Origin of the sequence: Rubrivivax sp. JA1055 (assembly GCF_020966565.1) — a bacterium.
GTDB lineage: Bacteria > Pseudomonadota > Gammaproteobacteria > Burkholderiales > Burkholderiaceae_C > Rubrivivax > Rubrivivax benzoatilyticus.
In genome coordinates this window covers 56203-112102 of record NZ_JAJKFP010000001.1, presented here as the reverse complement: position 1 = coordinate 112102, position 55900 = coordinate 56203, and the positions used below count along the sequence as shown (strand labels likewise).

The 55900-nt window shown below is 73.1% G+C and carries 47 protein-coding genes and 1 tRNA gene (2 of these 48 running past the window's edge); 23 read left to right on the top strand and 25 right to left on the bottom strand.

Features of this window, described 5'->3' with window-relative positions:
- The 4 genes in view from LOC65_RS00485 to recC are tightly spaced (each overlapping or abutting the next) and all read right to left on the bottom strand, a layout consistent with a single transcriptional unit that may run on beyond the window.
- Positions 1 to 380, bottom strand: the 5' end (the start) of a protein-coding gene (locus tag LOC65_RS00485; protein ID WP_230246133.1) for a DNA repair exonuclease. The gene continues 727 nt to the left of window position 1, outside the view; the window shows 380 of its 1107 coding nt (coding positions 1-380); the start codon lies at positions 378 to 380; its stop codon lies off the left edge, out of view.
- A complete protein-coding gene (gene recD / locus LOC65_RS00480; protein WP_230246131.1) occupies positions 377 to 2380 on the bottom strand; it encodes an exodeoxyribonuclease V subunit alpha in 2004 nt (667 codons plus the stop codon). The genes LOC65_RS00485 and recD overlap by 4 nt, the downstream gene beginning before the upstream one ends.
- A complete protein-coding gene (gene recB / locus LOC65_RS00475; RefSeq protein ID WP_230246130.1) occupies positions 2380 to 6015 on the bottom strand; it encodes an exodeoxyribonuclease V subunit beta in 3636 nt (1211 codons plus the stop codon). The genes recD and recB overlap by 1 nt, the downstream gene beginning before the upstream one ends.
- Positions 6012 to 9347 carry an exodeoxyribonuclease V subunit gamma gene (recC, locus tag LOC65_RS00470; RefSeq protein WP_230246128.1) on the bottom strand — a complete coding sequence of 1112 codons (3336 nt, stop codon included), beginning with the start codon at positions 9345 to 9347 and terminating at the stop codon, positions 6012 to 6014. Before recC ends, recB begins: the two co-directional genes overlap by 4 nt.
- Before the next feature lie 215 nt (positions 9348 to 9562).
- Here recC and LOC65_RS00465 point away from each other — a divergent pair, with 215 nt between their 5' ends.
- Positions 9563 to 11113 (top strand): PAS domain-containing methyl-accepting chemotaxis protein, encoded by a 1551-nt coding sequence (locus LOC65_RS00465; RefSeq protein ID WP_029718693.1) that lies wholly within the window; start codon positions 9563 to 9565, stop codon positions 11111 to 11113.
- Between the two features lie 101 nt (positions 11114 to 11214).
- On the opposite strand, the gene LOC65_RS00460 is transcribed toward LOC65_RS00465, so the two are convergent.
- A complete protein-coding gene (locus LOC65_RS00460) occupies positions 11215 to 11529 on the bottom strand; it encodes a hypothetical protein (protein WP_029718694.1) in 315 nt (104 codons plus the stop codon).
- 321 nt (positions 11530 to 11850) lie between these two features.
- Here LOC65_RS00460 and LOC65_RS00455 point away from each other — a divergent pair, with 321 nt between their 5' ends.
- The 6 genes from LOC65_RS00455 (at position 11851) to minE (ending at position 17161) form a co-directional block, all read left to right on the top strand.
- Positions 11851 to 13113: a hypothetical protein gene (locus tag LOC65_RS00455; protein ID WP_230246126.1), complete on the top strand. Its 1263-nt coding sequence runs from the start codon at positions 11851 to 11853 to the stop codon at positions 13111 to 13113.
- A gap of 14 nt (positions 13114 to 13127) precedes the next feature.
- Positions 13128 to 13526: a hypothetical protein gene (locus LOC65_RS00450; RefSeq protein WP_009858017.1), complete on the top strand. Its 399-nt coding sequence runs from the start codon at positions 13128 to 13130 to the stop codon at positions 13524 to 13526.
- A 20-nt stretch (positions 13527 to 13546) separates the two neighbouring features.
- On the top strand, positions 13547 to 15076 hold the full coding sequence (locus LOC65_RS00445) for a methyl-accepting chemotaxis protein (protein ID WP_164964049.1): 1530 nt from the start codon (positions 13547 to 13549) through the stop codon (positions 15074 to 15076).
- 182 nt (positions 15077 to 15258) lie between these two features.
- Entirely contained in the window at positions 15259 to 16035 is a 777-nt protein-coding gene (gene minC, locus LOC65_RS00440; protein WP_230246124.1) for a septum site-determining protein MinC, read from the top strand.
- A gap of 44 nt (positions 16036 to 16079) precedes the next feature.
- Entirely contained in the window at positions 16080 to 16895 is an 816-nt protein-coding gene (minD, locus tag LOC65_RS00435) for a septum site-determining protein MinD (protein WP_009858014.1), read from the top strand.
- Positions 16896 to 16900: 5 nt separating this feature from the next.
- A complete protein-coding gene (gene minE, locus LOC65_RS00430; protein WP_009858013.1) occupies positions 16901 to 17161 on the top strand; it encodes a cell division topological specificity factor MinE in 261 nt (86 codons plus the stop codon).
- A 193-nt stretch (positions 17162 to 17354) separates the two neighbouring features.
- On the opposite strand, the gene LOC65_RS00425 is transcribed toward minE, so the two are convergent.
- The 6 genes from LOC65_RS00425 to LOC65_RS00400 are packed head-to-tail and all read right to left on the bottom strand — an operon-like array spanning position 17355 to position 23364.
- Positions 17355 to 17729, bottom strand: a complete 375-nt coding sequence (locus LOC65_RS00425; RefSeq protein ID WP_230246123.1) for a monovalent cation/H(+) antiporter subunit G — start codon at positions 17727 to 17729, stop codon at positions 17355 to 17357.
- On the bottom strand, positions 17726 to 18004 hold the full coding sequence (locus LOC65_RS00420) for a K+/H+ antiporter subunit F (RefSeq protein ID WP_009858011.1): 279 nt from the start codon (positions 18002 to 18004) through the stop codon (positions 17726 to 17728). Before LOC65_RS00420 ends, LOC65_RS00425 begins: the two co-directional genes overlap by 4 nt.
- A complete protein-coding gene (locus LOC65_RS00415) occupies positions 18001 to 18489 on the bottom strand; it encodes a Na+/H+ antiporter subunit E (protein ID WP_230246121.1) in 489 nt (162 codons plus the stop codon). Before LOC65_RS00415 ends, LOC65_RS00420 begins: the two co-directional genes overlap by 4 nt.
- On the bottom strand, positions 18486 to 20126 hold the full coding sequence (locus tag LOC65_RS00410) for a monovalent cation/H+ antiporter subunit D (protein WP_009858009.1): 1641 nt from the start codon (positions 20124 to 20126) through the stop codon (positions 18486 to 18488). The genes LOC65_RS00415 and LOC65_RS00410 overlap by 4 nt, the downstream gene beginning before the upstream one ends.
- Complete coding sequence (locus LOC65_RS00405; RefSeq protein ID WP_009858008.1) at positions 20126 to 20467, bottom strand: Na+/H+ antiporter subunit C; 342 nt, start codon at positions 20465 to 20467, stop codon at positions 20126 to 20128. The genes LOC65_RS00410 and LOC65_RS00405 overlap by 1 nt, the downstream gene beginning before the upstream one ends.
- Positions 20467 to 23364, bottom strand: coding sequence for a monovalent cation/H+ antiporter subunit A (locus tag LOC65_RS00400; RefSeq protein ID WP_230246119.1), 2898 nt, complete (start codon positions 23362 to 23364; stop codon positions 20467 to 20469). Before LOC65_RS00400 ends, LOC65_RS00405 begins: the two co-directional genes overlap by 1 nt.
- Before the next feature lie 221 nt (positions 23365 to 23585).
- Here LOC65_RS00400 and LOC65_RS00395 point away from each other — a divergent pair, with 221 nt between their 5' ends.
- The 5 genes from LOC65_RS00395 to LOC65_RS00375 all read left to right on the top strand — a co-directional run bounded on the left by LOC65_RS00395 (position 23586) and on the right by LOC65_RS00375 (position 28942).
- Positions 23586 to 24476, top strand: coding sequence for a universal stress protein (locus LOC65_RS00395; RefSeq protein ID WP_230246118.1), 891 nt, complete (start codon positions 23586 to 23588; stop codon positions 24474 to 24476).
- A gap of 108 nt (positions 24477 to 24584) precedes the next feature.
- Positions 24585 to 25817 carry a Fic family protein gene (locus tag LOC65_RS00390; RefSeq protein ID WP_230246116.1) on the top strand — a complete coding sequence of 411 codons (1233 nt, stop codon included), beginning with the start codon at positions 24585 to 24587 and terminating at the stop codon, positions 25815 to 25817.
- A gap of 87 nt (positions 25818 to 25904) precedes the next feature.
- The gene (menB, locus tag LOC65_RS00385; RefSeq protein WP_230246115.1) at positions 25905 to 26747 is read left to right on the top strand and encodes a 1,4-dihydroxy-2-naphthoyl-CoA synthase; all 843 of its coding nucleotides are present in this window, start codon (positions 25905 to 25907) and stop codon (positions 26745 to 26747) included.
- On the top strand, positions 26744 to 28144 hold the full coding sequence (locus LOC65_RS00380; protein WP_230246112.1) for a class I adenylate-forming enzyme family protein: 1401 nt from the start codon (positions 26744 to 26746) through the stop codon (positions 28142 to 28144). Before menB ends, LOC65_RS00380 begins: the two co-directional genes overlap by 4 nt.
- 474 nt (positions 28145 to 28618) lie before the next feature.
- The gene (locus LOC65_RS00375; RefSeq protein ID WP_230246111.1) at positions 28619 to 28942 is read left to right on the top strand and encodes a type II toxin-antitoxin system HicB family antitoxin; all 324 of its coding nucleotides are present in this window, start codon (positions 28619 to 28621) and stop codon (positions 28940 to 28942) included.
- Between the two features lie 217 nt (positions 28943 to 29159).
- On the opposite strand, the gene LOC65_RS00370 is transcribed toward LOC65_RS00375, so the two are convergent.
- From LOC65_RS00370 to LOC65_RS00355, 4 genes are all read right to left on the bottom strand, one after another.
- Entirely contained in the window at positions 29160 to 29975 is an 816-nt protein-coding gene (locus tag LOC65_RS00370; protein WP_230246109.1) for a GIY-YIG nuclease family protein, read from the bottom strand.
- A gap of 215 nt (positions 29976 to 30190) precedes the next feature.
- Positions 30191 to 31054, bottom strand: a complete 864-nt coding sequence (locus LOC65_RS00365; protein WP_230246108.1) for a hypothetical protein — start codon at positions 31052 to 31054, stop codon at positions 30191 to 30193.
- A gap of 510 nt (positions 31055 to 31564) precedes the next feature.
- On the bottom strand, positions 31565 to 32878 hold the full coding sequence (locus LOC65_RS00360) for an alanine racemase (protein WP_230246107.1): 1314 nt from the start codon (positions 32876 to 32878) through the stop codon (positions 31565 to 31567).
- An 11-nt stretch (positions 32879 to 32889) separates the two neighbouring features.
- Positions 32890 to 33111 (bottom strand): RNA-binding S4 domain-containing protein, encoded by a 222-nt coding sequence (locus LOC65_RS00355; protein WP_230246105.1) that lies wholly within the window; start codon positions 33109 to 33111, stop codon positions 32890 to 32892.
- Between the two features lie 124 nt (positions 33112 to 33235).
- On the opposite strand from LOC65_RS00355, the gene LOC65_RS00350 reads away from it, so the two are divergent.
- The 4 genes from LOC65_RS00350 (at position 33236) to hepT (ending at position 37903) form a co-directional block, all read left to right on the top strand.
- Positions 33236 to 33994, top strand: coding sequence for a TSUP family transporter (locus LOC65_RS00350; protein WP_230246103.1), 759 nt, complete (start codon positions 33236 to 33238; stop codon positions 33992 to 33994).
- Between the two features lie 66 nt (positions 33995 to 34060).
- Complete coding sequence (locus LOC65_RS00345; RefSeq protein ID WP_230246102.1) at positions 34061 to 35338, top strand: tetratricopeptide repeat protein; 1278 nt, start codon at positions 34061 to 34063, stop codon at positions 35336 to 35338.
- Positions 35331 to 37052, top strand: coding sequence for a tetratricopeptide repeat protein (locus LOC65_RS00340; protein WP_230246099.1), 1722 nt, complete (start codon positions 35331 to 35333; stop codon positions 37050 to 37052). The genes LOC65_RS00345 and LOC65_RS00340 overlap by 8 nt, the downstream gene beginning before the upstream one ends.
- Positions 37049 to 37903, top strand: coding sequence for a type VII toxin-antitoxin system HepT family RNase toxin (gene hepT, locus LOC65_RS19545; RefSeq protein ID WP_405048237.1), 855 nt, complete (start codon positions 37049 to 37051; stop codon positions 37901 to 37903). The genes LOC65_RS00340 and hepT overlap by 4 nt, the downstream gene beginning before the upstream one ends.
- A gap of 21 nt (positions 37904 to 37924) precedes the next feature.
- Here the strand turns inward: hepT and LOC65_RS00325 are convergent, their stop codons facing one another.
- Positions 37925 to 40219 (bottom strand): helicase C-terminal domain-containing protein, encoded by a 2295-nt coding sequence (locus tag LOC65_RS00325; protein WP_230246093.1) that lies wholly within the window; start codon positions 40217 to 40219, stop codon positions 37925 to 37927.
- Between the two features lie 110 nt (positions 40220 to 40329).
- Between LOC65_RS00325 and LOC65_RS00320 the strand changes: the two genes are divergently transcribed.
- From LOC65_RS00320 to LOC65_RS00310, 3 genes are all read left to right on the top strand, one after another.
- A complete protein-coding gene (locus tag LOC65_RS00320; RefSeq protein WP_230246091.1) occupies positions 40330 to 41106 on the top strand; it encodes a YkgJ family cysteine cluster protein in 777 nt (258 codons plus the stop codon).
- 72 nt (positions 41107 to 41178) lie between these two features.
- Positions 41179 to 41355 carry a type II toxin-antitoxin system HicA family toxin gene (locus LOC65_RS00315; RefSeq protein WP_230246089.1) on the top strand — a complete coding sequence of 59 codons (177 nt, stop codon included), beginning with the start codon at positions 41179 to 41181 and terminating at the stop codon, positions 41353 to 41355.
- Between the two features lie 27 nt (positions 41356 to 41382).
- Positions 41383 to 41802, top strand: coding sequence for a type II toxin-antitoxin system HicB family antitoxin (locus LOC65_RS00310; protein ID WP_230246088.1), 420 nt, complete (start codon positions 41383 to 41385; stop codon positions 41800 to 41802).
- Between the two features lie 3 nt (positions 41803 to 41805).
- Here the strand turns inward: LOC65_RS00310 and LOC65_RS00305 are convergent, their stop codons facing one another.
- A complete protein-coding gene (locus LOC65_RS00305; protein ID WP_230246087.1) occupies positions 41806 to 42816 on the bottom strand; it encodes a hypothetical protein in 1011 nt (336 codons plus the stop codon).
- Positions 42817 to 42818: 2 nt separating this feature from the next.
- A complete protein-coding gene (locus tag LOC65_RS00300) occupies positions 42819 to 43652 on the bottom strand; it encodes a Sir2 family NAD-dependent protein deacetylase (protein WP_230246086.1) in 834 nt (277 codons plus the stop codon).
- Positions 43653 to 43688: 36 nt separating this feature from the next.
- On the opposite strand from LOC65_RS00300, the gene LOC65_RS00295 reads away from it, so the two are divergent.
- Both LOC65_RS00295 and LOC65_RS00290 read left to right on the top strand, forming a co-directional pair.
- The gene (locus LOC65_RS00295) at positions 43689 to 44858 is read left to right on the top strand and encodes an aminotransferase class III-fold pyridoxal phosphate-dependent enzyme (protein ID WP_230246085.1); all 1170 of its coding nucleotides are present in this window, start codon (positions 43689 to 43691) and stop codon (positions 44856 to 44858) included.
- Positions 44855 to 45418, top strand: coding sequence for a GNAT family N-acetyltransferase (locus tag LOC65_RS00290; RefSeq protein WP_230246080.1), 564 nt, complete (start codon positions 44855 to 44857; stop codon positions 45416 to 45418). Before LOC65_RS00295 ends, LOC65_RS00290 begins: the two co-directional genes overlap by 4 nt.
- Here LOC65_RS00290 and LOC65_RS00285 read toward each other — a convergent pair.
- Positions 45402 to 46196 carry a 5'-methylthioadenosine/adenosylhomocysteine nucleosidase gene (locus tag LOC65_RS00285; RefSeq protein ID WP_405048236.1) on the bottom strand — a complete coding sequence of 265 codons (795 nt, stop codon included), beginning with the start codon at positions 46194 to 46196 and terminating at the stop codon, positions 45402 to 45404. The genes LOC65_RS00290 and LOC65_RS00285 overlap by 17 nt on opposite strands.
- 42 nt (positions 46197 to 46238) lie before the next feature.
- Between LOC65_RS00285 and LOC65_RS00280 the strand changes: the two genes are divergently transcribed.
- A complete protein-coding gene (locus LOC65_RS00280; protein WP_405048235.1) occupies positions 46239 to 46988 on the top strand; it encodes a Crp/Fnr family transcriptional regulator in 750 nt (249 codons plus the stop codon).
- Here LOC65_RS00280 and LOC65_RS00275 read toward each other — a convergent pair whose 3' ends face one another.
- Positions 46989 to 48743 (bottom strand): thiamine pyrophosphate-binding protein, encoded by a 1755-nt coding sequence (locus LOC65_RS00275; protein ID WP_230246078.1) that lies wholly within the window; start codon positions 48741 to 48743, stop codon positions 46989 to 46991. It abuts the gene before it with no gap.
- A gap of 12 nt (positions 48744 to 48755) precedes the next feature.
- Positions 48756 to 50342, bottom strand: coding sequence for an FAD-dependent oxidoreductase (locus LOC65_RS00270; protein ID WP_230246077.1), 1587 nt, complete (start codon positions 50340 to 50342; stop codon positions 48756 to 48758).
- Positions 50343 to 50525: 183 nt separating this feature from the next.
- On the opposite strand from LOC65_RS00270, the gene LOC65_RS00265 reads away from it, so the two are divergent.
- A complete protein-coding gene (locus LOC65_RS00265; protein ID WP_230246076.1) occupies positions 50526 to 50975 on the top strand; it encodes a copper chaperone PCu(A)C in 450 nt (149 codons plus the stop codon).
- Here the strand turns inward: LOC65_RS00265 and LOC65_RS00260 are convergent.
- The 4 genes from LOC65_RS00260 to LOC65_RS00250 form a co-directional block, all read right to left on the bottom strand.
- Complete coding sequence (locus LOC65_RS00260; protein ID WP_230246075.1) at positions 50947 to 51486, bottom strand: DUF4124 domain-containing protein; 540 nt, start codon at positions 51484 to 51486, stop codon at positions 50947 to 50949. The two genes, LOC65_RS00265 and LOC65_RS00260, sit on opposite strands and share 29 nt — an antisense overlap.
- A gap of 467 nt (positions 51487 to 51953) precedes the next feature.
- Complete coding sequence (locus tag LOC65_RS19320; RefSeq protein ID WP_255718649.1) at positions 51954 to 52088, bottom strand: hypothetical protein; 135 nt, start codon at positions 52086 to 52088, stop codon at positions 51954 to 51956.
- A gap of 122 nt (positions 52089 to 52210) precedes the next feature.
- A tRNA-Arg gene (locus LOC65_RS00255) sits at positions 52211 to 52285 on the bottom strand.
- A gap of 37 nt (positions 52286 to 52322) precedes the next feature.
- Positions 52323 to 55900, bottom strand: the 3' portion of a protein-coding gene (locus LOC65_RS00250; protein WP_230246074.1) for a translocation/assembly module TamB domain-containing protein. It continues 715 nt past the right edge of the window; 3578 of the gene's 4293 nt are visible here — the last part of the coding sequence; its start codon lies off the right edge, out of view; it ends in the stop codon at positions 52323 to 52325.

Sequence of the window (55900 nt, the reverse complement as noted above, 5' to 3'; positions counted from 1 at the left end):
GCGGCGCGCGCCTCGGGCAGCTCGACGACGCCCGGCTCCAACGCCAGCTTCACGTTCGCCGGCACGACATTCAGACGCTGCGCGTGGCGCCACACGCCTTCGGCCAGCGCCGCGTCGTGGTTGCCGGGGATCAGCACCCAGGGGCCGGCGAAGGGCGCCATCGCGTTGAACATCCGGCGGATCGTGCGTGCCGAGACGCCTTGCGCGTCGAAGACGTCGCCGGCGACGAGCACCGCGTCGGCCTGCTCGTCGGCGGCGAGGTGGGCGATGCGCTCGACGGCGGCAAAACGTGCGTCGGCCAGCGCCGCGGCGTCCTCGGGTTCGAAGCCGCCGTACTGGCGGCCGATCTGCCAGTCGGCGGTGTGGATCAGTGTCGTCATCGGGTCTCGAGTTCGTGCAGGCGGGCGGCGAGGCCCGAGCGGCGCCGCGTCGGCGACCGCACCGCGGCCGCCAGCGCCGCGGCCGGGCCGGCCAGCGTGACACGCTGGCGGGCGCGTGTGATGCCGGTGTAGAGCAGCTCGCGTGTCATCGCGCGCAGCGGGCGGTCGGGTGTCAGCAGCAGCAGGTCGGTGAATTCCGAGCCCTGAGACTGGTGCACCGTCATGCCGAAAGCGGTGTCGTGCGGCGGCAGGCGTGCTGGCGCGACGCGGCGCCAGCCACCACCCGGCGCCGGGAAGACGACGTCCAGTCGGCCCTCGGCGTCGGGCAGCGCCAGGCCGATGTCGCCGTTGAACAGGCGCAGCACGTAGTCGTTGCGGCGCACCATCACCGGCCGGCCGGCGTACCAGAGGCCGGGCGCGGCGCCGAGCGCACGGCGCAGCTGGGCCGCGGCCAGCGCATTGACGCCGGCGACGCCGCGCGCGCCGTCGCGTGTCGCGCAGAGCACGCGGAACGACTCGAAGGCGTGCATCGCCGCGGCGGCGTCCTGCGGGTCGCGGCGCAGCGCCTCGACGTAGGGCGCGAAGCCGGCGGCGATCGCGTCGCGCACCGCGGCGCCGGGTTCGGCACCGCGGTCGTCCAGCCACTGCACCGAGTCGTCGCCGCCAGCGCCCAGCCAGGCCAGCGCCTCGTCGGCGCGGCCGCCGTTGACCAGCGCGGCCAGCCGGCCGATGCCCGAATCGGCGGCGAAACGGAAGGTGCGGCGGAACCAGACCACGCTGTCGGCCAGCGCCGGCGCGGCGGCTGGCGGCGGCTGCAGCGCCTCGGGGCTGACGCCGCAGGCGGCGGCGAGTTCGGCGCGGCAAGCGGGCGTCAGCGTCGTGTCGGCGCTCAGTTCGGCGAAGACCGCGCCGCTCTCGACCGCGGCGAGCTGATCCTTGTCGCCGAGCAGCACGATGCGCGCGTGCGCCGGCACGGCGTCGAGCAGCCGCCGCGCCAGCGCCAGGTCCAGCATCGAGGCTTCGTCGACGACCAGCGCGTCGATCGCCAGCGGCCGCTCGGCGCCGTGGAAAAAGCCGTCGGGCCCGGCGCGCAGCAGCCGGTGCACGGTGCTGGCATCCTGCGGCAGCCGTGTGCGGATCGCTTCCGGCAACTGCGCGGCACGGCCGCGGATCGCCTCGGTCATGCGGGCCGCGGCCTTGCCGGTGGGCGCGGCCAGCGCGATGCGCGCCTCGGGGTCGTCGGCCAGCAGGCAGGCCAGCAGCGCGACGACGGTCGTCGTCTTGCCGGTGCCCGGGCCGCCGCTGATGACGGCCAGCCGCTGGCGCAGCGCCAGCGAGGCGGCGGCCCGCTGCCAGTCGGGGGCGTCCTCCGTGCTGGTGTTGGCGGCGAAGAGTTCGGCCAGCCGCGCGCGCGCGTCGGCGTCCAGCGCGCCGGGCACCGGCCGCGCCGCGGCCTTGAGCCGCGCGGCCAGGCGGCGTTCGTGGTCGAAGTCGCGCTGCAGGTACAGCCGGCCGTCGGCGTCGAGCACCAGCGGCGCGGCGCCGGGCGCGTGCGCCGGGCCGACGACCCGCGAGGCTTCGAGCCGGGCACGCCAGTCGGCGGGCTCGCCGTCGAGTTCGTCGAGCATCAGGCAGACGTGGCCGGCGGCGGTGGCGCGCGACAGCGCCTCGGCGGCGCGGCCGGCGGCGCGGGCGTCGTCGGCGTCGGCGCCGAGGCGGCGCGACCAGGCTTCGACGTGTGCCGCCAGACCGGCGGCCAGCGCTTCGGCGGGTGTCTCGGGACGGGTTGGTGTCTCTTCGACCGCCTCGGTGGTTTCAGGCTCGGTTTCGGCGTCAAGCACGCCGCCGTCTTCCTCGAAGAAGACGTCGAGGTCAGGCAGATCGTCGGTCCAGCCGGCGTCGGCCGCCGGCTCGGGCGTCGGCGCCACGACCGGCGGCGGCGCCGGTTCGTCGTCGAACAGCGGCAGCGTGGCCTCGTCGGGCGTGCGGCGGCGGCTCATCAGGGGTTCTCCACGGCGTCGAACAGCGCCGACAGGCGCTCGATCAGCGCGACGCTGGGCTTGTAGGCCCAGACGCCGGCGGGGCTGCCGTCGGCGTTGCGCCAGCCCGGGCGCACGCCGCGCACGAACAGCACCATCGCGCCGCCGAGGTGGCGTTCGGGGTCGTAGCCGGCGCGGCGCGCGCGCTGCCAGCGGTGCAGCGCGACGAGGTACAGCAGCGCCTGCAGCTGGTAACCGTGTGCGGCGACCTCGCGTGCCACCGGCTCGGGGCCGTAGTCGGCGGCCGTCCAGCCCAGGTGGTTGGACTTCCAGTCGAGCACGTGGCAGCGGCCGCGGTGCTCGAAGACCAGGTCGATGAAACCGCGCAGGTAGCCACGCAGCGTGCCGAAAGCCAGCGCCGGCACCGGCAGGCCGGCTTCGCGCAGCACGGCGGCCAGCGTATCGGCGGCCAGCGCCGGCGACGGCAGCGTGAACTCCAGCTCGGCCAGGCGTTTGCCCGGCGCCACGTCGCCGAGCACGACGCCGCCCGGCAGCCGCGTCGCCAGCACGTCGGCCAGCAGCGTTTCCAGCATCGGCGCCAGCCGGCCGCTGTCGGCCTCGGCTTCGGGCGGGTGCAAGGCCAGCGCACGCGCCGCGGCCTCGGGCCAGCGTGCGGCGTCGGCGAAGTCGGCGTGTTCGAACAGCGCGTGCAGGCATTCGCCGGCCACCGCACCCCGCGGGAAACGCAGCACGTCGTCGGCGGCCAGCGTCGCCGGGGCGGCGCGGCGCGCCGGCCGCTGGGCCTCGTCGCGGTCTTGCGCGGCGCCTTCGTGGCGCAGGCCCTGGGTCAGGCTGCTGTAGCTGCCGATCCACCAGGCCGGCGGCACGGCCGGCGCCGGCAGCGCGACGATGGCCTCGGGGTCGGCGGCCTGCACGGCCACCGGCGTGCCGGGCGTGTCGGGCAGCGTGCGCAGCGTGACCGTCTGCGGGTGCGCGGCGGCGAAGGTCAACCAGGCGGCGTCGACTTCTTCCGGTTCGCGTTTGCCTGCCAGCCAGGCGGCGGGCTCTTGCTGGCCGTCGGCGACGAACCAGTTCAGCAGCGCACGTGTGCTCTCGGCCGCCGACTTGCGCACCGCGTACGGCCCGACGACCAGCACCAGCCGGTGCACCGCGCGTGTCAGCGCGACGTAGAGCAGGCGCAGCGTCTCGGCGGCCTGCTCGACCTTGGCGCGGTCGTCGCTGCCGGGCTCGACCTCGGCGTCGCCGAAGACCCACAACTGCTGCCCGGCGGTGTCGTGCAGCTCGCGGCCTTCGCCGTCCGAGCCGCCGCCGCCGGCGTGGCCGTCGAAGACGAAGGGGCAGAAGACGACCGGGTACTCCAGGCCCTTGCTCTTGTGGATGGTGACGATCTGCACCAGGTTGCGGTCGGACTCCAGGCGCAGCTGCGCCTCTTCGTCGCCGCCGGGCGCGCGGCGTTCGTCGTGCAGCCAGCGCTGCAGCGCCTCGGGCGAGCTCAGCGTCTCGGCGGCACGTTGCAGGCATTCGGCCAGGTGCAGCCAGTTCGTCATGCGGCGTTCGCCGTCGGGGCGCGACAGCAGGCGTGCGGCGACACCTTCGTCCTGCATCCAGCGCCGCAGCATCACCGCCACGCCGCGGGTGAACCAGGCCTCGCGGTAGGCGGCGAAACGCTGCACGAGTTCGGCCAGCGCCGCCTCGTCGTCGGCCAGCGCGGCGATGCGTGCGGCGTCGAAGCCCATCGCCTCGGTGGCCAGCGCGGCGCGCAGGCGCGCGGCGTTGGCCGGCTCCAGCACCGCGCCGAGCAGGCGTTCCAGGTCTTCGGCGTCGCGGCTGGCGAAGACGCTGGCCTGCGACAGCTCGACGCTGGCCACGCCCAGCGCCGCCAGCGCCTGGCGCATGCGCGCGCCCTGGCGGTGGCTGCGCACCAGCACCGCGACGTCGCCGGCGGCGAGACCGCGGCCGGCCAGCGTCGCGTCGCCGCGCCGGCCGGCGTCGACCAGGCGCGCGATCTCGGCGGCGCAGGCCGCGGCGGCGGCGGCCATCGCGGCGCTCTTGGCCAGCGGCTGGCCTTGGTCGTCGCGCGGCAGCGACCACAGTTCCAGCGCTGCGCGTTCGGCGCCGCGGTCGGCGAACGGCGCACGCGGCTTGGCGCCGTAGCCCACCGGCTGGTAGTCCAGCCCGTCCTGCATGAAGGCACGCGGCTGGTGGCCGAACAAGCCGTTCAGCGCCGCCAGCAGCGGCTCCGACGAACGCTGGTTCTGCGCCAGCGTCCAGCTCGCCGCCGCGCGCTGCCGCGCCGCGAGATAGGTGTTCAGGTCGGCGTTGCGGAAGCTGTAGATCGCCTGCTTGGGGTCGCCGATCAGGAACAGCGGCGCGTCGCCGGCGCCGTAGACGGCTTCGAAGATCGCCCACTGCAGCGGGTCGGTGTCCTGGAACTCGTCGATCAGTGCCGCCGGGAACCGCGCCTTCAGCGCCGCGGCCAGCTGCGGGCAGGCGCCGCCGGTCAGGCGCTCGTGCAGGTTCTGCAGCATGTCGTCGAAGGCGAGCACGCGGCGTTCGCGCTTCAGCGCGCGCAGCCGTTCGGGCGCGTCTTCGAGCAGCCGGCGCACCAGGCGCAGGCGTTCGACTTCCAGCGCGGCGCGTGCCGCGGCCAGCGCTTCGAGCAGCGCGTCGGCGGCTTCGAAGAAGGCGTGGGGCGCCGGCGGCGCCAGGCCTTTTTTCGGTTGCAGCTTCGCGGCGCCGAGCAGCGCGGCCTTGCCTTTGTCCAGCAGCTTGTCGGACGGCGCCAGCAGCGCCGACGGCGCGGCGGCGATCTCGTCCCAGCAGCGTGCCGCGGTGGCGACGCTGTCGGGCTTGTAGCGGTTGGCGGGCAGGCGTGGCAGCGCCTCGTGCACGGCAGCGAGCACGGCCTCGCGCTCGCTGCGCCAGAGCCGGCGGGCGTCTTCGAACACACGCTCCAGCGCCGTCGTGTCGGCGGCGACGGGTTCGTCCAGCAGCGCTGGCCAGACCAGGCGCGCCAGCGGCTTGGCACTGCGCCGGCGCACCAGCTCGACCCAGGCGTCGGGCGTGTCGCCGCGCGACAGCAGCAGTTCGGCGACACCCGCCGGCAGCGTGCCGCCGGCGACGTGGCGGCGCCAGAAGTCGAACACCACCTCGCGCACCAGCGCCGCGTCGTCGCCCAGCTCCTGGCGCAGCGGCATCGCCGAGGCGAACGGCGCGTCGGCCAGCGCGCGCTGGCAGAAGCCGTGGATCGTGAAGATCGCCGCTTCGTCGAAGGTCTGCAGCGCGCGGGCTACGCGGGCGCGCATCTCGGTGTCGGTCAGGCCGACTTCGGGGCGGCGAAGCGCGTCCAGCAGCCCGGAAACGAAGGGGTCGGCCAGTGCCGCCGGGCGGCCGTCGAGCGCGGCCAGCACGTCGACCAGGCGGGCGCGGATGCGCTCGCGCAGCTCGCCGGTGGCGGCGTTGGTGAAGGTGACGACCAGCACCTGCTGCACCTCGAGCCGGCGTTCCAGCAGCAGGCGCAGGAACAGGCCGCAGAGGTTCCAGGTCTTGCCGGTGCCGGCCGAAGCCTCGACCAGCGCGATGCCGTCCAGCGGGCAGGTGAAGACGTCCAGCGGACGTGCGACGGGGGCGTTCATTGCAGCGCGCTCCCTTCGGCGTGGGCCAGCAGCGGGCCGAAGACGGCTTGCGCGACCGGCTCGAAGTCGCCCGCCAGCGCCTCGGCTTCGCGGCCGCGCCAGGCCAGGCGGATCGATTCGTCGCCACCTTCGGCGAACGGCGTGCGTTCGCCCGGTGTCCAGCACTTCAGCGCTGCGGCGGCGCCGTCGCGCACCAGCGCCAGCGAGGTCTTCGGGTACAGCCGCAGCGGCTCGGCCAGACCGCGGCGGTACAGGCGCAGCAGCGTGGCGAGATGCTCACGCGGGGCCTCGGGCGCGCGCAGCACGAGTTCGCCATTCGTCAGCAGCCAGCGGGTGCGCGCCGCGACGCCGGCCGGCGCCGCGGCGGCCAGCACCAGGTGCTGCAGCCAGGCTTCGAGCAGGTCGGCGCCACGCAGCACGCCCCAGCGCCAGCGCACCAGGCCACTGGCGCGCAGGTCGGCGAAGCCGGCGGCGACGGTCCAGTGTTCGCCATCGAGCTCGAAGTCCAGTTCGGCGCCCTGGGCGTCGAGCACCGGCTCGGCCAGCGCGTCGCGCACCCGGTCGGCGAAAGCGGCGACACGCGCGAACTCGGCCTGCATCTGCTGCTGGCCGATGGCGCCCGACGGCAGCTCGGTGCCGGCTTCGGCGCGCCGCCACGCGGTCTCGGCGTCGACGCCGGCCAGCAGCGGCGGCAGCAGGCGATCGGCGAACGCGCGGCGCGCCAGCGCGTCGGCGACCAGCGGTTCGTCGTCGTCGAGCGCGGCTTCGTCGAACTGCAGCGCGAGCTGCAGCCGGCGGCGCAGCCAGTAGCGCGTCGGCTGGCGGAAGAACTCGACGAGCTGCTGCAGCGTCGGCGTGCGCCACTCGGGGCCGGGCGGCGGCAGCGGCGTGGTGAAGAAGGGCAGGGCGGGGTCGGACGCGGCTTGCAGCTCTTCTTCCTCGTCGTCGTCCTCGGCGCTTGCGGCCACCGGTGGCAAGGCCGCGGCCACGGCACCGGCGCGCAGCGCGGCGGCGAGTTCGGCGTCGTGGCTGCGGCGGCGGGCGTCGGCCCCGGCGTCGAAGAGTTCGGGCGCGAAAGACTGCAGCGGGTGTTCGACGACCAGGCGCTTGCGTGCCGCCGCCACCGAGGCCGGCTCGTCGGGGTCTTCGGCGGTGGCCGCGGCCAGCAGCTCCAGCAGCTCGGCGACCAGCACCGACGGCGGCAGCGGCGCGTTGTCGCGCACGCTGCGGCCGCGCCAGCTGAGGTGCAGGTGCTCGCGCGCAGCCAGCAGCAGGTCGAGGAGGACGTTGCGCTCGTCGTGGCGGCGCTGGCGGTCGCCGCGCCTCGGCGCCAGCGCGATCAGGTCGAACTCGGGCGGGCGGGCGGTCGTCGGGAAGGCGCCGTCGTCCAGGCCGATGGCGCAGACGACGCGGTAGGGCAGGCCGCGCAGGCTGCTCATCGCCGAGAACGTGACGGCGCCCGAGGGCACGCCGCCACGCGCCGGGTCGTCCAGCCGGGCTTCGAGCGCTCGGCGCAGCACCGCCAGCGGCAGCACCGTCGCGGCGCCGGCGCCGGAGGCGACGTCGTCGGCCAGGCGGGCGATCGTCGCGCGCAGTTCGCGCAGCGCCGGCTGTTCGTCGCCGGCCGGGGCGACGAAACGGTCCAGCGCCGCGTGCAGCAGCCGCGCCCAGGCGGCGGCCGGGCGCGGGCGCACGCTTTCGGCCTGCAGCCAGCGCAGCGCCTCGGCATAACGCCAGAAGGCGCCCAGCGTCGCCGCGGCCGAACCTTCGGCGTCGCCGGCCGGCAGCAGCCCGGGCAGCGGCGACTCGGCGCCGGCCGGCAAGGCGTGGCCGAGGAACAGCCGGTCCAGCGCATCGGCCAGCGTGTGGCGTGTTTCGGCCGGCAGGTCGAAGCCGGCGCGGTGCGCGGCGTCCAGGCCCCAATGCAGGCCGCTGGCGAGCAGCCAGCCGTGCAGGCGCTCCAGCGCCGCTTCGTCGAGGCCGAAACGCCGCGCCACCGCCGGTTGCTGCAGCAGCGCGAACAGTTCGCTGGCGGCGACGCGCGAACTGGTGAGCGACAGCAGCGCCAGCAGCGCGCGTGCCGCCGGGTCCTGGCCGCTGCGCGCGCGGCCGGTGACGGCGTAGGGGATGCGGCGTTCGGCCGGCACGGTGCCGAAGACGGCGTCGACCAGCGGCGCGGTGGCTTCCAGGTCGGGCGTGACGACCAGCACGTCGGCGGGCGTCAGCGTGGGGTCGGCGGCGAACAAGGCCAGCAGCCGGTCGTGCAGCGCTTCCAGCTCGCGGGTGCGCGAATGCGCGACGTGGAACTCGATGCTGCGTTCGCCAGCCAGGTCGGCCGCCGAGCCCGCTTCGAGCTCGACCGAGTCGAGGATCGCCGTCTGCAGCCGGCCGAGCAGCGTGTGTTCGGGCGGCTGGATGAACAGGTGCTCGTCGACGACGGCGTCGCCGGCGGCGTCGAGCAGGCCGTCGATCTGGGCCTGGGTCTGCTTGCCCCAGCCGGCCAGCAGCCGGTTGCCGACCTCGTGGCCGGCGTCGCGCCCGGCGGCCTGCAGCCAGGCCAGGCGGCGCGGGTCGACGAGCTCGAACCAGTACTCGCGGCAGGGGTTGAGCAGATAGACCTCGACCTCGATCGCCCGCCCCAGCGCCGCCAGCAGGCGCGCGTGCAGCGGCGGCATCGTCGGCAGCGCGACGACGTGCACCCGCGCGGGCAGCCCGGCTTCGCGGGCGCGCTCGGCGCCGCCGGGCCGCGACAGCGTGTCGATGAAACCTTCTATCGGGTGCCGGCCCGAGACCCCGGTCTCGGCGACGATGCGCCGCCACAGTTCGGCCTGCCAGCCGGCGTCGGCCGGCGCCGCGCCGCCGGGGAAGGCCACCGGCCGCCCGGCCAGCCACTCGGCCAGCCATTCGGGGCGGTAGGTGACGTACTGCTCGACGGTGGCGGCGATGCGTTCGGCCAGCTCCCAGCGCATCACCTCGTCGGCCTGCGCCAGGTAGCCCGCCAGCCGCGGGTGGGCGGCCACCCCCTCGCGGTCGCCGAGCGCGCGCCAGACACGCCAGGCCAGCACCTCGGGCGCGAACGGCGAACGTTCGGCGTCGATGCCGGGCACGACACCGGCGATCTGGCGCCACAGCCATTGCGCCAGGTAGTCGAAACGCAGGTGCGCGCAGACGCCTTCGACCTGGGCGAACTCCAGCGTCAGCCGGCGGCGCACGGCGGCGCTGGGCACGACGATCTCGTCGGCGACGAACAAGTCCTCGCGCGGCGCGGCCAGGTGTGCGCCCAGCAGCGTGGCCAGGGCTTCGAAACGGTTGGAGAAGTGCAGCGACAGCATCGGCGCGGGGAGTCTAGAGCGTGGCGCGGCCCCGGAGACCGGCGCATCCGCCGACAGTGTGAGCCCGATCAGGCTCAGGGCCTGAGCCAGTGAGCCGGCCGTCGAACGAGAACTTTTCTGCGTCCGCAGGCCTGGATTGATTCAAGTTCAGACTGAATCCAGCCGAAGTTCCGTCGATGCGGCCCAAAGAAGCCGCCACACGAAAGGTTCCCGGCATGCGATTGAACGAACCCGTGACCCAGCGCGAGGTAGAAATGGACAACGGCAGCGTGCTGGTGTCCACGACCGATGCCCAGGGCCGCATCACGCACTGCAACAACGCATTCGTGCGCATCAGCGGTTTCGACTACGCCGAGCTGATCGGCCAGCCGCACAACATGGTTCGCCACCCGGACATGCCGCCGGAAGCGTTCAAGGACATGTGGCAGACGATCGGCCACGGCCGGCCGTGGACCGGTGTCGTCAAGAACCGCTGCAAGAACGGCGACCACTACTGGGTCGTCGCCAACGTCACGCCGGTGCTGGAGAACGGCAAGCCCGTCGGCTACATGTCGGTGCGCCAGAAGCCCACGCGCGAGCAGATCCGTGGCGCCGAGGCGCTGTACGCACAGCTGAAGGCCGAGCGCGAGTCGGGCCGCCACACGATCCGGCTGCATGCCGGCGGCGTGCGCTACCGCGGGCTGCGCGACCTGCCGTACCGCGTCTTCCGGATGTCGCTGACGGTGCGGGTGGTCGGGGCGCTGGTCGCGCTGTTCGCCGGCGCGTCGCTGGCCGGCTGGTATTTCGACGCACTGTGGGCCGAGATGCTGGCGATGGCCGTGGGCTGCACGGTCATCGGCACCTGGTTCCACCTCTCGGTCGGCAAGCGCCTGGACGAGTGCACGGCGACGGCCGCCCAGATCGCCGGCTGCAACCTCACCGGCCACATCGATTACGACCCGCGCCACCCGCTGGGCAAGCTGACGCGCAACATCTGGCTGGCCAACCTGAACATGCAGGCCATCGTCGCCGACGTGCGCGCCGAAGTCACCGGCGTGACCTCCGCGTCCAAGGAGATCGCGCAGGGCAGCAACGACCTGTCGCAGCGCACCGAGACCCAGTCCTCCGAGGTGCAGCGCACGGCCTCGGTGATGGAGCAGCTCACCGGCACCGTCAAGGCCACGGCCGGCACGGCGCAGCAGGTGGCGCGGGTCAGCGAGGACGCACGCGGCGTCGCCAGCCGCGGCGGCGAGGCCGTCGTCGAGCTGGTGAAGACGATGGACGCGATCGAGGCCTCGTCCAAGCGGGTCGCCGAGGTCATCCAGGTCATCGAAGGCATCGCCTTCCAGACCAACATCCTGTCGCTGAACGCCGCCGTCGAGGCCGCGCGTGCCGGCGAGCAGGGTCGCGGCTTCGCCGTCGTCGCCAGCGAGGTGCGTGCGCTGGCGCAGCGCAGCAGCCAGGCGGCCAAGGAGATCCGCGAGCTGATCGGCAGCTCGGTCCAGCAGGTCACCGACGGCGCACGCCGCGTGCAGACCGCCGAGGGCGTGATCGCGGAGGTCGTCGAGTCGGTGCACCGCGTCGGCACGCTGGTCGCCGAGATCACCCACGCGACCGGCGAGCAGTCGCAGGGCATCGCCGAGGTCAACGGCGCGATCTCGACGATCGACCAGTCGACGCAGCAGAACGCGGCGCTGGCCGAGCAGGCCGCCGCGGCCTGCGTGTCGCTGGAAGCCCGCGCCGCGACGCTGGTGCGCGCGGTGCAGATCTTCCGCGTCGGCGCCTGATCAGGGCGGCCCTGCGGGCCGCACGATGACGCTGCCTTCGCGGCGCGCGTCGGCGGCGCCGTCCTGGCGCCCGGTGGCTGCGCCCGGGGTGCGCCCCGATGTCAGAACGTGACCTTGCCGGTCTCGGCGTCGACCTTGACCCTGTCGCGCGCCAGCGCCGCCGAGGCCGCACGCGCGAAGTCCAGGCGGAAGGCCTCGTCGTCGTGAAAGCCCTGCAGGCCGATCGCCCGCGCGATGGCGGCCAGCTTGTCGGCCACCAGCACCTTGCCCAGCGCACGCAGCGGCTCGCAGTCGTTGGCGACGAACTGGTCGTCGAGCCAGCGGCGCGCCTCGTCGGCGGCCCAGGGCTTGTCGTGGTCGGGCAGGTTCACCGTCAGTTCGTCGGGGCCGAACACCAGGCGCACGGTTGATCTCATCGCAGCGGTCTCCTCCAGCGGCTGTCGCTCAGTCTAGAGGTGCGGCCCGCTCACGGCATCGGGCCTTTCCTCGTGCTGGCGGCGCGAAACGCCACAAATGAAACAAGCGCGTTTTTTGTTGCATGAACCGGACCAGCGCGTGGGGTCGAACGGTGACGAAATGCACGGCACATTGGGCTGGATCATGTCTGACCACTGGACCGGCTCAGGTCACGCCGCGGCCGGCCGAAACCCCCTCCAGGGACCGTTGCGCGCCGCGCCCGGTCCGGCGGCTCGCCCACGAGGGGCGGGCACGATGGCGCGCCCACGACAAAGAGACCGATGCAACCCACGATCAATCGACTCGCCGTCGCCTTGTCGGCCTGCGGCCTGCTGTCCGTCGCCCAGGCCCAGGGCGCGCCCGAGTTCAAGTTCAGCGGCTTCGGCACCGTCGCCGCGGTGCATTCCAGCGAGGACCAGGCCGACTTCGTCGCCACCGTGTTCCAGCCGCGTGGCGCCGGTGCCAGCGACAGCTGGTCGTTCAACCCGGACAGCAAGCTCGGCGCCCAGGCCTCGGCGGTGTTCGGCCCGCAGTGGTCGGCGGTGGTGCAGCTGGTCTCGCAGCAGAACCACGACAACGACTGGGTGCCGCACCTGGAGTGGGCCAACGTCAGGTGGCAGGCCACGCCGGACCTCGCGCTGCGCGTCGGCCGCACCGCGCTGCCGGTGTTCCAGCTCAGCGAGACCCGCCTCGTCGGGTACGCCAACGCCACCGTGCGCCCGGCGCCGGAGATCTACCGCATTCTGCCGGTCACCAGCAACGACGGCGTCGACCTGAGCTGGCGCCACACGCTGGCCGGCGGCCGCAACACCGTGCAGGCCTTCTTCGGCACGACCAAGGTCGACCTGCCGACCGGCACCATCGAGAGTGACCGCAGCTGGGGCCTGGCCAGCACCTTCGAGACCGGCGACCTGGCGCTGCGCCTGGGCTACAGCTCGTTCAACGTGAAGATCGACGCCGACGGCGTGAACACGCTGAACGCCGGCATCGCCGCCTTCGGCACCGCCGCGGCGCCGCTGCCGACGGTGGCCGCACGCGCGGCCGTGCTCGCCGACCGCTACCGCACCGAGGACATGGGCACGCGCGTGCTCGCGCTGGGCTTCAGCTACGACCCGGGCCAATGGTTCGTCAGCGGCGAGGCGATGCGCTTCGACACCGAGAGCGTGCTCGCCGACACCACCGGCTGGCAGCTCGTCGGCGGCTGGCGCTTCGGCACGCTGACGCCTTACGTCGGCTACGCCCGCATCAAGGCCGACATCGACGAGGAGGCGGCGTTCGCCGCCACCGGCTCGGGGCCGCTGGATGCGGCCGCGGCCAACGTCGTCGGTGGCATCAACCGCACGCTGCAGGTGCTCAACGGCTCGCAGAAGACGGCCACCGTCGGCCTGCGCTGGGACTTCATGCGCAACACGGCGCTGAAGCTGCAGTGGGACCACACCCGCATCGACGAAGGCTCCTGGGGCCGGCTGACGAACTTCGAGCCCGGCTTCGAGCCCGGCGGCAAGGTCGACCTGGTCACCGTCGCGGTGGACTTCGTGTTCTGAGGGCGCAACGAAAAATGAAGAACCGTCATCTCCCGCTCGTCGCCGGCCTGCTGCTGGCCGCCTGCGCCGCGCGAGCCGAACTCGTCGTCATCGCCAACCCCGCCGTCGGCCCGCTGAGCAAGGAGCAGATCGCCGACCTGTTCCTCGGCAAGAGCAACGCCCAGACGCCGCTGGACCTGCCCGACGCGTCGCCGCAGTACGCCGAGTTCTACAAGAAGGCCACCGGCCGCGACGTCGCCCAGGTGAAGTCGACCTGGTCGCGCATCGTGTTCTCCGGCAAGGGCCAGGCGCCCAGGCAACTGCCCGACTCGGTGGCGGTGCGCAAGGCGGTCGCCGCCGATCCGAAGGCCGTGGGCTACGTCGAGAAGTCGGCCGTCGACGGCAGCGTCAAGGCCGTGCTGACGCTCGACTGACCCGTCGCCGGAGGGCTGCGATGAAGTTCAGGACCAAGATCTGGGCGCTGCCGATGAGCGCTGCGGCGGTGTTCGCCGTCGGCCTGCTGCTGAGCTGGTGGGTCGGCACGTCGACCTCGGCGTCGCTGCTGCAGCTGCGCGACGTCGACGGCCCGGCGCTGGAGCGTGTGCTGGCCGTCGACCGTGGCGTCGAGCAGTTCCGCATGACGCTGCAGTCGGCCGCCGCCGAAGGCGACGCCGACAAGCTCGACGAGGTGAAGGCGATCGTCGCCCGGGTGCACGCCGACTTCGACGCGCTCGGCGCGCTGGCCGGCCAGGCGGCTGCGGCCGGCGAGCTGAAGGCCGCGTTCGACGCCTACCAGGCGGCGGCGCTGGGTGCTACGCGGGCCATGCTCGGCCAGGGCGAGATGGGCGACCAGGTCACGCGCATGCAGGCTGCGCAGGCGGCGCTGGACAAGGCGCTGAAGGCGCGCACCGACGCCGCCCGCGCGGCGACGACGGCGCGCCAGGACGAGGCCGCACGCGGCACGCAGAACGCGGTGTGGCTCAACCTCGTCACCGGGCTCGTCGTGCTGGGCGTGCTCGGCGGCGTCTCGGCGGTGGTCGTGCGTTCGGTCTGGCGCGACCTCGGCGAGGAGCCGACCGAGCTCAAGCGCCTGGCGCGCAGCATCGCCGACGGCGACCTGCGTGTGCGGCCGGTGGTCGCTGCCGGCGACACCAGCTCGCTCAACGCCGACCTGGCCGCGATGGCGCTGCGGCTGCGCGACACGGTGGGCACGATCCGCGTCGCCACCGACTCGATCTCCACCGCATCCGACGAGATCGCCACCGGCAACCAGGACCTCAGCCAGCGCACCGAGACCACGGCCTCGAACCTGCAGGCCACGGCCTCGTCGGTCGAGCAGCTCACCGGCAGCGTGCACCAGAGCGCCACGGCGGCGCAGCAGGCCGACCGGCTGGCGCACGAGGCGGCCGAGGCGGCACGCTCGGGCGGCGGCGTCGTCGCCCAGGTCGTGGCCAGCATGGACGAGATCAACGCCGCGTCGCGGCGCATGAGCGACATCATCGGCGTCATCGACGGCATCGCGTTCCAGACCAACATCCTGGCGCTCAACGCCGCGGTCGAGGCGGCACGCGCCGGCGAGCAGGGGCGCGGCTTCGCGGTCGTCGCCAGCGAGGTGCGCAGCCTGGCGCAGCGTTCGGCGCAGGCCGCGCGCGAGATCAAGGCGCTGATCACCACGTCCGGCGAGAAGCTCGACGGCGGCACCCGCCTCGTGCAGGAGGCCGGCGCGGCGATGCAGCAGATCGTCGACGGCGTGCAGCGCGTCAGCGCCATCATCGGCGAGATCAGCGCCGCCAGCAGCGAGCAGTCGGGCGGCATCGGCCAGGTCAACCAGGCTGTGGCCGAGCTCGACAAGATGACGCAGCAGAACGCCGCGCTGGTCGAGCAGAGCGCCGCGGCGGCGGCCAGCATGCGCCAGCAGGCGGCGACGCTGGCCCAGGCGGTGGCGGTGTTCCAGCTCGGCGCTGCCGATCGCGCCGGGGCCTGACCCTCGCTTGCCGACGCCCCGGGCCCGCGAGGGTGCCGGGGCGTCGCCGTTGTCGGCGGCGCTGCAACCGTTCCCCGCCCGCGCCGGGGCGATGTCGAGCCCCATAGTAGACTTTGGCGCGGTTTCCACCTTGCGCGTCGTCCGGCAGCGCGCCCGCCGCGTCGTCGTCCGTTCCCGTGTCCATGTCCGTTTCGCCGGCTTCCCCCCTGTTCGACCTGAAGAGCACCGCCTGGTGGCTCACCGCCCTGCGCCTGCACGTCGCCGACGCCGCCGCGCTGGGCGCCTCGCTGGACGAGCGTTTCGCCGACAGCCCGGGGCTGTTCGACGACGAACCGCTGGTGATCGACCTGAGCCCGCTGCGTGACGGCGAGGCCGTGCCCGACTTCGGCGCGCTGCTGGCCCACCTGGCGCGCCACCGCATGCACGCGGTGGCCGTGCAGGGCGGCAGCGAGGCCCAGATGGCCGCCGCCCGCGAGGCCGGCCTGCCGCCGGCGACCGAACCCGAGACCCGCCCCGAGCCGCGCCCCGAGCCCGGGCTGCGCGAGGTCGAGGTCGTGCGTGACGTCGTGCGCGAGGTCGAGGTGATCCGCGAGGTCGAGGTGCCGGTGCCGGCCGCCGCGGTGCCGACGCTGATCGTCGACAAGCCGCTGCGTTCGGGCCAGCGTGTCTACGCGCGCGGCGGCGACCTCGTCGTGCTGTCGGTCGTCAGCTTCGGCGCCGAGGTCATCGCCGACGGCAGCATCCACGTCTACGCGCCGCTGCGCGGCCGCGCCATCGCCGGCGCGCGCGGCGACGTCAACGCCCGCATCTTCAGCACCTGCATGGAGCCGCAGCTCGTCTCGGTGGCCGGCATGTACCGCACGACCGAGACGCCGCTGGCCGACGACATCGTCGGCAAGCCGGCGCAGGTGAGATTGGAAGGCGAGCGGCTCGTCGTCGAGCCGCTGGCCGTGAATTGAGAGGGCGCGCCGAAGCGCCCGCCACCCCAGAGGAACCCCCAGCGATGACCAGAATCATTGTCGTCACGTCCGGCAAGGGCGGCGTGGGCAAGACCACGACCAGCGCCAGCTTCGCCTCGGGCCTCGCGCTGCGCGGCCACAAGACCGCGGTGATCGACTTCGACGTCGGCCTGCGCAATCTCGACCTGATCATGGGCTGCGAACGCCGCGTGGTCTACGACCTGATCAACGTGATCCACGGCGAGGCCAAGCTGCAGCAGGCGCTCATCAAGGACAAGAACTGCGAGAACCTGTTCGTGCTCGCCGCCAGCCAGACGCGCGACAAGGACGCGCTGGTGCAGGACGGCGTCGAGCGCGTGCTCGCCGAGCTCGCCGAGATGGGCTTCGACTACGTCGTCTGCGACTCCCCGGCCGGCATCGAGACCGGCGCGCTGATGGCGATGCACTTCGCCGACGAGGCGCTGGTCGTCACCAATCCCGAGGTCTCGTCGGTGCGCGACAGCGACCGCATCCTGGGCATGCTGTCGTCCAAGACGCGGCGCGCGATCGAAGGCCAGGAGCCGGTCAAGGAGCATCTGCTGATCACGCGCTACGACCCCGAGCGTGTCGAAGGCGGCCAGATGCTGTCGCTGAAGGACGTGCAGGAGATCCTGCGCATCCCGCTGCTCGGCGTGGTGCCGGAGAGCCAGTCGGTGCTCGACGCCAGCAACCAGGGCCTGCCGGCGATCCACCTGAAGGACACCGACGTCGCCCAGGCCTACCAGGACGTGGTCGCGCGTTTCCTCGGCGAGGAACGCCCGATGCGCTTCGTCGACTACCAGAAGCCCGGCTTCTTCAAGCGCCTGTTCGGCGGGAGGTAAACGCGATGTCCTTCCTCTCGTTTTTCCTCGGAGAGAAGAAGCAGACGGCGTCCGTCGCCAAGGAGCGGCTGCAGATCATCCTCGCCCACGAGCGCTCGGGCCGCGGCACGCGCGCCGACTACCTGCCGCAGATGCAGCAGGAGCTGATGGCCGTGATCGCCAAGTACGTGAAGATCGCGCCCGAGGACGTGAAGGTCAGCGTCGAACGCCAGGACAACTTCGAGGTCCTGGAAGTCAAGATCGAGCTGCCCGACGACATCCGCTAGGAGTCTGTGCGGCTTTCGCCGCGCAGACTCCTAGCCTGCGGCTCTACGCACAGCTCCCCCGAGCCCCCTCCGGGAGGGTGCTCCAGCGTGTTCGACGGCACCCTCCAGCCTCCCTCCACGAGGGAGGCTCCAGTCAGTCCGACGAGCGGTTCTGCCCTTTGGGGCCGCGCAGAGCCCCGCCATGTGCCGCCGCCTAGTCGTCTGCCGCGTCGAGGTCGCGCGCTTGGCGTGGCGGTACGCCGGCCAGCGGCGGCGGCAGGTCGTCGCCGGCGTGGCGGCGGCGGAACAGCGCCGCGCGCGCCAGCACCACGGTCGTCGCCGGCGCGGTGATCGACAGCAGCACGACGGTCAGCCAGACGTGCAGCGACAGCTCGCCCTCGCGCGCCGTGAAGTGCACGATCGACGCCGCGGCCACCAGCCAGGCGGCCAGCGTCGAGGCCAGCGCCGGCGCATGCATGCGGGCGAAGAAGTCGGGCAGCCGCCACAGCCCCAGCGCCGAGGTCAGCACGATGCCGCCGCTGGCCAGCAGCAGCAGCGCGACGACGAGCTCGGTCCAGACGATCGTCATTCGATGGCCTCCCCGCGCAGCAGGAACTTGGCCATCGCCACCGAGCCGACGAAGCCGAACAGCACCATCAGCAGCGCACCCTCGAAGTACATGCGGCTGTCGTAGCGGATCGCCAGCACCAGCATCATCAGCATGCCGACGACGTAGAGGAAGTCGAGCGCGAGCACGCGGTCCTGCGCGCTCGGGCCGCGCATCAGGCGGGCCAGCCCCAGCGCCATCGCCAGCGCGTACAGCGCCAGCGTCGCGGCGACCGCCCAGACGAGCAGGGGCGTCATCCGAAGATCTCCTTCAACGGTTGTTCGTAGCGCTGCTTGAAGTGCGCCACGAACTCGGCTTCGCCGACGAGGTCGAAGACGTGCAGCCGCAGCGCGCTGCGGTCCGGGGCCAGTTCGCACCACACGGTGCCGGGCACGACGGTGGTGATCATCGCCAGCGCCGCCAGGCCGTGCACGTCGCGCAGGTCCAGCGGCACGACGACGAAGGTGCCGCGCGGCGGCCGCCGCCGCGAGGACAGCACGCCGCGCGCGACGTCCAGCGCCGACAGCACGACGTCCACGCCGACGATGGCCACCAGGCGCATCACGACGAGCGGCCGGCGCACCGGGCCGCCCGCCGGGCGCAGCGGCGCCATCAGCACCGGCAGCACCAGCGCCAGCAGCGCGCCCAGCAGCAGCGAGCCGGTCGACAGCGAGGGACGCAGCAGCAGCCACATCGCGAACAGCCCCGCCGACAGCAGCGGGGCGGGCAGCAGGCGCTTCATCGTGCGGCCTCCAGCGTCGGCTGCGGCAGCGGCTGGGCGCGCAGCACGGCGTCGATGTACAGCGACGGCGTCTGCAGCGCGTCGGTCGCGGCGCGCGTGTACTCGAGCATCGGCTCGCCGAGCACGACCAGCGTCACCAGCGCGCCCAGCAGTGCCGCGACCGGCAGGCCCTCGGCCAGGCGCAGCGTCGGCGGCTGGCGGTCGCCCGGGGTCCAGAAGTGGCGGATGCCGATGCGCACCAGCGCCGTGGCGGCCATCAGCCCGGAGGCGATCAGCGTGCCGAACAGCACCCAGGCCGCCGGCTCCTGGCGCGGCAGCAGCGCCGACAGCATCGCCAGCTTGCCGACGAAACCCGACAGCGGCGGCAGCCCCGACAGCGCCAGCCCGCAGACGCCGAAGGCCACGCCGACGAAGGCCAGCGCCGCCGGGATCGCGCGGCCGATCAGCACCTGCTCGTCGTCGTCGAGGTTGACGATGGCCGGCGGCGCGGTGTCGACGAAGTCGGGCAGCGCCTCGTCGCCGGGGTCGGCCTGCGGCGGCGCGGTCTCGACCTGGCGCGAGCGCTCGAGCAGCTCGACCAGCAGGAACATCGCCGCGCCAGCCAGCGTCGAGCTGGCGAGGTAGTACAGCGCGCCGGCGGCGAGCGCCGTCTCGTGCAGCCCGATCGCCGCGATCAGCGTTCCCGAGGAGGCGATGACGCTGTAGCCGGCCAGCCGCCCCGGCTGCTGCGAGGCCAGCATGCCCACCGAGCCGTAGGCCAGCGTCGCGATGCCGCCCCAGGCCAGCAGCTCGGCGCCGTAGAACGCCGACGGGCCGGCGCTCTCGGGGAAACACAGCGTCCACAGCCGCAGCACGGCGTAGACGCCGACCTTGGTCAGGATCGCGAACACCGCCGCCGACGGCGCGCCGGCCGCGGCGTAGGCCGGCGGCAGCCAGAAGTTCAGCGGCCACAGCGCGGCCTTGGCGAGGAAGGCCACGCCGAGGATCGACGCGCCGGCCAGCAGCAGGCCGCGGTCGGAGTCGGGCACCAGCGCCAGCTTGCGCGCGATGTCGGCCATGTTCAGCGTGCCGGTCACGCCGTAGAGCACGGCCACGCCGATCAGGAACAGCAGCGACGCGAACAGGTTGATCGCGATGTAGTGCAGCCCGGCGCGCACGCGCTCGGGCCCGCCACCGTGCAGCAGCAGCGCGTAGCTGGCGGCCAGCAGCACCTCGAAGAAGACGAAGAGGTTGAACAGGTCGGCGGTCAGGAAGGCGCCGTACAGCCCCATCAGCTGCAGCTGGAAGAGCACGTGGAAGTACACCCCGGCGCGGTGCCAGCGGGCCAGCGAGAACAGCAGCGCGGCCAGCGCCACGCTGCCGGCCAGCACCATCATCAGCGCCGACAGCCGGTCGGCCACGAGCACGATGCCGTAGGGCACCGGCCAGTTGCCCGGCAGGTAGACGGCGTAGGCCGAGGGCGCGTCCTGGGCGTGCACGTGCATCAGCAGCACGATCGCGATGGCCAGCCCGGCGGCGGTGGACAGCGTGTTGACGACGGACTTGATGCCGCGGCGCTGTTCGCCCAGCAGCAGCATGCCGGCCGCGGTGGCCAGCGGCAGCAGCACCGGGGCGACGATCAGGTCGGCGGCGTTCATCAGCGCTCCTCCTGGCCGTCGACGTGGTCACCGCCGGACAGGCCGCGCAGCGCCAGCAGCACGACGAGGAACAGCGCCGTCGTCGCGAAGCCGATGACGATGGCGGTGAGCACCAGCGACTGCGGCAGCGGGTCGGTGTAGTTCAGCAGGTCGGGCGTGACGCCGGGCACGACGATGGGCTCGCGGTCCACGGCCAGGCTGCCGACGCTGAAGATGAACAGGTTGACGGCGTAGGACAGCAGCGACAGGCCGATCAGCACCTGGAAGGTCCGTGGCCTGAGCAGCAGCCAGACGCCGGCCCCGCCGAGCACGCCGATGGCGATCGAGACGACGACTTCCATCAGGCCTCCTCCCGCGCCGCGCCGGGGCGGCGCTGCGCACGCAGTGACTGGTGGGCGATGGCCGTCAGCAGCAGCAGCGTCGAGCCGACGACGACGGCGAAGACGCCGAGGTCGAACAGCGCCGCGCTCGGCAGGTGCACCGGGCCGATCCACGGCAGCGTCGGGTGCGCGGTGTGCGTCGTCAGGAACGGGTAGCCGAACCACAGCGAGCCGAGCCCGGTGCACAGCGCGACGAGCAGGCCGACGGCGATCCAGCGCGGCGGCTTCAGCGCCATGCGCTCCTCGACCCAGCGTGTGCCCGAGACCATGTACTGGGCGATGAAGGCGATCGACACCACCAGCCCGGCGACGAAGCCGCCGCCCGGCTCGTCGTGGCCACGCAGGAACAGGTGCGCGGCGAACAGCGCCGCCACCGGCAGCAGCAGCCGCACCAGCACCGCCGGCACTTCCAGGTAGCGCTGCGCGGTGCCGCCGCCGTCGTGGTCGTCGGCCAGGTCGCTGGGGCCGTCGGGCGCGACGAGCTGCTGCTGCGTCGGCCGGTGGATCACCTCGCGCGGCGGGCGGAAGCGCCGCAGCAGCGCGTAGACCGTGATGCCGACGATGCCCAGCACCGTGATCTCGCCCAGCGTGTCGAAGGCGCGGAAGTCGACCAGCATCACGTTGACGACGTTGGTGCCGCCGCCCAGCGGCAGCGCGTTCTCGAGGAAGTACGGCGAGATGCTGAGCGGCGCGTGGCGCGTCAGCAGCGCGAAGGACAGCGCCGCCAGCCCGGCGCCGATGGCCAGCGCGATGACGAAGTCGCGCCGGCGGCGCCAGCGCGCGCGCGCGCCGATGCCCGGCCCGTCCTCCTCGAGCCGCTTGGGCAGCCAGCGCAGGCCGAGCAGGAACAGCACGACGGTGACCACCTCCACCGCCAGCTGCGTCAGCGCCAGGTCGGGCGCCGAGAACCAGGCGAAGGTGATGCACAGCGCCAGCCCGACGACGCCCAGCATCGTCAGCGCCGCCAGCCGGTGGTACTTGGCCTGGAAGGCCGCGCCGACGGCGCAGGCCGCGCCGACGGCCCACAGCAGCACGAAGCCGGGGGTGGCCGGGATGCGCGCGCGGTCGCCCCACTCCAGCGGCACGACCAGCGCCGAGGCCAGCCCGGTCAGCCCGGCGGCGGCGACCATCGCCAGCAGCTGCGGCTGCAGCCGCCGCGTGCCGGTCAGGCGCAGCGCCCGGCGTGCCAGCGAGGTCACCCAGGCCAGCGTGCGCTCGAAGACGACGCGGCCGTCGTAGCGCCCGACCAGCGGTGCGCCGCGCCGCGGCCGGCGCTTGAAGGCCTCGGCATAGGAGATGTAGATGACGATGCCGCCGGCCATCGCCACCGCGCTCATGATCAGCGGCGTGTTCAGGCCGTGCCAGATCGCCAGGCTGTAGTCGGGCAGCGTGCCGCCGACGACCGGCCGCGCGGCCGTCTCCAGCAGCGGCCCGATGACCAGCGCCGGCAGCGTGCCCACCGCGATGCAGGCGAAGACCAGCAGCTCCACCGGCACGCGCATCCAGCGCACCGGCTCGTGCGGCTCGCGCGGCAGGCCGCGCGGCGCCGGGCCGAAGAACACGTCGTGGCCGAAACGCAGCGAGTAGACGACCGCGAACACGCCGGCCAGCGTCGCCGCCAGCGGCAGGCCGTAGCGCACCGCCGCGTTGTCGCCGACGTGCACCGTCTCGGCGAAGAACATCTCCTTGGACAGGAAGCCGTTGAGCAGCGGCACCCCGGCCATCGCCGCGCAGGCCACGATGGCCAGCGTGCCGGTGATCGGCATGAAGCGGTACAGGCCGTCGAGGCGGCGCATGTCGCGCGTGCCGGTCTCGTGGTCGATGATGCCCACCGACATGAACAGCGAGGCCTTGAAGGTCGCGTGGTTCATCATGTGGAACACCGCCGCGACCGCGGCCACCGGGCTGTCCAGCCCGAGCAGCAGCGTCACCAGCCCGAGGTGGCTGATCGTCGAATAGGCCAGCAGCCCCTTCAGGTCGTTCTGGAACATCGCCGCCCAGGCGCCCAGCAGCAGCGTGGCCAGGCCGGCGCCGCCGACGATCCAGAACCAGGGCTCGGTGCCCGACAGCACCGGCCACAGCCGCGCCAGCAGGAACACGCCGGCCTTGACCATCGTCGCCGAGTGCAGATAGGCCGACACCGGCGTCGGCGCCGCCATCGCGTGCGGCAGCCAGAAGTGGAACGGGAACTGCGCGCTCTTGGTCAGCGCGCCGGCCAGCACCAGGCCCAGGATCCACGGGTACAGCGCGTGGCCGCGCACCGTGTCGCCGGCGGCGAGCACCGCGTCGAGCTCGTAGCTGCCGACCACGTGGCCCAGCAGCAGCACGCCGGCCAGCAGCGCCAGGCCGCCAGTGGCGGTGACGGTGAAGGCCATGCGTGCGCCGCGGCGGGCGTCGCGGCGGTGCGTCCAGTAGCCGATCAGCAGGAAGGAGAAGACGCTGGTCAGCTCCCAGAACACCACCATCTGCAGCAGGTTGCCGGAGACGACGACGCCCAGCATCGCGCCCATGAAACCCAGCAGCAGCGAATAGAAGCGCGCCGCCGGGTCCTCGGGCGAGAGGTAGTAGCGCGCGTAGACGATGACCAGCAGCCCCATCGCCGCGACCAGCATCGCGAACATCCAGGCGAAGCCGTCGAGGCGCACGACGATGTCCAGCCCGAGGCTGGGCAGCCAGCTCAGGCGCTCGACGACGACGCCGCCGGCGGCGACCTCGGGATACAGCAGCGCCAGCGGCACCGCGACCGCCAGCGCGACCAGCGCCGCCCACAGCGAGTCGAGGTTGCGCGCGTTCGTCGGCAACAGCGCGGCGACCGCGCTGCCGACAAAAGGCAGTACGAGCAGGATCAGCAGGGACATTGGGGCCCAAGTCTAGGGGCGAAGTGCCCGCGATCCGCGGTCGACGCCAGAAAACGGCGCGGATTCAAGGACTTGCGAGAAGTTCCGCGAGTCCGCATGAAAGCCGCGCCGCCTTGATGCGGCGCAGAGGCAAGCCCCCATCAGAAGTCGGGCCGGCACCTGCTTTCCCAGAATGAAGCCGGCCCCGCCGCGTGGAGCGGGGCGTTGCCGAGGACGCGCGCATGCCCCCGACCGCCCCCGTGATCGCCGCCACCGACTTCTCGCCGCAGGCCCGCCAGGCCGCCGAACGTGCCGCACGCCTGGCGCACGAGACCGGCGCGCCGCTGGCCCTGGTGCACGTGCTGCCCGGCGACGCGCTGGAGGCCTTGCGCGCCTGGCTGGGCAGCGACACCGCGCCCGAGCAGGCGATGCTGGCCGAGGCGCACACCGCGCTGGCCGCCCAGGCCGCCGAGCTGAAGGCGCGCCGCCACGTCGAGCCGGCCGTGGCCTGTTGCAGCGGCCCGGTGCTCGACGAGATCCTGCGCGAAGCCGAAGAGCGCGACGCCGGGCTGCTGGTGCTGGGCGCACGCGGCAGCGGCTTCCTGCGCCGGCTGGTGCTGGGCAGCACCGCCGAGCGGCTGATGCGGCGCAGCGCAAGGCCGCTGCTCGTCGTGCGCCAGCCGCCGCACGAGCCCTACCGGCGTGTGCTGGTCGCGGTCGACTTCTCGCCGTGGTCCAGGGCCGCCGTGGCGCTGGCGCACCGCGTCGCGCCGCATGCGCAACTGGTGCTGATGGCGGCCTACGAGGTGCCGTTCGGCGAGAAGCTGCGTTATGCCGGCGTCGACGACGCCACCGTCGAGCGTTACCGCGAGGCGGCGCGGCTGGAGGCGACACGCCGCGTGCACGCGCTGGCCGAGGACTGCGGGCTGCGCGCCGCGCAGTGGATGCCGCGGGTGCTGGAAGGCGACGCCTCGCTGCGCATCGTCGAGCAGGAAGCCGAGCTGGGCTGCGACCTCGTCGTGCTCGGCAAACACGGCCGTTCGGCCAGCGTCGACCTGCTGCTGGGCAGCACGACGCGGCACGTGCTGGCCGAAGGCAGCGCCGACGTGCTGGTGTCGACGATGCGCGACTGAAGCTGCTCACCCCTCCGCGCCGTTCAGAGGTTCACGCAAAATCTCGCAAAAAAATCCGCAACATCATGCGATATTCATAGCTGAGATGGATCACAAAAAATCTCGCAGATGAAGTCGCAAAAAATCGCCGTCCACGACGCACCGCATCAGTTCGAGCCACTGCTGCCGTCGGCGTCGAAGCTCGAGCCTTTGCTCGAGCAGGCGAGCGACCTCGTGCGCGAGGCGGCCGTGCTCGGCGCATCGGCCGCGCCGGCGGCGCGCAGCGAGCTGCGAGCGCTGCTGCGCAGCATGAACTCGTACTACACGAACCGCATCGAAGGTGAGCACACCCGCCCGTCGGACATCGAGCGTGCGCTGCAACAGGGCTACGCCGGCGACGCCGACCTCGCGCGCCGCCAGCGCCTGGCCGTGGCCCATATCCAGACCGAGCAGCAGTGCGAAAACCGGCTCGACGGCATGCTGGACCAAAACCGTGACGCCGTTCCTCGCTGGCTGTATTCGTCCGAGTGCGTGCAGTGGCTGCACGAGCGCCTGTTCTCCGGGCTGGGTGAACAAGACCTGCGGCTGGCCGACGGCTCGCTGATGGCCCCCGGCCGCTTCCGCGAACGCCAGATCGCCGTGGGGCAGCACGAAGCGCCGCTGCATACCGCGCTGGACGCTTTCGTGAGCCGCTGGGCGCAGGTCTATGGCGGCGTGCGCCGCGGCGAAGCCAGCATCGTCGCGGCCATGGCCTCGCACCACCGTCTGGCCTGGGTCCACCCTTTCGCCGACGGCAACGGCCGCGTCTGCCGTCTGCACACCCATCTGGTGCTGCACGCCGCCGGGCTGACGCACGGCTTGTGGTCGCCGCTGCGCGGCTTCGCGCGCAGCCAGGCCCGCTACAAACAGCTGCTGCAAGCCGCCGACGAACACCGCCGCGGCGACCTGGACGGACGCGGCAACCTCACCGAAGCCGGTTTCGTCACCTGGATCGGTTACGCGCTGGAGACCTGCCTGGACCAGGCGCGTTTCATGCGCCAGATGCTGGACGTCGCCGACATCCAGGGCCGCATCGAGGCCGCGCTGAGCTTCGAGCAGTCGGCGCGCCAGTCCGGCGTGCGGCGCGAGGCGCTGCGGCCTCTGCATTACCTGTTCGCCACCCAGACCGAACTGGCGCGTGCCGACTTCAAGGCGATGACCGGCCTGGGCGACCGGCTGGCGACCGGGCTGGTGTCGGCGCTGATCAGCCGCGGTTTCCTGCGGTCGGACACGCCGTACGGCAAGCTGCGTTTCGCCGTCCCGCAGCACGCGCTGCGTTTCTACTTCCCGAACCTCTGGCCCGAAGCCGAGGCCGAGGTCTGATCGTCCTGCCTCCGGTTTGCGCCAACCCGGGGCGCGCATGACCTTGCTCAAGCTAGAGTCTCGCCTTTCGTCCGACTCCGAGAGCGCATGAGCACGACCGAACTGCCGCCCGTCCCCGCCTGGACCGCCGTCGCCGGCTATGGCGACATCGTCTACGAGAAGAGCGAAGAGGGCATCGCCAAGATCACGATCAACCGCCCCGAGGTGCGCAACGCCTTCCGCCCGGAGACGGTGCAGGAGATGGAACGTGCCTTCGCCGACGCACGCGACGACGAGAACGTCGGCGTCATCATCCTCACCGGCGCCGGCAAGGACGCCTTCTGCTCGGGCGGCGACCAGCGTGTGCGCGGCCACGGCGGTTATGTCGGCGGCGACGGCGTGCCGCGCCTGAACGTGCTGGACCTGCAGCGCCAGATCCGCACGCTGCCCAAGCCCGTCGTCGCGATGGTCGCCGGCTACGCCATCGGCGGCGGCCACGTCCTGCACATGATCTGCGACCTGACGATCGCCGCCGACAACGCGCGTTTCGGCCAGACCGGCCCGCGTGTCGGCAGCTTCGACGGCGGCTACGGCGCCAGCTACATGGCGCGCATCGTCGGCCAGAAGAAGGCGCGCGAGATCTGGTTCCTGTGCCGCCAGTACGGCGCGCAGGAGGCGCTGGACATGGGCCTGGTCAACTGCGTCGTGCCTTACGAGCGGCTGGAAGAAGAGACCGTGCAGTGGTGCCGCGAGATGCTGGCCAACAGCCCGATCGCGCTGCGCTGCCTGAAGGCGGCGCTGAACGCCGACTGCGACGGCCAGGCCGGGCTGCAGGAACTGGCTGGTAACGCCACGCTGCTGTACTACCTCTCCGAAGAAGGCAAGGAAGGCAAGAACGCCTTCCTGGAAAAGCGCAAGCCGGACTTCCGCAAGTTCCCGCGCCTGCCGTGAGCGGCGGCCGCGCGCCGGAGACCGCCGCCGGCCGCGCCGCGAGCGCCGGGGGCGGCGATGCGCCGCTCGCCGGTGCGGCGGCCGACGCCGGCGCGCTGTCGATCCGTGCTGCCGCGCGCGAGGCCGGTGGCGCGCCGGCCGTCGTCGCCGAGGACGGTCGCGTCTGGACCTTCTCTGATCTGGCCGCCGCGGCCGAGCCGCGCATTGCCGCGCTGAGCGGCCGGCGCGACGCGGTGCCGGTCGTCGGCCACAACGCGGTCGCGACCGTCGTCGAGCTGCTGGCGCTGCTGGAAGCCGGTGTGCCGGCACTGCTGCTGCACCCGCGCGCCACGGCCGCCGAACACGTGGCCGAGATCGCCGCCTGCGAAGCGGCCGGCGCCTTGCCCGCCGACGCCGCGGCGGTGATCTTCACCTCCGGCACCACCGGCCGTTCGCGCGGCGCGGTGCTGACACGCGCCGCGTTCCGCGCGTCGGCTGCCGCGCACGCCGCCAACGTCGGCTGGCAGGCCGGTGACCGCTGGCTGCTGGCGATGCCGCTGGCGCGGGTCGGCGGGCTGTCGATCCTGACGCGCTGCCTGGCCGCCCGCGCGACGCTGGTGCTGGCGCCGCGTTTCGACGCCGCGCGGCTGCCGGGCTTGATCGAACACGAACGCATCACGCTGGCCTCGCTGGTGCCGACGATGCTGGCGCTGACGCTGGACGCGCACCCGGGCTGGGTGGCGCCGCCGTATTTCCGCACGCTGCTGCTGGGCGGCTCGGCGGCGTCGCCGCGGCTCTTCGCACGGGCGCGTGCGGCGCGGCTGCCGGTCGTCGTGACCTACGGCTGCACCGAGACCTGCTCGCAGATCGTCGCCACGCCGTACGAGGCGCGTTTCGACGCCGAACCCTGGGGCTGCGGCACCGTGCTGCCCGGCGCCGAGCTGCGTGCCGACGGCGAGCGCCTGCAAGTGCGCGGCGCGATGCGCATGCACGGCTACCTGGGCGAGCCGGCGCTGGACCCCGAGGCCTGGTTCGACACCGGCGACCACGGCCGCATCCATGCCGACGGCCATGTCGAACTCTTCGGCCGCCGCCACGACCTGATCGTCACCGGCGGCGAGAACGTCTACCCGGCCGAAGTGGAGCGTGTGCTGGAAGCGCTGCCCGGCATCGCCGCCGCGGCGGTCTTCGGCGTGCCCGACGAAACCTGGGGCCAGACCGTCGCCGCGGCGCTGGTGGCCGACGGCACGCCGCCGCCCGACGCGACGATCGTCGCCCACCTGGCCGCGCACCTGGCACGCCATAAGCGGCCGCGGGCGGTGGTCTGGGTCGATGCGCTGCCGGTCACCGCGGCGGGCAAGCCGGATCGGGGGGCGCTGGGGGCGAGAGCGGGGGAGTTGCGGGGGTTGAAGGCTTGATGCGCGCTTCGGCGGCGGGGCTGTGCACCACGCTCAGCTTGCCGGCCTTCATTTCGCGGATCGACTGCAGCAACTCCGCGCCCAGGTCGCGGCCGGCTTCGTAGGCGGCGAGTTCCTTCGGGGGCAGCGGCTTAGTCTTTGAGGGCACGGCGGATCTCCTTGAGTACGGCGGCGGAGAGCTTGTCGGTCCTGGCCATGGCGTAGTGCGTCAGCGGCACCTGGGCGCCGGCTTTGGGGACGCGAACTCACTGCGTTCAGCCTCCATCCAGTACACGGGCCACTGCTTCTGGAGCGGCGACGTCTCGACGACGGTGAACATGCGGAGACTCTACGCCCCGGACGTAGGGTTCTAGGCTGTGTCTGCAGGCTGTCAGCCACGAACGGGCGCTTGCCCTGGTTCGTTCGGCAGTGGGACCATTCCTTGGCGAACTGCCGCGGAGTCCGGGCTTGCGGCGATTGGGGAGGGCCTTGGCGATGAACGTTGACCACTACACCTGGCGCGTCACCTGGTCCGCCGAGGACGGCGAACACGTCGGCCTATGCGCCGAGTTCCCGTCGCTGTCGTGGCTGGCCGCATCGCCCGAGGAGGCGCTGGCCGGTATCCGCTCCGTGGTGGCCGACAGCGTGAAGGACATGCTGGCCAACGCCGAACCGGTGCCCGAGCCGATCGCCGACCGGCGCTACAGCGGCGAGTTCAAGGTCCGCATCCCGCCGCAGCAGCATCGGCAACTGGTCATCGAGGCGGCCGAACAAGGGGTCAGCCTGAACCGGCTGGTGAGCAGCAAGCTCGCCGCCTGACGCGCGGCTGTCGCGCTGGGGTGTGGCCTGTCGGCCAGATGCCCGGTGTTCGCTTCTTCTGCGGCCGGGAGGCGCCACGCACGCCACCGCCGCGGCGAGCCCCGGCCGCCGGGTGGCCGGTTCCGTTCATGTCCCCCGGGCGGGCTGCGCCCGCCCTCCTCCTTTACTTCACTCCACCGGCCACCCGGCGACCGGGGCAGGGAGCGGCCGCTTCCAGTCAGCCCTCGTGCTCCGTCGAGCCGATGAGCGTCAGATTCCTCCTCAGTTCGGCGACGGCATTCCAGTTGTGGTGGCGCGCGTAAATGCTGCCAACACCTCTGTCCTGCAACTCGAGCAGAGCCTCCGACCAGTAGGCGACGACGGCGCGCCGAACCCCGCTCAGGCTCAGGAACTCCAGCGCCGTCCCGAAGTCGCCGTCGAACAGAACCGACGTGGCCCGATGCAGGCTGCTGGCGTACTGGTCGTGCGCGATGTCTCCGCCGTGCGACTCGACCCAGGAGATGGTCTCCGGGAAATCGAGCACGAGACGATCCATCAGCAGCATCTGCCGGGGCCGGCCGCTGGCAGAGCGAATGGATGCGAAAGCGACCTCGTGGGGGCCGATGTTGATCGTGTAGTAACGGCCGCCGCTCGTGCCCGGATAGAGGCTGAGGGTCCAGTGACCTTGATGGTCCAGCCAGTTGAACAGGCCGGAGGTTTTGAAGAGGCTCGTCAGGTACTCGGGGAACCCGTCGACCTGAAACATCCTGTCGATCCTGGGTTTCCTCGTGAGCATCGAGGCGTTGATCTGGTCGAGCTGCATCGATGCCGCGCTCGCCGAGATCGAAAACAGCTCCCGTTGCCCGTCGATGTCCCTCGCCCGATGATCCCGGAACGTGTAGTGAAGCGAGCGCTCGACAGCTCGCCAGTCATGGACCTGCCGGAAGTCGTGCAGTGTCCACGGGCCCAGGCTCCGATACGGCTCCGAGGAGTTGATCTCCCGTATGCGCTTGCCCGGTGCATAGTCGGAGCGCCGATCTTGACGTGAACGCATCTCGGCGACGTGAGGACATAGACGTGGCCAGTGCTGGTAGGAATCGGGGTTTCGGCCACGATCTTCCTCTTCCAGTGATTCAGAAGGCTGGGGTCCGGTCTTGCCTTTTGCACGCCACTTCGGCCGCTGGAGGGTTGGCCTCGCGAGAGCGGCCCGCGTTCGCGGCCTGTGCTGCAAAAGGCAAGGTCTGATCCCGACCACCCTGCCTGGACGGTTTAGGCATCTTTTTCCCACGTTCGACGAACGAGCGAAGCCAGCTTCGAGAAGGCTTCTGCATTGGATTCAACCGTTGCGGAGTCGACGGTGACGAGAATGGATTTCGGTTTTCGAGTGAATGATATCTTTGCGTCGTCCAGAACCTGCTGTGCATCGTCGGCCAGGTGTGCGGCTATTCTGAAACCAAGCAGCGACTTGTTGCTGCTTCGCTTGTGGAGCCAGAAGTAGTTGTTTCGGCCGACTGTAATGGCTATGTAGTTCTTGACGTAGCTCGGTTGGGGATCGATAAGCTCAGTCTTGACGACCGATAGAAGCTTGTCGGCTGTGTCTGCAGTCCACTTGGCCTTCTTGTTCCAGAAATCCCTGTTGACTTCTACTTCGGTGACGGTCGATCCATCGTCGACTTCCTCGAACGTGTCCAGAACCTTCGTGAAGTAGAGGGAGCGCTTTCCGCTGACTTCAATGAGCGCCACCTGTATCGCGATGATCGGAATAGAGTGGCTTAGTATGTGGATGACGTTGAAGAATCGCCTCGTGATCTGCTCGGCCACCAGGACGGCGTAGTGTTGTCGTTGTGGCCATCGGCGTTTTTCGTTGTCCCAGTATTCGATCGTGCGGATGATGTGCGTCTCGTCCGTCTCGCCTAGCATGACCTCGACTTCATACATCGAATCGTCTTGTGGGTCTTTTAGAAGGATATCCAGGCGTCCGCCAGAATTCTGGCGTCGCTCCTTGCTAAGAGCGTCGAGATCACCAAGGCCCAGTGCGGTCGGGTTTGACCATATCTGATCCTGGAGCCAGTACTCGTCATAGCCGGCTTCTCGGATCGAGACGGATTGCGCAACTGAAATTTCTTCTGCCATGGTGGTTGTTGTTTGACGCTTCTTGAGTTTTTGGGGTATTGATTTCGCCTGTTGCGTCCGATGTGTCTGCAACGGCTTCCGATGCCGGGGGAGGCGAGTCCTCGTAGGATCCGATTATTCCTGTTGAGTGGACGCGGCGCTAAATGTGTAAAAGAGACGATGCTGCTGGCGATGGCTAACAGCGTTTATTCTGAGCCTGCGTCCCGCGGCTTACAACCCCGTCACTTGCCTTCGAGGGGGCGGTGATCAAAGAAGAACATACCCTGCAACGCCCTGCTGCGGGCGCCGGGTGGCCGGTGGAGTGAAGTAAAGGAGGAGGGCGGGCGCAGCCCGCCCGGGGGACATGAACGGAACCGGCCACCCGGTGACCGCGGCACGCCGCGGCGGTGGCGTGCGCGGCCGATCCGAGCAGCCGCCGTATCGAACACAGCCGGCCGTACCGACGTCAACGCAGCCAGGAGGGCCAGTTGCAGACCCAACCTCACCCGCCCCGGCGCAAACCGACGAGGACTAGAAGAACGTCCTCACCCCACCCGTCACCCGATACCCGTCGTCGACCGTGTAGAGCAGCCCCCAGCGGTCGAAGGTCGTGCACGGATGGCCGACGCCGAAACCGACCAGATCGCCGACGCGCCACGGCATCGCGCCGTCGGCTGCATCTACCCAGGCGTGCTGGTCCGACAGCGCCACGGTCTTGATGCCTGACGGGACCGCGCGCGGCGCCGCTTCGCCGGCCGGCCACCAGCCCAGCGGCTGCGGCAGCATCAGGTCGTGCGACAGGTCGCGTTTGCCGGCGGCGCAGATCGCGCGGCCGGGTTCGGGCACCGACTGCACGACGGTCCAGACCTCCAGCGCGTTGCGCAGCCCCGGGCCGCGGCCCCACGCCGCGCCGGCGCGCTGGCGCAGCCGGGCCTGCATACGTTCGTAGTGCAGCGCGTCGTGCGACAGGTAGCAGCCGCTGCGCAGCACCGGGCGCACCGCCGGGCCGCCCGGGCGCGCGGCCACCGCCGCCAGCACCTGCGCCGCCAGGTCGAAGAACTGCGAGCCGCCGGCCGAGACGATGATCTCGCCGGGCGCGAACCAGCCTTCGGCGACGCCGGCCGCGGCAATGTCGCCGATCTGCTCGATCAGCGTCAGCGCCGCCAGTTCGACCGCGGCTTCGCCGTCGCCCGGCACGACGCCTTCGTAGGCTTCGATGCCGCGCAGCACGACGGCCGGCGCGGCGGCGCGGATCGCCCGGCCCAGCGCCAGCGCGGCCTCGCGCCCGCGCACGCCGGTGCGCGCGCCCGGTGCGCCCAGTTCCAGCAGCACCTGCAGCGGCCGGCCGATCGGCCGGCGCGCCAGCCCGGCCAGCAGCTCGGCCAGCGCGGCTTCGGAGTCGACCAGCGTGTAGAAGTCGAACGCCGGGTCGGCGGCCAGTTCGGCCAGCACGAGGTCGACGTTGGCCGCGCCGACCAGCTGGTTGGCCAGCAGCACGCGCGGCACGCCGAAGCGGCGGTAGCTGCGCACGTGGGCCGCGGTGGCGGCGGTCAGGCCCCAGGCGCCGTCGGCGAGCTGGCGCTCGAAGAGCTGCGGCGCCATCGTCGTCTTGCCGTGCGGGCACAGGCTGACGCCGGCGCGGGCGCAGAAGTCGCGCATCCAGGCGCTGTTATGCGCCAGTGCCGAGTCTTTCAGCACGGCGACCGGGAACGGCAGTTCGCCGCCGGTCAGCGTCAGGTCCAGCGAGCCGAGTTCCGCCAGCGGCCGGCCCACCGCGCGGGCGGCCAGGCCTTTGGTCGTGGCGGGCAGCGCTTCGGCCAGCAGCGCGGCAAGGTCCAGCGCCATCGGCGGCTCCTTCAGGCGGCGGCCTGGATCACCGCGCGGTGGCCGTCGAACTCGACGACGTCGCCGGCGCGCAGCTTGCGCCCGCGGCGCGTTTCGGCCTCGCCGTTGACGACGGCGCGGCCGTCGGCGATGGCGGCCTTGGCGTCGCCGCCGCTGGAAGCCCAGCCGGTCGCCTTGAGCAGCGCGTCCAGCGTGATGTAGTCGCCGCGCAGGGCGAAGTCGGTGGTGTCCATCGTGCCGATTGTCCGCTGCGGCGCCCTGAGACAATGCGCGCCCGCCGTCGCCCGACGGCCGGCGCGCGCGGCCGCGCCCCCCTCGATCCGACTCCTCGCCCGCCTGCGGGGCCGCCGCTTCCCGATGGACCTCGCTCTCGTCACCTTCGCCTCGTTCTTCGCCGGCCTCGTCGACTCCATCGTCGGCGGCGGCGGGCTGATCCTCGTGCCGGCGCTGTTCGCCGCCTACCCGCAGGCGCCGGCGGCCACGCTGTTCGGCACCAACAAGAGCGCGTCGGTCTGGGGCACCTCGTTCGCCTGCTGGCAGTACGCGCGGCGTGTGGACCTGCGCTGGGCGGTGCTCGGGCCGGCGGCGGGTGCGGCGCTCGTCGGCGGGCTGCTCGGCGCCTGGGCGGTGACGCTGGTCGACCCGGCCTTCCTGCGCAAGGCGCTGCCGCTGATCCTGCTGGCGGTGCTGCTCTACACCGTGGCGCGCAAGGATCTGGGCCAGCACCACGCGCCGATCGCGTCACGCAGCGCCGAGGTCGCCGGCGCCTCGGCCATCGGCCTGGTCATCGGCTTCTACGACGGCTTCTTCGGCCCGGGCACCGGCAGCTTCTTCATCTTCCTGTTCGTGCGCCTGCTGGGCTACGACTTCCTCAACGCCTCGGCCTCGGCCAAGCTGCTGAACGTGGCGACCAACCTGGCGGCGATCGGCCTCTTCGCCGCCAAGGGCCACGTCTGGTGGCACATCGGCCTGACGATGGCCGTGGCCAACGTCGCCGGCAGCCTGATCGGCTCGCGGCTGGCGCTCAAACACGGCGCCGGCTTCGTGCGCCACGTGTTCATCGTCGTCGTCGGGGCGCTGATCCTGAAGACCGGGTACGACGCTTTCCTGCGCTGATCGCCCTCCGGCGGCGGCCGGCGCGGCCGATACTGAGGGCGAGCCGTCAAAACTCCTCTTCGTCCGATGCCCAGACCTCCCGCCTCCGTCATCGCGGCGCTCGAAGCCGCGCTGCAGCAGTCGCCCGACGACCTCGACCTGCGCCAGCACCTGGCGCAGCTGCTCCACGACGACGAGCGGCCCGAGGCGGCGCTGGAGCTGTGTGTCGGCACGCTCGCGCGCGACCCGGCCCACCTGCCGGCGCTGCGCCTGGCCGCGCCGCTGGCGCGCCAGCTCGGCCGGCCGACGGCCGACGGTTACGCGCGCCTGCTGGCCGCGCTGGAGCCCGCCGCGCCGCCGCCGGCCGCCGCGCCCCGGCCGGCGCCGGTGGTGGCGACGATCGGCGCGCCGTCCGAGGCCCAGGACCTGGTGCGTGGCGAACGCCCCGGCCTGCGCCTGGCCGCCGACGGCGGCGAGCGTGTCGAGGAGTTCGAGGTCCAGGCGCCGAGCGTCAGCTTCGCCCAGATCGGCGGCATGGAGGGGCTGAAGAAGAAGCTCGAGCTGTCGGTGCTGGGCCCGCTGCGCGACCCCGAGCTCTACCGCGCCTTCGGCAAGACCGGCACCGGCGGCCTGCTGCTGTACGGCCCGCCGGGCTGCGGCAAGACCTACATCGCACGTGCGCTGGCCGGCGAGATGGGCGCGCGTTTCGCGTCGGTCGGGCTGGAGGACGTGCTCGACATGTGGTTCGGCGAGAGCGAGCAGCGCCTGCACAAGATCTTCGACAGCGCGCGCCGGCTGGCGCCGATGGTGCTGTTCTTCGACGAGGTCGACGCGCTCGGCCACAAGCGCAGCGAGCTGCGCGGCGGCGCCGGCCGCAACCTCGTCAACCAGCTGCTGTCCGAGATGGACGGCGCGCAGCACGACAACACCGACGTCTTCGTGCTCGGTGCCACCAACCACCCCTGGGACGTGGACTCGGCGCTGCGCCGCCCGGGCCGCTTCGACCGCACGGTGCTCGTGCTGCCGCCCGACGTCACGGCGCGCGAGCGCATCCTCGAGCATCACCTCGAAGGCTGCCCGCACGCCGGCGTCGACCTGCCCGCGCTGGCCCGCGCCACCGAGCTGTTCTCCGGCGCCGACCTGGCCCACCTGTGCAACCTGGCGCGCGAGGCGGCCATCGAGGCCAGCGCCGCGGCCGGGCGCATCCGCCCGGTGGGCCACGACGACTTCCGCCGTGCGCTGAAGACGCTGCGGCCGAGCACGCTGGAGTGGTTCGCGCAGGCGCGCAACTTCGCGATGTTCGCCAACGAGAGCGGCGTCTACGACGAGCTGCTCGACTACATGAAGCGCCACCGCCTTGGCTGACGCGCCGACGCCGCGCCAGCGTGCCGACGCGCTCGTCGAGCGCAGCCGGGCGCTGGCAGCCATCGGCCGCTGGAAGGACGCCGAGGCCCAGGCGCGGCGCGCCGCCGCCGAGGACCCGTCGCACACGCGGGCGCGGCTGCAGCTGGCTTACGTGCTGGCGCAGCTCGGCCGCACCGACGAGGCCGTCGAGCTCGCGCGCGGCGTGCTGGCGCAGGAGCCCGGCTCGGCCTGGGCGATGCGCCTGCTGGCCAACGCGGATTCGGTGCGCGGCCGCCATGCCGAGGCCGTCGAGATGGCGCGCCAGGCCGTGCGCGCCAGCGACGGCGACGCGCTGTCGCGCCTGCTGCTGTCCACCGTGCACCAGCGCGCCGGCGACCTGATCGGCGCACGTGTCGAGGCCGAGGCGCTGGTGGCCGCCTTTCCCGACTGGGCCGACGGCTTCGTGCGCCTGGCCCAGACCCGCCATTCGCCCGACGAGGCGGTGCAGGCCTACCGCGAGGCGCTGCGCCTGGACCCGGAGAACGACGACGCGCTGGCCGGGCTGGCGGGCCAGAGCCGCGCGATGGCGCGCTACCGCGACGCGGTGGAGCTGGCCTGGAGCGCGCTGCGCGCCGACGTCGCCGACCGCGGGCGCCAGCGCCTGTTCGCACGTTCGGCGTGGCGCTGGCTGATGCTGTCGCGCATCGTGTCGCCGACCCGCGGCGCCGCGCGGGCCCTGGCCGACACCTTCGGCGAACCCTGCGCGCGGGCTTTCCAGGCCACCGGCGCGCACGTCGCGGCGCGGCTGTGGTTCGCGTTCCGCGTCGAGGCCATCGTGGTGGCGGCCTGGCTGGCGCTGCTGGCCGCGGTCGGCGTCGCGACGCTGCTGCCCGACGCCGTCTCGGAGGTCGTGGTGCCGCTGCTGGCGCTGCCGGTGTTCATCGGGCTGGCGGTGCCGTTCTTCGTCTTCTTCGGCTTCATCGCGGCCGCACGGCGCCAGCTGGACGCGCGTCTGCAGCGCCTGGGCCGGCCGCTGTCGTGGCTGGCGCGTGCGGCCGTGTCGGGCGTGCTGCTGATGGTGCTGTCCATCGCCGCGCTGCTGGCCTGGCCCGGCGCCGCGGGCTGGTGGACCTGGCCGCTGCTGGTGGCCATCGTGCTGACGGTGCAGGACCTCGTTCGCTGGCGCGACGCCTGGCGCGACACCCGGCCGACCACCGTGCCGGGGCAGACGCGCCGCGCGCTGGCGCGCTGGGCCGACGCGCACGCCCGGCGCTGGCTGACGCCGCCGCGGCTGGCGGCCTTCGTCGTCGCCGCGGCAGCCGCCGAGACGGCGCTGAACCGCTGGGCGCCGGCGGCCGGCGCCGGGGCGCCCGGCGTGCCGGCGATGGCCTGGGCCGGCGTGCTGGCGCTGGCCTGCTGGGGCGGCGAGCGGCTGGCGCGCTGGCGCACGGCGGCGGCGGGTGCGGCGCCGCGCGGCGCCCACTGGCACGAGCTGGGCCGCACGCTGATGGCGCTGGCCTGGACGGCGGCCGCCTTCACCGCGCTGGGCGTGCTCGGTGGCCGCGTGGTGGCCGGTCACCCGGTCGAGGCGCTGTGGCCGGTGCTGCTGCTGGTGCCGATGGTCGGCGGCGCGTGGCTGGTCTACCGCGTCGCTCGGCTGGTGCTGCGGCTGGCGGCCGGCGCGACGGCCGAGGGCCTGCGCGGGCTGTGGCGCCGCGGGGCCCGGCGGCCTTGAACGGGCGCGGCCGGCCTGCTTCATCGGACAATGCCTCCATGAACCGCGCGACGATCGTCGAACTGCTGCGGTGCCGCCTGCCCGGCTTGCTGGCGGTCTATGCCTTCGGCAGCCGCATCGACGGGACGGCGGGCCCGGCCAGCGATCTGGACCTGGCGGTGCTCGTCGCCGGTTATGCCGATCCGCTGGCCTTGTTCGAGCTGTCCGGCGAACTGGCCGACCTTGCCGGCTGCGACGTCGACCTGCTCGACCTTCGTGCCGCTTCGACCGTCATGCAGTACCGCGTGATCACGACCGGCGAACGGTGGTGGGCGGCCGACACGCGCGCCGGCCTGTTCGAGGCGGCGGCATTGAGCGAGAAGACGGCCCTCGACACGGCACGGCCGGGCTGCTGCAGGACATCCGCCGAACGGGGACCATCCATGGCCGATGACGTGTTGCTGAACAAGGCGGCGGTGATCGAGCGCTGCGTCGCCCGCGCACGCGAGGAGTACGCCGCAAACCCGGCGAGCTTCGCCACCGACTACACGCGCCAGGACGCCGCGATCCTGAACATCCAGCGCGCCTGCGAGGCGGCCCTCGACATGGGCCAGCATCTGATCCGCCGCGAACGGCTCGGCGTGCCGCAGAGTGCGCGCGACGTCTTCGCCCTGCTGGCCCGGGCGGGCTGGATCGACGCCGGTCTGGCCGACGCGCTCAAGCGCATGGTCGGCTTCCGCAACATCGCGGTGCAAGAGGATCAGGCGCTGCAACTGCCGATCACGGTCGCGATCATCACCTCGCACCTCGACGAGTTCCTGCAATACAGCCAGGCCTTGTTGCTGCGCGACGGTGGGGGCGTGGCCGGCTGAGCGCGTTGCGCCGCCTGGCTCTCAGCCCCGCCGCACCCGCCACCACCCCGGCAGCAAGGCCCGCACCTCGGCGCGGCCGAAGCGGTCGTCGACGAGGTGCAGCACGCCGCGGTCTTCCGGGGTGCGGATCACTCGCCCGGCGGCCTGCACGACCTTCTGCAGCCCGGGCACGAGGTAGGTGTAGGCCCAGCCGGCGCCGAAACGCGCTTCCAGCCGCGCCTTCATCGCCTCCTGCACCGCGTCCACCGGCGGCAGTCCCAGCGTCGCGACGAAGGCGCCGACGAGGCGCGAGCCCGGCAGGTCGATGCCTTCGCCGAAAGCGCCGCCCAGCACCGCCAGGCCGATCTGGCGCCCGCCTTCGGCGAAGGAGTCGACGAAGGCGCGGCGCTCGGCTTCGTCCATGCGGCGCTGCTGGCAGCGCAGCGGCAGCTCGGGCGCGGCGGCCTGCAGCGCGGCGGCGGTGCGCTCCAGGTAGTCGAAGCTGCTGAAGAACGCGAGGTAGTTGCCCGGCATCTCGGCGTACTGGCGTGCGATCAGCGCCGCCAGCGGTGCCAGCGAAGCCTCGCGGTCGGCATAACGCGTGGACAGCGGTGCGATGCGCACCGCCAGCTGCGCGGCGTCGAACGGCGACTCGCAGTCCAGCCAGGCGGCGCTGTCGCCCAGGCCGAGCAGGTCTCGCTGGTAAGGCGCCGGCGCCAGCGTCGCCGAGAACAGCACCGCGGTGTGCAGCGCCTCGAAACGCGGTTTGAGGAACGGCGCCGGCACGACGCAGCGCACGCAGGCCACGGCCTCGGGTTTGCCGCGCGCGCTGGGGCGGCGCGTCAGGTCGAACTGGCTGGTCGCCGGGTCCAGCAGTTCGGCCAGTTCGGCAAAACGCAGCGCGTCGAAGTGCAGCTGCAGCGCGTCACCGGCCAGCGCGGTGGGCTGCTGCACCGCCAGTTCGCTGGCCGCCGAGATGTAGTTGCGCAGCGCGTCGAGCAGTTGGTCGGGCGCCGCGTCGGCGACCTCGAACGGCGCGTCGCCGGCCTTGGCCAGCGCGCCCAGAGCCCGCGCCACGCGCTCGACCGGGCGCTTCAGCGCCGCCGGCGCCGTGCGTCTGGCGGCGCGCACCGCGGCGGCGTCCAGCGTCGCGCTGTACATCTCGCGCCCTCGCGACACCAGGTTGTGCGCCTCGTCGACCAGCGCCACCGCGCGCCAGCCGTTCTCCTGCAGCAAGGCGTGCAGCAGCGCGCCGGCGTCGAAGACGTAGTTGAAGTCGCCGACGACGACGTCGGCCCAGCGCGCCATCTCCTGCGCCAGGTAGTAGGGGCAGACGGCGTGTTCGGCGGCGACGGCGGGCAGCGCCTCGGGGTCGTGCTCCAGTGCGCCCAGCGCCGCCTGGCGCGCCGCCGGCAGGCGGTCGTAGAAGCCGCGTGCCAGGCGGCAGTCGTCGCCGTGGCAGGCGCGGCCGGGTTCGGCGCAGGCCTTGTCGCGTGCGACGAGCTGCAGAACACGCAGCGGGCGCGCGCCGCCGGCGCGCAGCGTGGCCAGCGCGTCCAGCGCCAGGCGCCGGCCGGGCGTCTTGGCGGCGAGGAAGAAGACGCGGTCCAGGCGCTGGCCGGGCAGGGCTTTGAGCGTCGGGAACAGCGTCGCCATCGTCTTGCCGATGCCGGTGGGCGCCTGCGCCAGCAACGGCCGGCCGGCGCGTGCGGCGTTGTAGACCGCGGTCGCCAGTTCACGCTGGCCGGCGCGGAACGCGTCGTGCGGCCAGGCCAGCGCCGACAGCGCGGCGTCGCGGGCGGCGCGGTGTGCGATTTCGGCGTCGGCCCAGGCGGCGAAGCGGCTGCACAGCGCCTCGAAGTGCGCCTGCAGCTCGGCGGCGGTCAGCGTCTCGTCGAAGACGGTTTCGCTCTCGCGGTCGATGTCCCAGTAGAGCACGCGCACCGTCACACGCGGCAGCTCGTGCGTGGCGGCCAGCAGCGCGCCGTAGACACGCGCCTGGGCGCGGTGCAGCGCGCGGTGGTGATCGGGGATGCGCTCGACCGGGCCGCGGTGGGTCTTCACCTCCTCGACCAGCGCCCGCCCCAGGTCGACACCGTCGGCACGGCCGCGCACGCGCAGCTGCTGCCAGCGGCCTTCGAGCGCGACCTCGCTCTCGTGCCCGGGGCCGCGGCGCGCGGCGACGCGGCGGTGGCCGGCGATGCCTTCGGCGGCCGTCGGTGCCGGCGTGAAACGCAGGTCCAGGTCGCCGGTCTTGGCCGCGAAGGCACACAGCGCGCGCACCGGCACGGTGTAGGCGGGGGCGTCGGCCGGTGTGTCTGCGGGCGTGTCGGTCACGGCTGTATTTTCGTCCAGTGGCAGGCCGGGTTTGCGCCTTTGCAAAGGTGCCGCGGCTGACCCTGGTTAAGGTGCCGGCACCGCCGCGCCGCCGGCAACGAGACCTGCCGATGTCCTGGGACACCGCCTCCGCCGCCCACGCCGATCTGCCCGCCGGCGACGACCTCGACTTCTACCGCGCGCTGCACCGCGCGTTCGACACCACGCTGCACGGCGGCCGCGGCAGCACCGCCGGCGTCGAGCGCCTGATGGCGCAGGCGGTCGACACCTTCGACGGCAACGTGCGCCTGCGCTGCGGCGACGAGCCCCCGCTGGCCTGCCGCAAGGCCTGCGCGACCTGCTGCCAGCTGCGTGTCGTCGCGACGATGCCCGAGGTGCTGCTGGCCGCGCACTTCCTCGCCCGCGTGGCGCCACCGCTGGCCGACCGCGGCATCGACCTCGTCGGCGCCTTGCGTGCCGCAGAGGCGAAGACCCACCGCCGCAGCGAGGCCGAACGTGCCGCCGACCCGGTGCGCTGCCCTTTCCTGGCGCAAGGTGTCTGCGTCATCTACCCGGTGCGCCCGCTGGCCTGCCGCGGCCACGCGTCGACCGACGCCCGCGCCTGCGCCGAAGCCGCCGCCGGCCGCCGCGCCGAGGTGCCGGCCAGCGCCAGCCACCGCGCGGTGCGCGCGCTGGTGCAAGGCGCGCTGCAGTCCTCGCTGCGCGACGCCGGCCTGGCCTGGGGCGTCTACGAGTTCAACGAGGCGCTGGTGACGGCGCTCAACCACCCCGGCCCAGCCGCCGCCTGGTGGGCGGGCGACGACCCGCTGGCCGGCGCACGCTGCGACGAGCTCGCGCCGGGCGAGCAGGAAGCGGTGTTCGACCGCCTGCGGCCGGGAGCTGGCTGAACGCCGCGGTGTCGAAGCGGCTTGCCGGTGTAAACAATATTGTTTACATTGGGCCGTCTTCACCGGGGGCGCATGAAGATCCGGGAGTTCAAACGCTGGCTGGAAGCGCGCGGCGTGCGGTTCGAGGAAGGCGCTCGGCACTGGAAGCTCTACCTCGACGGTCGCCAGAGCACGTTGCCTCGCCATCCCGCCCAGGAACTCAAGGAGGGCACCCGTCTGGCCATCCTGCGCCAGCTCGGCCTGAAGTGAACCCGCGACGGTGAAGCAGGAGCCCTCATGTCGAAGTACCCCGCACTCTTCAGCCCCGACGCCGACGGCGGTTACGTCGTCACGTTCCGCGACATCCCGGAAGCGATCACGCAAGGCGACACGCTGGCCGAAGCCGAGCAGGCCGCAGCCGACGCCTTGCTGACCGCGATGGACTTCTATTTCGAGGATCAGCGCCCGGTGCCGCCGCCCAGCGCGCTGCAGCCGGGCGAAGCCTGGGTGGCGCTGCCCTTGTCGGTGGCGGCCAAGGTGGCGCTGCTCAACGAGCTGTGCCGGCAGCAGCTGCGCCCGGCCGAGCTGGCGCGAGCGATGGGCGTGCGTCCGCAGGAGGTGACACGCCTGCTGGACCTGTCGCACGCGACCAAGATCGACACCATCGGCCGTGCCTTCTCGGCGATCGGCAAGGACCTGGCCTTGGTCGTCAGCTGAGCTTCAGCCGACCTCGTCCGCCAGCTCCAGCAGCATCTTCGACGGTGGCCCGTAGCTGACGAGGTGCAGCTCCAGCCCGGCTGCGGCCGGCGAGGCGAAGGCGCGGCGCATCGCGGCGCCGATCCAGGCCTCGTCGTTGCCGAAGGCGCCGCCGCCGAGTTGTGTCAGCAGCACCTGCGGCGGTTTGCCGGCGGCGGCGGCCAGGCGCGCTTCCCAGAGCGTCGCTTCGTAGGCCGCTTCGAGCACCAGCGTCGCGAAACGCGCCCAGGGCGCGCCGCGGTGGCGCGAGTAGGCGACCGGCAGCGCCGAGCAGAAGGCTTGCGAGACCACCGGCCCCGGCGGCGCGGCGACGTCGGTCGCCTCGACGTCGCGGTGCACGCCGATCGCCAGCCGCATGCGCAGCGTGTCGAGGCCGGCTTCGTCCAGCGCCGCCAGATGGGCGTCGATGGCGGTCAGGCCGTCGGCGCTGGGCAGTGCGTAGCCGTTGCGCATCTCCCAGAGCGCTTCGCGTGGCCGCCCGGTGGCCGCGGCCAGCGCCTCGCCCAGGCCGGCCAGCGCGTCGAGCTGGCGCCCGGCGGTCTGGCCGGGGAGGCCGTCGACCGGCACGAAGTAGTGGCGCACGAGGGTCGCGGCGCCGCAGGCCATCGCGCAGGCCGGGCCTTGCGTGCGGTCGTGTTCGTAGCGTGTCACGCCGTCGTCGGGCGTGACGTGCGGGCCGATCATCTCCAGCAGGTTGAACTGCGACGCCACCTGGAACAGCGCGCCGGCCAGCGCCGGGTCGCGGTGCAGCGCACGCACGTCGCCCTGCACGACGCGGCAGCGGGGTGGCGGCGCCGGCGGCAAGGCTGCGGCACGTTCACGCAGCGTGCCCAGTGTGACGAGTTCCAGCTCGCCGACGGCCCAGCTGCGGCCGGTTTCGGGCGCGTGCAGCCGGCCGTCGCGCCAGTGCAGGCGCCGGCGCAGCTCGTCGGCGGCGGGCTCGGCAAAGCCGGTCAGGCGCTGGAACCAGTCCATCGTCAGCCGGCGGCCAGCGTGGCGTCGATCGCCGCCAGCCCTTCGAGCGCGCCGCAGGCCAGGCCGACGTGCAGCGCATTCGGCACCGCGTGTTCACGCGGGTTCAGCCGCAGCAGCAGGGCGTCGTGGGCGTGCAGCAGATGCTGGCCGAAACGCCGCACCGAAGGCACCGCGGTGCCGGCACCGATCTCGACGACGACCGGGCGGCGCACGCCTTTCAGCCACTGCGTCAGCGCGCCGATCTGGGCTTCGGTGCGTGCCGCCAGCCATTGCGCGTCGCCGAACATCAGGATGTTGGGCCGCGCCAGCGCACCGCAGCGCGGGCAGCGCGGCAGCTCGCCGCGCCAGCGGCAGGCGGCGGTGTCGACATCCACCGCCAGATCGTCGGCCGGCCACAGCGCCTCGCTGCAAGGGCGTGTGCACTGCAGCCAGTGGATGGTGCCGTGACATTCGGCGATGCGGTCGGCGGCGATGCCGGCACGCTGGAACTGGCCGTCGACGTTGCTCGTGAAGACGAAGCCGCCGGCCGGCGCACGGTCCATCCAGCGTTTCAGGATCGCGAAGCCGGCGTGCGGCACGGTGCGGCGGTACAGGTCCAGCCGGTGGCCGTAGAAGCCCCAGGCCAGCGCCGGGTCGCGCTCGAAGCTGTCGGGGCAGGCGATCTCGGTGAAGTGCAGCCCGGCGGCGCCGAGCGCCGGGTAGGCGGTCCAGAAACCGCTGTCGCCGCGGAAGTCGGGCAGGCCGGAGTCGACGCCGATGCCGGCCCCGGCGGCGACGATCACCGCATCGGCCTGGTCGATCAGTTCGGCGGCATGGGCGAGGGCGCTGGGATCCATCAAGTTCGGCATTCGTGCGGGCGGGAGAATAGCCCGATGATCTGCGAGCCCGACGACCGCGCCCACGGCATCCTGCCGCTGTACGGCCAGCCCGAGCGGGTGCTGGCGCGCGCCCGCGGCTGCCGCCTCGTCGACGCGCAGGGCCGGCCTTACGTCGATTTCGAATCCGGCGTCTGGGCCGCCAACCTCGGCCATGCGCACCCGGCGGTGAACCGGGCGATCCGGCGGTCGCTGAACGCCGTGATGCACCAGGGCTATGCCTTCCGCAGCGCCGAAGCCGAGACGCTGGCGGCACACCTGGCGCGGCTGCACGGCCTGCCGGGCGGGCGCAGCGTCTTTCTGTCTTCGGGCTCGGAGGCCGTCAACCTGGGGCTGCAGATCGCGATGCATCTGTCGGGCCGGCGGCGTTTCGTGCGCCTGGACGGCAGCTATCTGGCGGCCTTCGGCTTCGGCCGCCTGGCGGCCGACAACGAGCGCCGCATCGACCTGCGCTGCGACGACCTGGCTGCCATCGACGCCGTGCCCTGGCACGAGGCGGCGGCGCTGGTGCTGGAGGTCGGCGGCGCCTCGCTGGAGGTGGTGCGTTTCCCGCGCGAGGACTTCGTCGCCCGCGCCGTCGAGGCCGCACGCCGCGCCGGCGCCTGCATCGTCTGCAACGAGGTGACGACCGGCTTCGGCCGCACCGGGCGCTGGTTCGGTTACCAGCACTATGGCCTGGTGCCGCAGCTCGTGGCCTGCGGCAAGGCGCTGGGCAACGGCTACCCGGTCAGCGCGCTGACGGTCGACGCCGCGGTGGCCGCGGCGCTGGACGCGCAGCCGCTGCGTTATGCCCAGTCGCACCAGAACGACCCCGGCGGCTGCGCCGCGGCCCTGGCCGTCATCGAGGCGCTGGAAGCCGGCGACTGGGTGGCACGCGGCGCGGCCGTCGGCGAACACTTCGCCGCCCGGCTGGCCGCGCTGCAGCAGCGCCGGCCGCAGCAGGTGCTGGACGTGCGCGGCCGCGGGCTGATGCTGGCGCTGCAACTGGCCGACGAGGCGCTGGCGCAGCGCGTCGCGCGCCGTCTGTTCGAGCGTGGCCAGGTTGTCGGCCAGCGTGGTGCCAGCCTGCGTTTCATGCCGCCGCTGACGGTGACGAAGGCGATGGTCGACACGCTGGTGCGCGAGATCGGCCGTGCGCTCGCCGCCGAACCCGGAGCCCCGCGATGAGCACCACGATGCCGCCGCAGCCCGTCATCGAAGCCCGCCACCTGCGGCTGCGGCCTTTCGTCGCCGCCGACGCGCCCGAGGTGCAGCGCCTGGCCGGCGACCGGCGTGTCGCCGAGATGACGCTGGCGATCCCGCACCCGTATCCCGACGGTGCTGCCGCGGCCTGGATCACGACGCACCCGTTCGGCTGGCTTGCCGGGCGCGAGATCACCTACGCGATCGAACGCCGCCGCGACGGCGTGCTGCTCGGCGCGATCGCGCTGCTCAACGTCAGTGCCGCGCACGCGCACGCCGAGGTCGGCTACTGGATCGGCCACGAGCACTGGGGCCAGGGCCACGCCACCGAGGCAACACGTGCGCTGCTCGACTTCGGCGAGAACGAGCTCGGCCTGACGCGTTTCGCCGGCCGCTGCCTGGCGCGCAACCTGGCTTCGGCGCGGGTGCTGCAGAAAGCCGGGCTGCGGCCCGAGGGCTGCCTGGTGCGCCACCTCCAGATCGGCGGCGTCTACGAAGACGTGCTGCTGTTCGGGCGGGTCGCGCCGTCTAGGCTGGCGCCCTGAACGTCCGGGGCAGATCGGCCAGCAGCCGCCGCACCACCGCCGCGCCGTAGTGCGCGCAGACGGCGGACAGGAAACGTTTGAAGTCGCCGTGCGCGGCGTCGTCGGCGCGGTCGGAGATCGCGCGGATCGCGACGAAGGGCAGGCCCCATTCGTGGCAGACCTGGGCGACGGCGGCGCCTTCCATCTCGACGGCCAGCGCGTCGGGCAAGGCGGCGCAGAGCGTGTCGCGGTCTTCGCGCGTGCGCACGAAACGGTCGCCGCTGACGATGAGCCCGGTGTGCACCGTCGGCGCGTGCAGCGAGAACTCCTGCACCAGCGCCTCGCCGAACAGCGCCAGCGGGTCGGCCAGCGCCGCGCGTGCGGCGGCGGCGGCACGTTCGGCCAGCGCGGCGTCGGCCGGGAAACGCGAGACGCCGGTCAGCGGCACCTCCCAGCGCGGGAAGAAGGGCGAGCCGTCCAGGTCGTGCTGCAGCAGTTCGGCCGAGACGACGACGTCGCCGACCGCCACGCCGGGCGCCAGCCCGCCGGCGATGCCGGTCAGCACGACGGCGCCGACGCGGTAGTGCGACAGCAGCGCCGCGGTCGTCGCCGCCGCGGCCACCTTGCCGACACGCGACTGCACCGCGACGACCTCGTGGCCTTCGAGCGTGCCGTGCCAGAACTCGCGGCCGCCGATCGTGCGCGGCCGCGCGTCGGGCATCGCGGCGAGCAGGTCGCGCAGTTCACGCTGCAGGGCGGCGACCAGGCCGATCGGGGCAGGGGATTCGGTCATCGTCATCGGGGCATGAAGCGGCGCGCCGATTGTCCCTGGATGTCGCCGATGCGCCCGTCACCACGCGCCGCCTCGTGTACCGTGCGCCGACGATGCCCGAGCCCACCCCCCGCCGCCGACTGGGCGCCGACGCTGCGCGCCGGGGCCTGGTTCGCCGCGCTGCCCGACGACCTGGCCGATCACCTGCTGGCGCACGCCCGGGTGCTGGTGCTGGACGCCGGCACGCGGCTGTTCGCGCGCGGCGACGCGCCCGACGGGCTGTACGCGGTGGTGCGCGGCGTCGTGCGCATCGGCGCCGTCGGTGCCGTGGGCGACGGCGCGCGCGAGTCGCTGCTGGCGATGCTGGAGCCGCCGCAGTGGTTCGGCGAGATCGCGCTGTTCGACGGCGCGCCGCGCACGCACGACGCCTGGGCCGAAAGCGACTGCACGCTGCTGCGTGTGGCCCAGGACGATCTGACCCGGCTGCTGGCCGCGCGCCCGCAGCACTGGCAGAGCTTCGGCCGGCTGCTGACGAACAAGCTGCGCCTGACCTTCGCCGCCGTCGAGGAGCTGGCGCTGTTGCCGCCGACACCGCGCCTGGCGCGCCGGCTGGCGGCGATGGCCGGCGGTTACGGCGCCTGGGAGGGCCGCAGCAAACGTGTGCTCGAGGTCTCGCAGGAGCAGCTGGGCCAGATGCTGGCGCTGTCGCGCCAGACGGTGAATCAGGCGCTCAAGGAGCTGGAAGCGGCCGGCGCCATCCGCCGCGGCCGCGCGACGATCGAGATCGTCGACCCCGGGCGCCTGCTTGCGGTGCGCTGATCAGGCCGGCGCGACCACGCGCCGCCAGGCGGCACGCGCCACCAGCCGCAGCTTGTTGCCGACACTCATGCGCGCCAGGTTGGTCTTGACGATGCCGCGCGTGAAGCGGGTGGGCTTCGAGTAGTCGACGTGCACGTCGACGACCACCGGCCGGCCGGCGGCGGCCTGCTCGTGCGCGGCCTGCAGCACACGTTCGATGTCGGCATCGGTGTTCATGCGCAGATAGGCGGCACCGGCGGCCATCGCGATGCCTTCGATGCGGATCTCGGGCAGCACGGTGCAGGCCTTGCGGTTGTAGGGCAACTGCTGCGCCTGCGAGATCTGCGACAGCTCGCCGTCGTTGAAGACGCAGACGACGACGCCCAGGCCGTGTTCGGCGGCGGTGCTGAGCTCGATGCCGGTCATCAGGAAGGCACCGTCGCCGACGACGGCGACCACCGGCTGCTGCCGGTGCGTCAGCTGGATCGCCACCGCCGCCGGCACGCCGTAGCCCATGCAGTTGAAGTCGGTCGGCGTGACGAGGTGGCGCGCGCGCCGGCTCTGGAACAGTTCGGCGGTCAAAAAGGTGTGGTTGCCGTCGTCGGTGACGACGAAGCCGTCGTCGGGCAGCGTGGCGCGCAAGGCGTCGAAGAAACGCTGCGGGTTGACGCGCCCGCCGCCGTCGTGCGCCAGCCATTCGGCGCGGTAGGCCTGCTTGGCGGCGGCGATGCGGCCGGCCACCGACTCGGCGCGTGCCGCCCGCGTGGCCGCGCCCTCGGCGCCCAGCGCGGCGATCTTCGCCGCCAGCGCCGGCAGCACCTGGCGTGCGTCGCCTTCGATCGCAATCTCGGCCGGGTAGTTGGCGCCGAAGACTTCCGGGTTGATGTCGACGTGCACCAGCTTCCAGGTCGCGCGCAGGCCGTAGCTGCCGGTGGCGATCTCGCCGAAACGCGTGCCGACCGCCAGCAGCACGTCGCAGTCGGCGAAGGCCTGCTCGGCCGCCGGCACCGCCGCCGGGCCGATGCCCATGCCGGCGTGCAGCCGGTGCGTGCCGGGGAAGGCGCTCAGGCCTTGCAGCGTCGTCGCCACCGGCGCGCCCAGCGCCTCGGCGATGCGCGCCACCGCGTCACCCGCGTCGACCGCGCCCCAGCCGACGAAGAGCCCCGGGCGTTCGGCGGCCAGCAGCGCGCGCGCGGCGCGTTCGATCAGGGCGTCGTCGGGCGCGGCTTGCGGTGCGTCGGGCACGAAGGCCGGCAGCTCGTCGACTTCGCCGGGCAGCATCTGCAGGTCGACCGGGATCTCGACGAAGACCGGGCCGGGCTCACCGCGTGTCGCGGTGCGCCAGGCTTCGTAGAGCGTCGGCACGACGTCGCGGTGGCGCGTGACGCGCCACGCGCCCTTGGTCACCGGCTTCACCCATTCGATCTGGTCGAGCTCGTGCAGCTGGTAGCGGAAACCGTGGCCCGTGTGCGTGCCGCCGGAGATCACCAGCATCGGGATGCCGTCCAGATACGCCTCGCCGATGCCGGCCATCGCCAGCGCGGTGCCGGCGGCCGGCACGATCAGCAGCGCGCCGACATGGTCGTTGGTGCGGCTCACCGCGTCGGCCATGAAGGCGGCGTTGCCTTCGTGCGTGACGCGGATCGGCGTGACGACGGCCGAACCGGCGAGCGCGTCGTAGGTCTCGGTGTTGTGCACGCCGGGGATGCCGAAGGTGTGGCGCACGCCCAGTTGCTCCAGCGCGTGGCGCACCAGTTCGGCGGCGGTCTTCTTCATCGTGCTCTCCTTTCAGGTGCCGAGGTGGCGCACGGCGGCGTTGGCGGTCAGCAGGCAGCCGGGCAGGAAAGTGCCTTCGAGCGACTTGCGCCCGCTGGCGTTGCCGCCGCCGAAGCCCGCGGCCTCGCCGACCGCGTACAGCCCGGCGATCGGGGTGCCCTTCGTGTCCAGCACCCGGCTCGAAAGATCGGTCTGCAGCCCGCCCATCGACTTGCGTGTCAGCAGCCGGCAGCGGATGGCGATCAGCGGCCCGGCCGCGGGGTCGAGGATGCGCTGGTAGCGGCAGGTGCGCACGCGGTCGCCGCGCCAGCGCCGCAGGTGCTCGATGCGGCGCAGCTGGTCGTCGTCGTGCAGCGCCGGGCCGCGCGCGATCTGGGCGTCGTAGGGGGCGATCTGGGCTTGCAGCGTCGCGGCGGTGATGCGCCCGTCGCCGGTGAGTGCATTCATGCGCTGCGCCAGCTCGTCCAGCGTCGCGCCCTGCACGACGTCGGGGCAGCGTGCGAGCAGCTCGTCGACCAGCTCGGGCTGGCCGCGCAGCAGCTGGCGCACGAAGCCGAACATGCGGCGCTCGCGGATCTGCGGGTTGTGCTCGGCGCCCGAGGCGGCGAGCTCCTTGTCGGCGATGCGGCGGTTCAGCAACTGCCAGGTCCAGGGCCAGGCTTCGCGCGCGACACGTTCGACCATCGCCGCGGTGTCGTAGCCGGTGACGAAAGGCTCGGGGCCGATGCGCCGGCCGTCCGGGCCCAGCCACAGCGCCGAACGGGTCGGGATCAGGCTCAGGCCGTGGCCGTCGAACTGCGGGTTCGGGTGCGCGACGCCGGCGGCGTAGTGCCACATGCGGTCCAGGTGCGACAGGCGCGCGCCGTGGCGCGCCGCGGCGTCGTGCAGCCGGCCGTCGGCGTGCGGGTGCGAGCCGTTCAGCAGCTCGGCCGGCGCCGGCCCGGCCGACCACAGCGAGCGCACACGCGCCAGGTCGCCGGTCAGGCCGCCGGCGGCGACGACGACCGCATCGGCGTCGAAGCGGAACTCGCGGCCGGTGTTTTCGTCGACGCCGCGCACGCCGGTGATGCGGCCGTCGGTGTGCTCGAAGTCGTCGACGCGGTGCTGCAGCCGCCAGTCCAGCCGCGCCGCGTGGCGATGCTCGCGCAAGGCGGCGAGCTGCGTCTGCACGAGATGCCGCGCCGTGCCCCAGAGCACGTGGTAACGCGGCAGGCTGTTGCCGGGTGTCGCCCAGCCGCGTTCGACCCACTGCACCGCCGGGATGAAACGCAGGCCACGCGCGCGCAGCGCCTCGTAGACCTCGGGCACGCAGCGTTCGACGTAGTGCTCGGCCCAGCGCCGTGGCCATTCGTCCTCGGGCGCGAAGCCGGCGAAGGACAGCCAGTCGGCCAGCGCCACCGCCGGGCTGTCGGGGATGCCGGCGCGGCGCTGCAGCGGCGTGCCGCACAGCGCCATGCCGCCGAAGGCGTGCAACCCCAGCCCGCCGGGCGCGGCGGCACGTTCGAGCAGCGTGACGGCGTGGCCGGCGTCGAGCAGGCCGAGCGCGGTGGCCAGCCCGGCAGGGCCGGCGCCGACGACGAGGCAGCGGGAGGAGGACATCGGCCCGCAGTCTGCGGTGCGGCGGCGGTGGCGTCTGTCCAAAGGACGACACGGCGGGAACGGGGCGGGCAGGGGTTTCCCGTGCCCGGCTTAAGGGCGGCTGAAGCGCCCGGGGCCGGCTGCGGCGCGTCAAGCGTGGCCGCCGGGGCCTGCGCAGCATCAGCATTGCGAGGACTCCTGACGATGAACACGCTGAAGACGCTGGCCGCGACGGCTGCCCTGGTGACGGCCTCGGCCGCGTGCGCCGCCGAGCCGCCGGCCGTCCGGCTGGACGACGGCTGGGCGCGCGTCAGCGGCCCGGCAGAGACAGAGAGCGAGGCCTATGTGGCGATCACGCCCGACGCGCCGCTGCGCCTGGTCGCCGCGCGCTCGCCCTGGGCGGCCGAGGTGCGCGTGCTGGCGCTCGGCGGCGTGCTGCGGCTGCCGGCGGGGCGCACGACGGCGCTCGCGCCCGGCGGCCCGCGGCTGCGCCTGGACGGCCTGCGCTGGCAGGTGCGCGATGGCGACGTCATCCCGGTGTCGCTGGTCTTCGAGGACGGTGGCGGGCGGCGTTTCGTGCGCCACTTCGGGGCCCGTGGCCGCGCGCCGGGGCCGATGGCGGGCCTCAGCGCCGGCAGCGTTCCATCTCGCTGATGCGGCGTTCGCGCTCCTGGCGCTGGCGCTCGCTCAAGGTGATCGAGCTCGCCGAGACCCGTTCGGCACGGATCTGCTGCTCGCTGTAGCAGGGCTCGCCACCGCCGCCGACGGCCCCGCCGGGGCCAGCGGCCGGGCGCTCCTGCAGGCCGACGACGATGCCGTCGCGTGTGTAGACGTAGCGCGAGCTGCCGTCGGCATATCGGTAGACGTGCTGGCGCGAGACGCTGTTGCCGAAGCGGTCGGTGTTCGTCAGCGCCGGAGGGCCGTAACGCTTGAACATCTCGTCCTCGGTCATGACGCCGGAGCGGTCGCGCGCCAGCTGGCGTGCGACGTCCGGGTCCGGGGCCATCGGCGAGTTGGCCGGTGTCGCGTCGACCGTGCGACCGCCGGCGGTGCATGGGTGCTGCTGGAACACCGGCCGGCCGCCCGGCCCGTCGCAGCGGTAAACGGTCTGGGCCGAAGCGGCGCCGGCCAGCAGCGCCACGACGGCCGCGATGCTGTATCGCATCGTCATCGTCCTCCTCGGGATGGATTGTCGGCCGCAAGCGACGCCATTCGACCCGCCGTGGCGCGGCGTGACGGCCCGCCGGGGGATGCCGTCCCCTGAAAGCGGGGGCGGCCGGCGGAGCGATGGCGGCTGCCGCGTGGCCGCGCGCCAATCGAGGCGATGAGCTGCCTGATCTTCCTGGCGAAACTCTTCGCCTTCGTCCTGGCCGCCGTGCTGATGCTGGCCCTGCTGATCAATGCCGTCAGCGCGATCGTCACGGTGGCCGCTTGGCTCAATGAGCGTCTCAGGAGGCCGGCGCGGCGCACGCGCCGCCAGCTGATGGAAGCCAACGGCTACTACCGCGGCCTGCGCTACGTCGACCTGCCGGAGCCGCTGCGGCGCGCGGCGTCGATTTCGGGCGGGTCGTCCGGCCGAACACGCTACACCTGGGACGCGCCCGAAGACCCGATGTACCTGGAGTGCGACGCTCAGGGCGTCATCGTCGACCACATGCCGCCGCGTGCGCCGCCGGACCTGCTGCGCCACTTCTTCGAGACCCAGCCGCTGGACGGCTGGACGCTGGAGCGCATCGAACACGCGATCGGCCGGCCCACCGACAGCATCGACTGCGATCGTGGCCAGTGGATCTACTGGTGGCGGCTGCCGGACAAGGCGCGCATCGAGCTGTCGTGGAGCGATGCGAGCTGGCGGGCCGAGCTGTTCGACGGCGTGCACCGCCGAAGCCTGGCGCCCCCGGCAGGAATCGAACCTGCATCTGAGACTTAGGAGGTCCCCGTTCTATCCATTGAACTACGGCGGCGCGGCTGGGGCGATTCTGCCACCGCCGGCCACCGGGTTCAGCGCGGCGCCGACGCCGCGGGCGATGAAGGCGCTGAAGCCGCCGGCGCCACCAGCCCGGTGGCCTGGCCGAGGCGCCGCCCTGCGCCGATCAGCGGCCGCGTGCCGGGCAGCTGCTCGTCGTCCAGGCGCCAGACCCAGATCAGGTCGAGCGCGTTGTCGGCGCCGCTCTGCGCGCGCAGCGTGAAGCGCTGGGCGATGCGGTAGACCAGCTGCCAGGTGCCGGTGGTGGCGTTGACGCCGCGTTCGTAGCCGACGTACCAGCGCCGCGACAGCTGCTTGCCCAGCGAGATGACGGTGTCGCGCACCTCGCCGCCGGCGGTGCTGCCGGCGGTCTCGCTCTGGTGCACGCTCAGCTCGTCGATGCCCAAGTTGCGCATCAGCGCGTCGGTCGGCGCCTCGCCTTCGCCGGCCATCAGCGCGACGGCGGCGCGCTGCAGCAGCGCGGCGTCGGCGCGGCCCAGGCCGTCGGAGGCGCGGCCGAGCACCAACCAGGACAGGCGCTCGGTGTCGGTCATCTCGGTCTCGGAGTACAGCCGCGCGCGCGGGCTCTGCGCCGTGCCGGTGATCAGCACGCCGACCTGCACGTCGGTGTTCTGGCGCAGCGCCAGGATGTCCAGCCGCGGGTTGTCGGGCGCGCCGGCGAACGCGACGATGCCGCGATCGATGTCCAGCTTCTGGCCGTAGGCGGCGTAGGTGCCGTTCTCGGTGGCGACGTTGCCGTTGACGGCCAGGCGGCCGCCGGGCGTCGTCAGCCGCAGCTGGCCGCGCAGCTCGGTGTCCAGGCCGCGCCCGCGCACGCGCAGCTGGCGGCCCAGGTCGACGTCCAGCGTGATGTCGACGTCGCGGCGGGTGCGCGGCAGCGCCTCGTCCTCCGGGGCCGCGGGCGCGTCGCCGGGGCGGCGCACGGTGACGTCGGCGTCCAGCGACGGCGCGTCGGCGCGCGTGGCGTCGAACAACCCTTCGTCGACCTGCACGCGGCCGTCCAGCGCCAGCCGCTGCGCGTCCAGCGTCAGCGTGGCGCTGCCGCTGCCGGTGAGCTGGCGGTCGATGCGGCCGAGCACGCGGAAGCGTTCGGCCACGGCCTTCAGCCGCGCGTTCGGCGTCTCGCCGAAGGCGGCGCCGCCGCTCAGCTCGAGCTGGCCGTCGCCGCCCTTGAAGCGGAAGGTCTCGATGCGCGCGTCGGTGCCTTCCAGCCGGATCGCCACCGTGCCGGGGCCGACGTTGACGCCCTGCAGCAGGTTGCGCACGCCCAGGTCGCGGCCTTCGATGACGCCGGTGTACTCGGGCGCGCCGAAGCGCCCGCCGATCGTCGCGTTGCTGTGCAGCCGCCCCGACAGGCGCCAGCCCGGCGGCACCCAGGCCGCCCAGACACCCAGGTTGGCGACCTCCACGTCGAGCACGCCGTCCAGCGGCGCGTCGGCCTCGGGCCAGCGGCTGGCCGGCGAGGTGCGCACGCCCAGCGCCGCGGCCATGCGGCCGATGTTGCCGCCGGCCAGCGCCTGGGTGAAGTACCACTGGCCGTCGTGCGCCGCCAGGCCCAGCCGGGCCGCGCTCAGGCCCAGCGCCTGGGTGCCGTTCTCGTCGGTGATCGTCAGGTCGCCGTCGCTGCGTTCGAGCACCACCTCGGCGTCGAAGCGTTCGCCGGCGCGGATGTCGACGTGGGCCCCGGCGCGCAGGTCGCCGCCCCAGCCCATCGTCGGCTGCACGCGTTCTAGCAGCGGCGCCACGGCCACCGGCGCGACGTCCATGCGCAGCGCGAAACGCGGCGCCGCGCCGGCGGCCCAGTCGGCCTGCACGGCGTCCCAGCGCAGGTCGACGGCGCGCGCGAAGCGGATGCGCCCGGGTGCGGCCTGCAGCCGCTCGAGCGTGCCGCCGCGGCCGAACTGCAGTTCGGCGCCGAGGTCGCGGGCGTCGATCCAGTCGCTGCGCCAGTCGCTGCCGGGCGGCGCGATGGCGCCGCCGTCCCAGGTGCCGACACCCAGGCGTTCGATGCGCCCGGCCCAGCGGCCGCCGCCGCCGGCGCTGGCCGTCCAGGCGCCGGTGGCCTGCAGCTGGGCGCGGGTGCCCGACATCGTGCGCAGCCCGAACCAGCGTTCCAGCAGCGGCGGCGGCACCAGCGGCAGCGCGCCGGCCACCAGCAGGTGGTGTTCCTGCCAGGTGCCGCGCAGCTCGGCGCGCAGCTGGCGCGCGCTCTGGCGGCCCCAGCGCAGCCCGGCGACGTCGGCCTGCAGCTCCAGCGGCTGCTGGGCCAGGCCGCCGGTGGACAGCCGCCAGTCGGCGCTGGCGTCTGCGACCTCGAGTTCGTGCGACGCGAAACGCGCCAGCGTCAGCCGGCCCTGCGTCGACAGGTCGGGCCAGCGCCCGGTGGCGACGAGTTCGCCGCGCGCGCTGCCCGACTGCGGTGCGAACGCGGCGCCGCCCGGCAGCAGCCGCGCCAGCGGCGCCAGCGTCTGCAGCGAGCCGGCGTCGAGCGCCAGCGTCCAGCGGTCGTCGCCACCGTTGCCCGCCGGGCGGCCCTCGCCGCTGGCCGACAGGCGGTTGCCCGCTGCACCGGCTTCCAGCCGCACGCGGCTCGTGCCGCCACGCCCGCCGGCCTGCTCCAGCGCCAGGTCCAGCGTCACCGGCACGCCGGCCAGCACGGTGTCGGCGATCTTCAGCGTGCCGTGGCCGGCAGTGCGCTGCAGCAGCGCCGGGGCCGGCAGCGCCAGCGGCTCGGGCGGCAGCGAGAGTTCGAGTTCCCAGCGTCCGCTGACGCGGTGCGGCCCCTGGCGCCAGGCCGAACCGGGCTCGCCCGGCCACCACGGCACCGGGTCGAAGCCGGCGAGCGTGCCGCGTGTCGCGAGCTGCCAGCCGGCGTCGCCGCGGCGGGCGTCCAGCGCCAGCCGCGCGATGGCGTCACCGGCGCTGGCGTCCAACTCCTTCAGCTCGATGCGCCCGGGGTCGGCGCGGCCGTCCAGCCGCAGCCGCACCGGCTGCGAGGCACCGTCGACGCGGCCGTCGAGCCGGGTGCGCAGCGCCGCCGACCAGGCCGGCAGCGGCGCCGCCCAGTCGTCCGGCGACGGCAGCCCGCCGAGCTCCAGCGCCAGCGGGCCGGACACCGTCATCGCCGGCGCGCGCCGGTCCAGCCGCTGCGGCGCGACACCGTCGAGCTGCGAGTCGAGAGCCAGCGCATGGCCGTCCCAGCGGCCGGTGGCGCTCCAGCGGCCCGCGGGCCGGCCGTCGGCGGCAAGCTGCAGCGCCAAGCGGCGCACGTCGACCTGCCGGTGCTCGGCGCTGCGGCCCTGCAGGTCGATCTCGACGCGCGCCAGCGGCAGCCGGCCGGCGTCCCAGCGGCCGGGCAGGGCGTTGTCCAGCGCGACGTCGACCCGCATCGGGCGCTCGCCGGCCGGCGGGGCGTCGAGCCTGGCGTGGCCGCTGAGCCGCGTTTCCGGGGCGCCGGCGACGAAGGCGCCGAAGTCCAGCGCCGTCGTCTTCGCGTCGAGCTGCGCCAGCACCCAGGGCGCGAACGGCAGCAGCGTCGTCGAGACCTCGGCCGACGGCGTCGCCTTGCCCGGCTGCGGCGTGCCGCGCAGCG

Excerpts from the sequence above, each read along its gene's own strand:
- LOC65_RS00370 (WP_230246109.1), bottom strand. The coding sequence starts at position 29,975 with ATGCGTTCACGTCAAGATCGGCGCTCCGACTATGCACCGGGCAAGCGC.
- LOC65_RS00280 (WP_405048235.1), top strand. The coding sequence starts at position 46,239 with ATGCGCCCGTCACCACGCGCCGCCTCGTGTACCGTGCGCCGACGATGC.
- menB (WP_230246115.1), top strand. The coding sequence starts at position 25,905 with ATGAGCACGACCGAACTGCCGCCCGTCCCCGCCTGGACCGCCGTCGCC.
- LOC65_RS00285 (WP_405048236.1), bottom strand. The coding sequence starts at position 46,196 with ATGACGATGACCGAATCCCCTGCCCCGATCGGCCTGGTCGCCGCCCTG.
- LOC65_RS00460 (WP_029718694.1), bottom strand. The coding sequence starts at position 11,529 with ATGAGATCAACCGTGCGCCTGGTGTTCGGCCCCGACGAACTGACGGTG.
- minE (WP_009858013.1), top strand. The coding sequence starts at position 16,901 with ATGTCCTTCCTCTCGTTTTTCCTCGGAGAGAAGAAGCAGACGGCGTCC.
- LOC65_RS00450 (WP_009858017.1), top strand. The coding sequence starts at position 13,128 with ATGAAGAACCGTCATCTCCCGCTCGTCGCCGGCCTGCTGCTGGCCGCC.
- LOC65_RS00410 (WP_009858009.1), bottom strand. The coding sequence starts at position 20,126 with ATGAACGCCGCCGACCTGATCGTCGCCCCGGTGCTGCTGCCGCTGGCC.
- LOC65_RS00310 (WP_230246088.1), top strand. The coding sequence starts at position 41,383 with ATGTCGAAGTACCCCGCACTCTTCAGCCCCGACGCCGACGGCGGTTAC.
- LOC65_RS00270 (WP_230246077.1), bottom strand. The coding sequence starts at position 50,342 with ATGTCCTCCTCCCGCTGCCTCGTCGTCGGCGCCGGCCCTGCCGGGCTG.
- LOC65_RS00275 (WP_230246078.1), bottom strand. The coding sequence starts at position 48,743 with ATGAAGAAGACCGCCGCCGAACTGGTGCGCCACGCGCTGGAGCAACTG.
- LOC65_RS00305 (WP_230246087.1), bottom strand. The coding sequence starts at position 42,816 with ATGGACTGGTTCCAGCGCCTGACCGGCTTTGCCGAGCCCGCCGCCGAC.
- LOC65_RS00400 (WP_230246119.1), bottom strand. The coding sequence starts at position 23,364 with ATGTCCCTGCTGATCCTGCTCGTACTGCCTTTTGTCGGCAGCGCGGTC.
- LOC65_RS00445 (WP_164964049.1), top strand. The coding sequence starts at position 13,547 with ATGAAGTTCAGGACCAAGATCTGGGCGCTGCCGATGAGCGCTGCGGCG.
- LOC65_RS00405 (WP_009858008.1), bottom strand. The coding sequence starts at position 20,467 with ATGGAAGTCGTCGTCTCGATCGCCATCGGCGTGCTCGGCGGGGCCGGC.
- LOC65_RS00465 (WP_029718693.1), top strand. The coding sequence starts at position 9,563 with ATGCGATTGAACGAACCCGTGACCCAGCGCGAGGTAGAAATGGACAAC.
- LOC65_RS00365 (WP_230246108.1), bottom strand. The coding sequence starts at position 31,054 with ATGGCAGAAGAAATTTCAGTTGCGCAATCCGTCTCGATCCGAGAAGCC.
- LOC65_RS00300 (WP_230246086.1), bottom strand. The coding sequence starts at position 43,652 with ATGGATCCCAGCGCCCTCGCCCATGCCGCCGAACTGATCGACCAGGCC.
- recC (WP_230246128.1), bottom strand. The coding sequence starts at position 9,347 with ATGCTGTCGCTGCACTTCTCCAACCGTTTCGAAGCCCTGGCCACGCTG.
- LOC65_RS00375 (WP_230246111.1), top strand. The coding sequence starts at position 28,619 with ATGAACGTTGACCACTACACCTGGCGCGTCACCTGGTCCGCCGAGGAC.
- LOC65_RS00350 (WP_230246103.1), top strand. The coding sequence starts at position 33,236 with ATGGACCTCGCTCTCGTCACCTTCGCCTCGTTCTTCGCCGGCCTCGTC.
- LOC65_RS00395 (WP_230246118.1), top strand. The coding sequence starts at position 23,586 with ATGCCCCCGACCGCCCCCGTGATCGCCGCCACCGACTTCTCGCCGCAG.
- recD (WP_230246131.1), bottom strand. The coding sequence starts at position 2,380 with ATGAGCCGCCGCCGCACGCCCGACGAGGCCACGCTGCCGCTGTTCGAC.
- LOC65_RS00345 (WP_230246102.1), top strand. The coding sequence starts at position 34,061 with ATGCCCAGACCTCCCGCCTCCGTCATCGCGGCGCTCGAAGCCGCGCTG.
- LOC65_RS00455 (WP_230246126.1), top strand. The coding sequence starts at position 11,851 with ATGCAACCCACGATCAATCGACTCGCCGTCGCCTTGTCGGCCTGCGGC.
- LOC65_RS00360 (WP_230246107.1), bottom strand. The coding sequence starts at position 32,878 with ATGGCGCTGGACCTTGCCGCGCTGCTGGCCGAAGCGCTGCCCGCCACG.
- LOC65_RS00425 (WP_230246123.1), bottom strand. The coding sequence starts at position 17,729 with ATGACGATCGTCTGGACCGAGCTCGTCGTCGCGCTGCTGCTGCTGGCC.
- LOC65_RS00315 (WP_230246089.1), top strand. The coding sequence starts at position 41,179 with ATGAAGATCCGGGAGTTCAAACGCTGGCTGGAAGCGCGCGGCGTGCGG.
- LOC65_RS00320 (WP_230246091.1), top strand. The coding sequence starts at position 40,330 with ATGTCCTGGGACACCGCCTCCGCCGCCCACGCCGATCTGCCCGCCGGC.
- minD (WP_009858014.1), top strand. The coding sequence starts at position 16,080 with ATGACCAGAATCATTGTCGTCACGTCCGGCAAGGGCGGCGTGGGCAAG.
- LOC65_RS00260 (WP_230246075.1), bottom strand. The coding sequence starts at position 51,486 with ATGCGATACAGCATCGCGGCCGTCGTGGCGCTGCTGGCCGGCGCCGCT.
- LOC65_RS00415 (WP_230246121.1), bottom strand. The coding sequence starts at position 18,489 with ATGAAGCGCCTGCTGCCCGCCCCGCTGCTGTCGGCGGGGCTGTTCGCG.
- LOC65_RS19320 (WP_255718649.1), bottom strand. The coding sequence starts at position 52,088 with ATGCTGTCGGTGGGCCGGCCGATCGCGTGTTCGATGCGCTCCAGCGTC.
- LOC65_RS00390 (WP_230246116.1), top strand. The coding sequence starts at position 24,585 with ATGAAGTCGCAAAAAATCGCCGTCCACGACGCACCGCATCAGTTCGAG.
- LOC65_RS00420 (WP_009858011.1), bottom strand. The coding sequence starts at position 18,004 with ATGACGCCCCTGCTCGTCTGGGCGGTCGCCGCGACGCTGGCGCTGTAC.
- recB (WP_230246130.1), bottom strand. The coding sequence starts at position 6,015 with ATGAACGCCCCCGTCGCACGTCCGCTGGACGTCTTCACCTGCCCGCTG.
- minC (WP_230246124.1), top strand. The coding sequence starts at position 15,259 with ATGTCCGTTTCGCCGGCTTCCCCCCTGTTCGACCTGAAGAGCACCGCC.
- LOC65_RS00355 (WP_230246105.1), bottom strand. The coding sequence starts at position 33,111 with ATGGACACCACCGACTTCGCCCTGCGCGGCGACTACATCACGCTGGAC.
- LOC65_RS00265 (WP_230246076.1), top strand. The coding sequence starts at position 50,526 with ATGAACACGCTGAAGACGCTGGCCGCGACGGCTGCCCTGGTGACGGCC.
- LOC65_RS00290 (WP_230246080.1), top strand. The coding sequence starts at position 44,855 with ATGAGCACCACGATGCCGCCGCAGCCCGTCATCGAAGCCCGCCACCTG.
- LOC65_RS00295 (WP_230246085.1), top strand. The coding sequence starts at position 43,689 with ATGATCTGCGAGCCCGACGACCGCGCCCACGGCATCCTGCCGCTGTAC.